The following is a 57071-nucleotide window of genomic DNA, read 5'->3' on the forward strand; positions in this document are numbered from 1 at the left end:
AAAAGAGCGAGGTCGCCCGGACGTACCGGTACGTGGTGCGCGAGCTCGGCCTGGAGATCCAGCCTGCCGACCCCGCGAGCTACGTCCCCCGGTTCGCCTCCGATCTCGACCTCTCCGAGGAGGCCGAGCGCCGCGCCAGGCAGCTCCTCGACACCGCGAAGGAAGAGGGCGTACACAGCGGGAAGAGCCCCGTTGGACTGGCGGCCGCCGCGGTCTACGCCGCCGCCCTCCTCACCAACGAGAAGGTCACCCAAGGCGCAGTCAGCGAAGTCGCCGACATCTCCGAGGTCACCATCCGCAATCGGTATCACGAACTGCTCGAAGCCGAAGAGCGGGTCCAGGCTCCGTAGATCGTTTTCCACTTTTCGTCCGCGGGTCGTAAGGCCGAAGCCGGATCGTCGTGTCCTCCGGCCATGGAAACGACCCGCCACCTTACGTCGACGGTGTACGTCGTCAACGACGGCGCGACCGTGCTCCACGCGCACTCACGACTCGGCATCACGATCCCGCCAGGCGGCCACGTCGACCGCGACGAACTCCCCCACGAGGCCGGGCTCCGCGAAGTCCACGAGGAAACCGGCCTCGACCCCGATCTCGTCGCCGACGCGCCGGACATCGACGCGCCTGGCGGCCGGGCGCTGCCACAGCCCCAGTATCAGATGCTCTACGATGTCGACGTCCACCCGGATGGTCGGGTCGCCCACCAGCACATCGATCTCGTCTACTTCGCCCGCGCCGATCGCCGCAGGATCGAGCCCGCTGGCGACGACGAACTCGGGCCGGCCGCGTGGGAGTGGTACACGCCCGACGAACTCCGGACGAGCGATCTCGACGCCGATACGGTGCGGATCGGGTGTGAAGCCATCGCTGCTGTCGAGAACGGTTTCTGAGAGCGGACGATCGACGGCACTCGACGAAAGCGATCGTCTGTGGCTGTTCAGTTCGACTGCTGACGCCGAGCGTGCTGGTGGAAGGGTGCGGCGGCGATCTCGGCTCGGAGCCGTTCGATCGCGGTGCGGTCGACGCCGTTCGAGAAGCGGTCGACGATCGCGAGCACCTCCGCGCGCGAGATCTTCACGCCGCCCTCGCGGACGACGTCCTCGGCGCGCTCGTCGAGTTCGCGGAGGGTGCCCACGGCGAGCAGGTAGGGAACCGTCCACGCCGCGAGCGTGTTGCCACGGGTCTCGGGCGTGGCCTCGAGGTAGGTGAGCGCGCCGCCGACGTAGCCCGAGGCGTGGTCGGCGACCCGCCGGATCACGCTCGCGACCGCGGAGGTGTTCTCGGGCTCGCAGACGCCCTCGGGTTCGACGCCGTGCTCGCGGAGCCACGTCGCGGGGAGATAGACGTTGTTCTCCTCGCGGTAGTCGTCGGTGACGTCCTTCGCGACATTGACGAGCTGGAGCAGGAGGGCGAACGAGCGGTCGTTCTCACGGAGCTGGCGCGTCCGCTCCGGGGAGGCGTCCCGTGCGAGGAGGTTCGTGATCAGCGTCCCGATCGTGCCCGCGACGTACCAGCAGTACTCCTCCAGTTCGTCGACGGTCTCGATTCGGATTCCCTCGGTGTCGGCGTAGCGTTCGACGAACATCGCCATCCCGGAGACGAGTTCGCGGATGGGATCGCGGGCCGCCTCGCGCGCGCTCGGATCGAGATCCTCGAACGCACGGACGACGCGCGGGGCATTTGCGACCACGGTCCAGTCGGCGTCGGGATCGGCGGGGAGCCACGGCTCGACCGCTTCGGCGAATGCTTCGATCCCGGTCGCGTCGTCGGGATCGAGCGCGCGGTCGTACGTCTCTAACAGATCGACCTGGACATCGGAGGGGATGTGGCCGGCGTCCTCGACGGTGTCGGCGACGCGACAGAGGAGGTAGCTGACGCAGATCTGGGTGGCCATCGGCTCGTCGAGCACGTCGACGGTGATGGCGAACGTGCGCGAGGTCCCGTCGAGCGCATCGTGACACCACCGTCGACGCTCCGCGTCCGTCGACTCGCCGGAGCCAGCAGTCATCTCTCCCCGATGTTCGTCGTTGAGCTACAAAAGCCCTGAGAAACGAACCCCCGTTTTCGACGGATCGTCGCCCGTTCCACGAACTGTCGCGATCGATCGGCGTCGGGGATCGTCCGAACGACGCCGAGACGCTACCCGAAGACGCCCGCGATCCGAGCCTTGATCCGCCGTTTGACGCCGCCGCTCGCCTGGCGAAAGCTGATCCGCCACGGGGTTCGCTTGCCGATCACCCTGGTGCGGCCCGCACGGATCGCATCGAGCACACCGTCGACCGACCGCTCGTCGGCGTCGATCTCGGTGACCGCCTGTCCCACCATCTCCGCGATGTGGGCGTCCGAGCCGGCAGTCATCGGGAGATCGTTGGTTTCGGCGAACCGCTCGGCTCGGCGGTTCGAGCGTCCGGTGAGCAGCCGGGAGTTGTACGTCTCGATCGCGTCGGCGCTCGCGAGCGTGTCGCGGGTGATGTGGGGGGCGACGCCGCTGCGCGAGCGCTGGAACGGGTGAGGAACGACCGCGATCCCGTCCTGCTCACGGATGCGCGCGAGGGTCTCCTCGAACGGCAGCCCGGCGGGAACCCGCTCGCCGATCCCGAGTGCGAGCACGTGGCCGGCGGCGCTGCTCACCTCCGAACCGGGAATCCCGATCAGGTCATAGTCCGCCGCCCGTTCGGCGGCCGCGAGGCTGGCGTCGATCTCGTCGTGGTCGGTGACGGCGAGCGCGTCGAGACCGACGGCCTCGGCCTGGGCGAGGAGGAGGTCGACCGGATCACGGCCGTCGAAGGACAGTTCGGAGTGACAGTGGAGCTCGGCCGACAGCACGGGTGTGAGTTCGGTCGGTGGAGCAAAAGTCCCCCGGTATCGACCCCACACCCGCCGAACGGCCGGACGACCGTCGTCGCCCGATCGTCCACCGTCCACCCGTGCTACTGAGTATCCCTACTAGTATATCTCCTCGCGAGACGTACGGTATCACTGGTGATTGGATGCACGACGAGTCCCAACAGTCGTCCGGAGAACTGCAACTGACGAAAGGATACGAGGAACTGGTGGCCGAAGCCGCCGCCGAAATCACGACACACCCGGTCGAGACGGCGATCGATCGACTCGACGACGTCGTGTTCGTCGATGTCCGAGATGGGCCAGAGCTCGATGCGAAGGGGCGGATCCCGGGCTCCATCCACGCGTCCCGCGGAATGCTGGAGTTCCACATCGATCCCGAGAGTCCCTACCACATCGAGGAGTTCGTCTCGGGCTCGGAGCTCCTGTTTTACTGTGCGGTGGGTGGGCGCTCGGTGCTCGCCGCGCAGACGGCCCAGGAGATGGGGCTGTCCGCAGTCGCGAACGTCGAGGGGGGCTTCGAGGCGTGGACGGAAGCCGGCGGCCCGGTCGAGATGGCTGCCTGACGTGCGATATCGACCACGGACATTCACAACCGCTTTGATGGCCCGCTCGTAACCCGCCGGCAATGCCCCTTCCCGAGGCCGACCGCGAGCGGATCGTCGCGGAGCTCGGCCGCGAGCCGACGCCGGCGGAGGCCGCGCTGTTCGAAAACCTCTGGAGCGAACACTGTGCGTACCGCTCCTCGCGCCCGCTGCTGTCGGCGTTCGACAGCGAGAGCGAGGACGTGGTGATCGGGCCAGGCGACGATGCCGCCGTGGTGGCCGTGCCGACGTCCGATGAGGCGGACGACGCGAACGGAAACGAAGACGACGAACTCTATATCACGCTCGGGATCGAGAGCCACAACCACCCCTCCTACGTCGACCCCTACGACGGCGCAGCCACAGGAGTCGGCGGGATCGTCCGCGACACGCTCTCGATGGGTGCGTACCCGATCGCGCTGACCGACTCGCTGTATTTCGGCGAGTTCGACGCCGAACACTCGCGATACCTGTTCGACGGCGTGGTGGAGGGGATCGCGGACTACGGCAACGCGATCGGCGTGCCGACTGTCGGCGGCAGCGTCGCGTTCCATTCCGGCTACGAGGGCAATCCCCTCGTGAACGTGGCGTGTGCGGGACTCCTTCCAGCGGATCGACTCGTCACCGCCGAGGCACAGCGTGCGGGGAACAAGCTGGTGCTCGTCGGGAACGCCACCGGGCGCGACGGATTGGGCGGGGCGAGTTTCGCGAGCGAGGACCTCGCGGAGGACGCCGAGACCGAGGACCGGCCGGCGGTCCAGGTCGGCGATCCCTATACTGAAAAACTTCTGATCGAAGCGAACGAGGCGCTGCTCGACGAGGACCTCGTGCAGGCAGCGCGGGATCTCGGGGCCGCTGGGCTCGGCGGGGCCTCGTCGGAGCTGGTCGCCAAGGGCGACCTCGGGGCCGAGATCGATCTCGACGCGGTCCACCGGCGCGAGCCGGGGATGAACGCGACCGAGATCCTGCTCGCCGAGTCTCAGGAACGGATGTGCTACGAGATCCGACCCGAGGATACCGATCGAGTGCGGGAGATCGCCGAGCGATTCGATCTGGGCTGTTCGGTCATCGGCGAGATCACCGAGGGCAACTACACCTGTTCGTTTGAGGGGAGCGAGGCGCGAAGCGCCTCGAGCGAGCCGCGAGGCAGCGAGACCGTGGTCGACGTCCCCGCGACCTACCTCGCCGACGGCGCACCGATGAACGACCTGCCCGCCGAATCGCCCACCCAACCCGAACGCGACCTTCCCGACGCCGCCGTCGAACAGTCCTTCGAGCGGGTTCTGAGCGATCCGAACACCGCGAGCAAGGAGTGGGTTTATCGCCAGTACGACCACGAAGTCGGGCTCCGAACTGCCGTCCGGCCAGGCGACGACGCCGCGGTGATGGACCTCCACGAGGTCGGCGTCGGCCTCGCGATCTCGGCGGGCGCGGAGCCCCGCTGGACGAGCGCCGCCCCCTACGAGGGTGCGTGCGCGATCGCGCTCGAAAACGCCACCAATCTCGCCGCAATGGGTGCAACGCCGCTCGCCGCCGTCGACTGTCTCAACGGCGGCAACCCCGAGAAACCCGACGTCTACGGCGGCTTTGCCGCGATCGTCGACGGACTGGCCGAGATGTGCAGCGATCTCGCGGTGCCGGTCGTCGGCGGCAACGTCTCGCTCTACAACGACTCGGCGGCGGGCCCGATCCCGCCGACACCGACGCTCGCGATGGTCGGTACGCGAGCGTGGGACGACAGCTCCGGCCGGAACACGGACGCCGACGAGGGACCGACACACGCCGACGCCGGGCCGTCGACCGCGCTCGCTGGCGAGGGGACACTCCTCGTGGTCGGCGATCGCGTTCTCGACGGTGAACCGGCGGGGCTCGGTGGCTCGGCGTATCTCGCTGCGGAGGGTTCCGACCGGTTCCCGTCGCTACCGACGAACCCGGCCGCACTCGTCGACCGGCTCGCGGCGGTGGCCGGCCGGGAAACGACGACCGCGGTCCACGACGCGAGCCACGGAGGGTTGGCAGTGACGCTCGCGGAGATGGTCACGTCGGACGCAGGTGCGAGCGTCGAAATCGAGGGCCCGGCGAGTCCGGTCGAACACCTCTTTCACGAGCAGCCGGGCCGCGCAGTGATCGAGACCCGGGACCCGAAGGCGGTCCGCGAGGCGTTCGCGGGCGTCGCGCCGGTCCACGAACTCGGGTCGACGGCCGACACCGGCCGGCTCGAAGCGAGCGTCGGCGACACCGAACTCTCGATGTCGGCCGCGACGATCGCCGAACGCCGGGCGGTGCTCGATCGCGAGATGGACTGAGCTACGGACGTCGACGACGAACGACGACGTACCACAACCGTTTCGTCCGCCGGACCGGAGATGGGCGTGTGAACGGTTCGCTCGACCGTCGTCTCGCCGTGGTCTCGGGTGCGCTCGCTCCGATGGTCGCGCTCGGATCGATCGTCCTCGGAACCGTCCTCTCGCCGACGTTCTCGTGGGCGGGAAGCGCGCTCTCGGATCTCGGCGTGACGCCCGCGAGCGCGCTCGCGTTCAACGGCGGTCTCGTCGCCGGCGGCGTGCTTGCGCTCCCGTTCGCGTGGGTGCTCGCGGCCGACGGTCGATCGACTCTGGGAGCGGTGTTCGGCCTCACAGCCGTCTCGATGGCGCTCGTCGGGGTTTTCCGATCGGGACACCCGCTTCACTTCCCGGTCGCGCTCGGCTTCTATCTCGGGGCGACCCTGACGATGCTCGTCGACGGGATCGGGGAACTTCGAGCGGGCGCGCGGACGTGGGGTCTCACCGCCCTCGGATTCGCACTCGTCCACATCGGCTCGTGGGCCGCGTGGAGCGCCGGCATCCGTCCCGGATCGGGGCTCGCGATCCCCGAAACGGTCGGTGCGGTGCTGTTCGCGCTATGGGTGTGGGAAGCCGCGTTGCGGCTCCGATCGTCCGAAACTCGGGCGTAGCCGGCGGTCACCGGCACTGTGGAGGAGAGGGAAAGCGGGGACGAAACGGGGAGGGTATGATGCCAGGCAACGGAGTCGCCCCCGCCGATGCGGAGCCGGTCGGGCTCCATCTGAACGCTTTTCGAGGTATTGTAATAAGCTTTGTGTGGGGTGTGGATGAACTGCCGCACCGATCGACGCCACTGGATCAGTCGGCGTCGACGAGAACGAACTCGATCCGGTCGACGTCCGCCCCCTTCGAGGTCCGGTCGACGATCTCGATCCGGCCGAGTTCGCCGAGGCTGTCGACGTGGGTGCCGCCGCACGGACAGACGTCGACGTCGCCGATCGTGACCGCCCGGAGCGGGTCGACGTGATCGGGGATGAGATCGAGATTGGTCCGGCCTTCGGGGGTTTCGGCTTCGAGCGCGTCGCGTGACCGGAGCGCTTTCTCGACCGGGAGGTCCCGCTCGATCAGGTCGTTCGAGAGCCGCTCGATCGTTCGGAGGTCCTCGGCGTCGAAGTGTGCGGGCTCGAAGTCGATCCTGGCGCGGTCGGCGTGGATCCGATTGCCCGCCGTGCTCGCGCCGAACTCGTCGAGCACGACCTTCGAGACGACGTGCTGGGCTGTGTGGTAGCGCATGTGGGCGTAGCGGCGCTCCCAGTCGAGCTCGGCGTGGATCGTGGTTCCGGGGTCGGGGAGATCGCCCTCCAGCGTGTGGCGGATCTCGCCGTGATCCTGGCGGACGTCGACCACGCGCGCCGAGCCGTCGTTCCACGAGAGGCTGCCGTGGTCGGCGGGCTGGCCGCCGCCCTCCTTGTAGAAGTACGTGCCGTCGAGAACCACGGTGCGGTCCGCCTCGTCGGCGCTCGTCACGCGGGCTTCGAACTCGCGGGTGTACTCGTCGTCGGGGAGATAGCGCTGGTCGCTCACACGACGGGTTCGACGCGGAGGGGTATCTGCGTTGTGCCGTCACGCGACGAATCAGGATCGTTCCGTCACTCGATCACGCCGACCGGCCGTGCGTCCGCGAGCGTTTCGAGTCGGTCCGGCGCGATCGGAAACACCGCCTCGGGAGTGCCGGCGGCGGCCCAGACCGTCTCGAACCCGGCGAGGGATTCGTCGAGATACACCGGCACGTCCGTCTCGTGACAGAACGGTGGGACGCCGCCGATCGACCAGCCGAGCGTCTCGCGCACGTCGTCGGCGTCGGCCATTTCGACCTCGTTCTCGGGAACGTCCCGAATCCGGGCGAGGCGCGCCTCGCTCACACGATTCGCCCCGCTCGTGACCACGACGACGAGATCGGGCGCGCGGAAGGCGAGCGAGCTCGCGATCTGGGCGACGTCACACCCGATCGCGTCGGCGGCGTCGGCCGCCGTCTTCGTGCCTTCGGGGAACTCGTGGACGTCGACGTCGAGATCGTACTCTGCGGCGGCGCGCTCGGCGAACGCGCGTGCTCGGGGATGCATGCCGACCGCTCGCATCGCGGGCGAGAAAACGCTACGGGTCAGCGGACCTCGTCGACGCCGACCGCGCCGCTCGATTGGATCCACGCCGTCGGCTCGCGCTCGTCGTAGATGACGATCGCGCCGTCGTCGCGCTCGAAGGCAGCGATGCGTTCGGCCGTCACGGGCGTGTCACTGGACGACTCGGAGGGAGTCTCGTGCGGGGACGTGCTCATTGTTGTCTGGTTTGCCGCCGTCGTCTTTCACTCGACGGTCGAACGGACGGGCCGTGATGTGTTAAAGGTTATCACCCTCGCAGGCCGTTCCGCAACCCGACACCGATGGTGTCCGTCGCATCACCGACAGCCGTCGAGTGCCGAGCGACCGGACCGAAAAGCACAAACTTTGTTTTGGCTACCCAAAAATGATTTTCTCGATAGCAATGACTAAGTGGACGGGGTTCGTAGACAGGAACGCAATGAGCACCCAGGAATCCGACTCGCGACTCCGCCAGGAGTTCGGGACCGTCGAGGAATCACCGGCGCTCCGGATCGAGGGCGACCGGGCCGAACAGATCGTCGACGCGCTGAACGCCGACCTCGCGGCGTCGTACGTCCTCTATCACCAGCTCAAGAAACACCACTGGAACGTCGAGGGCGCGGAGTTCCTCGAAGTCCACCGCTTCCTCGAAGAGGCCTACGAGGCCGTCGAGCACCACTCGGACGTGATCGCCGAACGCGCCCAGGCGCTCGGGGGCGTCCCGGTCGCCGGCCCCGTGAACCTCGAAGACCACAGCTACGTCGAGTTCGAGGGCGAGGACGTCTACGACGTCCGGACGTCGCTCCACAGCGACATGGAGACGTTCGCGGACATCATCGAGCGGATGCGCGATCACATCGAGCTCACGAACAGTCTCGGTGACTACACCTCCGAAGAAGTCCTCCGCGGTGCGATCGCCGACTACGAGGAGTACGCCCACCACCTCGAACACTACCTCGAAGACGACACCCTCGTGCTCGACGAAGCGACCCACTGAGACGCGGCGAGACCAGCGACCACCTTTTTACGACGTGCGTCGGCGCGCGCTGCGCGCCGTTTATCGGCGCGCAGTCGGCGTGCGAGGGATGAGCGCCGCGACCAGCGGAAGCGGCGCGAATCGGCTGGGGAGGCTCGTGGGCGGCTGCGGTGCTGGGTGGTGCCGGGCGGTTCTCAAATGGACCGGCATCAGTGCGGTCACGAAAACCAGCGACGACAAGTCACAGAAGAGGAGGCGATACCAGCGATAGCCATCGAAACGGGAACGACGATCGTCGAAAAGACCCAAACCGACCCGCGTGCCTACCGCCACAACTCGACGGTCAGATCGGTCGCGATCCAGCCGTCGACGTTGTCCTCCTCGACGAACACGGTGCGCTCGGGGCGCGTCGAGTGCATCGAGACCGTCGTGTTCGGGGTGGAGGAGTCGGGTTCGGCACGGTCGTCGGGAGCAGCGTCGGCCTCCGTTCCGCGGGCGGGGACTGCCATGCCAGGACTTAGGCGAGCCTAATTCTAAAAGGGTTTTGGTCGACCTAGCTCCGGCGTGGGCGAACAGTCCCTCGCCCGTCCCGAGCACCCGCCCTTTTCCCCACGCGCCGCCAACGGGTCGTCATGAGCGACCGACCGGACGGCGACCGACGATCCGGCGACGACAGACGGCAGGAGCGCGACCGCAACCGGGGGGCCGATCCCGACCTCGAACGGCTCGCCGGCGATCTCTCGACCACGCTCGACGATCTCCGCGACGAGCTGGAGGGCGAGCGCGGTCCACCGCGGGGGCCGCTCGGACTGCCGCGACCGCCGACGCCCGGCGAGCTCGTCCGGTTCACCGACGAGTACACCATCCCGACCCTGATCGCGGTGCTCGAAGCCAACATCCGACTGCTCGAAGCGCTTCAGGGGGCGATCCGACTGGCGCGCACCGGCGAGCGCGGGCGCGAGATGCGAGCGCTCACCGGGGAGCTCGGTCGCGACGGGCTCGACCGACTCGACGACGTGCTCGTTGATCTCCAGGACGCGCTCGACGGTCGGCCCGAGAACCCCGAGGCCAGAACCCTGCTCGACGACGCTCGCGCGCTCCGTCACGAGATCGACGACCGGCTCGCCGAAGCGGGCAACGGTCGCCGTCCGGACGCGACGCGACCGCGCGACACCGCGGACGGCGAACGGGACGACGTGGACCCGGAAGCGACCGACGACTCGGATGAGGGCGTCGCCATCGACGTCGATTCCGAGCTGGACTCGATCCGCGACGAGGTCGACGGCGACGACGATGGCGAGGAAGACTCGTAGCGACGGGCGGTCGTCCTGGCTCGAACGCTCGCTCTGACGGCCGGTCTCGCGAGTTAGGCCGGTTCGAACCGATAGCCGTCCCAGTCCTGACTCTCGGGTTCGCGGATCCCGGCCGCGGGGTCGCGTAGCTCCGCGGCGTACACCGGCGCGACCTCGTCGCCGATCTCGATCTCGTCGGTCGTGAGCTGACCGAGCGCCCGGACCGTCTCATCGTCCACAGCAAACTCGACGATCGCGAGGTGGTTGGGAGCGTCCACGCCGGGTGGCGGCGCGGTGCTCGTCGTCCACGTCACCACCGTCGCGGTGTGTGCGCTCAGATCCACGGTGCCGACCGGCTCCGCACCGTCGGGACCGATCGGGTGGCCGGGGTAGCTGATCGAGCCGTCGGCGTACCGTGTCGCTTCCATCGGCGGTGTCTCGTCCGCACCGCGGTTTCGGTCGGCTGCGTCACCCTCCTCCTCTCCGCCGTCCTCGTGGCTCATGCGCCCGCCTCCATGATCGTGGTGATGACGCAGTTCCCGAACCCGCCGACGTTGCACGCGAGCCCCACGTCGGCGTCGACCTGGCGCGGCCCCGCCTCGCCGAGCAGCTGTTTGTAGATCTCGTAGCCCTGCGCGACACCGCTCGCGCCGAGGGGATGGCCCTTCGACTTCAACCCTCCCGAAGTGTTGATCGGGAGGTCGCCGTCGCGCTCCGTTCGACCTGCCTCGATCGCGCGCCACGCCTCGCCAGGCTCGGCGAACCCGAGCCCCTCCATCTGGAGGAATTCGAGGATCGTGAACATATCGTGGAGTTCGGCGACATCGATATCGTCGGGATTGTAGCCGCTCCGCTCGTACGCCTGGCGGCCGGATTCGACCACGCCACCCATCGTGGTGGGGTCGCTCCGCTCGTGGACCACGTGGGTGTCGGTCGCGCCGCCGACGCCCGCGATCACGACGTACTCGTCGGTGTACTCCCGCGCCACGGATTCCGGACAGAACAACAGGGCCGCGCTGCCGTCGGTGATGGGGCAGAAGTCGTAGAGGCGGAGGGGATCGGCGACGATCGGACTCTCTAGAACCGTTTCGAGGTCGACTTCCTTCTGAAACTGCGCGTGGGGGTTGTCGACGCCGTTTCGGTGGTTTTTGACCGCGACCTTCCCGAGGCTCTCGCGCGGCGCGTCGTACCGATCGAGATAGCGGCGTGCGGTCAGCCCCGCGAAACTCGGGAGCGTGACGCCGTGTTTGTACTCGACCGGGTGGGTGAGCGAGGCGATGACGTCGGTGGCCTCGCTCGTCGATCGATGGGTCATCTTCTCGCCACCCACCAGCAGGGTCATCTCGCTCGCACCCGAGGCGATCGACTGCCACGCGGCGTACATCCCGGCCCCACCCGACGAAGAGGTCTGATCCACCCGCTGGGTGTACGCCGGCAGGCAGTCGAGATCGTGAGCGAGCGCGTTCGGGACGCCCGTCATCCCCTCGAACTCGCCGCTCGCCATGTTCGAGGCGTAGAGATGGTCGACGTTTTCGGGCGCGACGCCCGCGTCGTCGAGACACGCCGCGCCCGCCTCGGCGAGCAGCTCGCGCACCCACGCGTCGCGCCCGCCGAACTGGGTCATCGACGCCCCGACGATCGCAACGTCCGAGGTAGCCGTGCTCATGGGCCGAACTCTCGCCGGTGTGTTATGGACGTTTCGACACGGTGAGTCGGATCCCGGTTCGGAGCCGGGCCGCCCGGATCGCTTCGGAGAACGACGGTTCGAACCGACGACTACGTCAGCACGAACGCCACGACGAGCACCAGCAGGACGAACAGCGCGGCGACGGCCGCGAAGAAGACGACGTTCTGCCGGCCCCGCCCTCTGTCGGGCATCGACATACCGGCGGCTCGCCCTGCTCCGCAATGAGCGCTGTGGAGTCGTTCTGCCGATCGCGACCGTCGTCACGTCGATCGGTGTGGCCCGGCAGCGACACACCGCCGGCCATCCGTCGGGCTCAGAACTGGATGTTCCCGTGCTTCTTCGGCGGGTCGTCGGCCCGCTTGCGGGCGAGGACGTCGAGATCACTCGCGAGGCGTGCGCGTGTCTCGTGGGGCTCGATGACGTCGTCGACGTAGCCGCGTTCGGCCGCCGAGTAGGGGTTCGCGAACGTCTCGCGGTACTCGTCCATCAGCACCTGTCGGGTCGCTTTCGGATCGTCGGCCGCCTCGATCTCGTCGCCGTGGAGGACCTCGACCGCACCACGCGGGCCGAGGACGGCGGTCTCCGCGCCGGGCCACGCGTAGTTCGCGTCCGCGCCGAGGAGCTTCGAGCCCATCACGATGTACGCGCCGCCGTAGGCCTTCCGGAGGATGACAGTGAGGAGGGGAACGGTGGCTTCGGCGTAGGCGTAGATCAGCTTCGCGCCGTGACGGATGATGCCGTCGTGCTCCTGGTCGGTGCCCGGCATGAACCCGGGAACGTCGACCAGCGTCACGACGGGGAGGTTGAACGAATCACAGAACCGAACGAACCGCGCGCCCTTCCCGCTCGCATCGATGTCGAGCGTGCCCGCGTTGACCCGTGGCTGGTTCGCGACCACGCCGACCGGCCGGCCGTCGAGGCGGGCGAACCCGGTCACGAGGTTGCGCGCGAACCCGCCGTGAACCTCGAAGAAGGAGTCCGTGTCGACGATCCCCGAGACGACCTCGCACACGTCGTAGGGCTTCCGTGGCTCGTCGGGCACGACCGAACCGATCCCGTCCTGATGTCCGGGATCGTGCCCCGAGTCGATCCGCGGCGGCTCCTCGGCGTTGTTCGTCGGGAGGTAGGCGAGCAGCCGCCGGACGTCGTCGAGTGCGTCCAGCTCCGTGGCGCAGGCGAGGTGGGCGACCCCGCTCTCGGTCGCGTGGGTTCGCGCCCCGCCCAGCTCCGCCATCGAGATCTCCTCGCCCGTCACGGTCTCGATCACGTCCGGCCCCGTGATCATCATATGCGACGTGTCCTCGACCATCACCGTGAAGTCCGTCAGCGCGGGCGAGTAGGTCGCACCGCCGGCGCAGGGCCCCATGATCGCCGAGATCTGCGGGACGACCCCGCTCGCCCGGACGTTCCGCCGGAAGATCTTCGCGAAGCCCGCGAGCGAGTCGATCCCCTCCTGGATGCGCGCGCCCGCAGAGTCGTTGAGGCCGACGATCGGCGCACCGGTCTCGATCGCCCTGTCCATCACCGCACAGATCTTGTCGGCGACCGCCTCGCCGATCGATCCCCCGAGAACGGTGAAATCGTGGGCGAAGACGAACACTTTGCGACCGTCGACCTCGCCGTACCCCGTGACGACGCCGTCGCCCGGCACACCACGTTCGTCCATGTCGAAGTCGGTCGCGCGGTGTTCGACGAACGTCCCGAGCTCGCGGAACGTGTCGTCGTCCATGAGATACTCGATCCGCTCGCGCGCGGTCAGCTTTCCCTTCGCGTGCTGGGCCGCGACCCGCTCCTCGCCGCCGCCCGCTGCCGCCGCCGCGCGCCGCCGTCGGAGCGACTCGATCGGCGTCTCGCTCGCGGCACGCTCCGCCACCTCGGTGGCTTCCTCGCGGCTGATGGACTCTTCCGTCGCCACGCTACCACTCCATCCCGCCGTTGACCGCGAGGATCTGGCCGGTCATGTACGAGGACTCCTCGCCCGCGACGAACCGGACGATCCCGGTGACGTCCTCGATCGAGGCGAACCGATTCAACGGAATGCGCTGGAGGATCTTCTCTTGAACCTCCTCGGAAACCTCGTCGAGCATGTCGGTCTCGACGAACCCCGGTGCGACGCAGTTCGCGGTCGACCCCGTTCGAGCGAGTTCGAGCGCGATCGTCCTGGTGAACCCGAAGAGGCCGCTCTTGGTGGTGGCGTAGTTCGCCTGACCGTAGTTGCCCTGCTGGCCGACGACGCTCGAAATGTTGATCAGCCGGCCGTGGTCGGCCTCCTGGATGTCGTCGAACAGGCAGTGCGTGCAGTTGTACACCCCGCCGAGGTTCACATTGATAACGCGCTCCCAGTCCTCGCGGGACATGTTTCCGAAGGTGCGATCGACGGTGAGGCCCGCGTTGTTCACCAGTACGTCGGCCGGACCGAACGCGTCGTGGACGCTTTCGGCCATCGCCGCGACCGCGTCGTACTCGGCGACGTCGGCCTGGACCGCGATCGCCTCCCCGCCGTCGTCCTCTACGGTGTCGACGACCTCGTGGGCGGCCGCCTCCGACGAGCGGTAGTTCACTACGACGTTCGCGCCTTGGCGTCCGAGTTCCTCGGCGATGCCCCGGCCGATCCCCCGTGACGCACCGGTGACCACACAGGTCTGATTTTCGAGCGACATGAACTCTACCGGGAGGCTACATCCCGGGGTACGTAAGTGTACTGTCGGCGGGGAATTTTCGAACGGATGCACAACAGAGGTCCACGGCCGCGACCGGACGGCGAACCCTCGCTCACTCGTCCGTCGCGTCGCGGAGCCGGTCGACCTCGCGCCGGAACCCGACGAGTTCGGCACGCTGCGCTGCGAGGTTCGCGAGGCGCTCGTCGAGCGTGTCGAGGGCGTCGTCGATCCCCGTCGCGAGCCCGTCGAGGTCGTACTCGCCCGCCTCGATCCGGGCACGCCGAATGTGCTTGCAGTCGGCCTCGCGATACTGAAAGTCCGGACAGGTACACGACGGCGCGCGGATCTCGACCAGGTACTCCTCACCCGCCTCGCTGTACACCTGGTAGACGTCGGGCGCGTGTTCGAGGACGGTCAGCCGTTCGCCGACCGCCCGCCGGTCGCGCTTGTCGATGCGGTGCTTGAACGGTCGCGTCGCGAGCGCTTCGTCGTACGATATGCTCATTGGATGGGTCGAATCAGTCGGTATTCATCGGTGAGGCCGGCTTCCTCGGCGCACATTACGGCCTCGCCGTCGGGGACGCTCTCCAGCGCTGCTGTCGTCTTCATACTCCCGCTTACCGATCTCTCGGGATAAGCTGGCGTCTACACCGCACCGGAAGTGAAACCATACCTCCTGAAACGCCCGTATTCGCCGCCCAGGCGTCTCGAAAGGCGCGTTTCGGTTCACGTTCACGAGATCCGCTTCGGTGCGGAGGATCGGTCGTCGGGAAAGGAGCCAGTCGCGCCGGAGCAGCGGGGCTTTTGGGGGTCGATCCGCTATCGACGGTGATGGAGTACGCCGCGCTGGTCGACGTCTACGAGCGCCTCCAAGCCACGTCGTCGAACCTCGAGAAGACCGCGATCCTCGCCGAGGCGCTCGCGGACGCGGACGAAGCGCAGCTCCCGCTGCTCGTCAAACTCCTCCGCGGGAAGCTGTTCGCGCCGTGGGAGGTCGAGGAGCTCGGGATCTCCTCGCGCCTCACGACGGAGACCATCGCGACCGCGACCGGCGTCGACGCAGACGCGATCGAGACGACGTGGCGCGATACGGGCGACCTCGGCGACGCCGCCGCAGCGATCGCGAACCGGAAACAGCGAACCCTGGTCACGACGCGGCTTGACGTCCGCACCGTCCACGACACGCTTCAGGAGCTCGCGACGTGACCTTCCCGCTCTCGGATCACTGCGATTTCGCCGAGCTCGAAACCGTCGACCCGGAGATCGTCTACACCCACCACGGGTCGGCAGAGACGTTCGCGACCCACTGCACACTCGGCTACGAGGCACGCGCTCAAGCGCGACCAGGCGACCCTCGGCGAGTTCTGACGGACGGATCGCCGAGGACGTTCGGTACAAGTGCGTGGGCGTCGTTTTTCCGGACTGCACACGAACCGAACCCGTCTCGGACTCGTCGGCGCGGCCGCCGTCGGCGGTGCGGTGGCGCTGTGGAGCGGGTACAGCCTGCTCGCGGCGCGATCGGCCGAGAGCGTCGCGTACACCGTCGAGCGACCCCTCGACGACCGCACGGAGATCCGGCGGTATCCCGAGCTCGTCCGGGTCGAGACCACCGGTTCCTCGAATCGGGAGGCGTTCGGCCGGCTGTTCGAGTACCTCCAGGGCGCGAACGAGTCGCGTTCGGACGTGGCGATGATCGCGCCCGCCCGCACCGACGGCGAATCGATCGAGATGACGTCACCGGTTCGCACCGACGACGACGGTGACGAGGTGCGAATGGGGTTTTATCTCCCCGAGAGCTACACCCCGAACACGGCTCCGCGGCCGACCGATCCGGCCGTCTCGCTCGCCGTCGAGCCACCACGGTCGGTCGCGGCGCGGCGCTTCTCGTGGTGGGCGACCGACTGGCGGACGAGCCGCCAGCAGTCGAAGCTCCTCGAAACGCTCGCCGAGTCCGACGTCACTCCGGTCGGCGAGCCGTTCAGCCTCGGGTACGACGCTCCGGGCACCTCTCCCTTCCTCCGGACGAACGAGGTCGCGGTCGATGTCACGTGGTAGCGCGGACGAGGACCGCTCCTTCGATAGGGGACGGACGAGATGATCGCGAACCGAACCCACCCTCTGGCTGGCGATCCGACCCGTCCTGACACACCGGGCGTTCAACGGCCGTCCGTAGATCGTGACGACAGCCTTTTGACGTGATACTATCGCAAGCACAAAGTATAGGTGGGTCACAGGTGCCCGAACACAAAATGCACTTCGACCAGGGGATAAAATATCTAACAGGAATCGTGCTCGCTACGGTGGTGGTCGGTTCGGCCGCCGTCGGCGTGGGCGTGCTCACCGGCGGGGTCGCGGGCCAGGCGAGCGGCCCGACACAGGCACCCGACCTCCAGTCGGTCGAGAACTTCCGGGAGAACGACCTGGGCAGCGAGGGGGCGGTGCTCGTCGACTTCACGTTCGACGAGAACGCGACGACCGTCAGTTCGGGCGGGAACTTCAGGCTCGTCCCGACCGACGGCAGCACTGACATCGGCGGTGTGAACATCGTTGAGGGCGAGGGAACCGAGACGATCACGGTCGCGTTCGACGAACCGGTGACGGAGGGCGAGATCGCCCGCGGCGTCGTCAAGGCGAACACGGTCCGCGTGACGGGTGAGGGCGACGAGACCAACAACCCACTGCAGGCGGCTACCGTCTCGAACGACGGCAACTCCGACGATCCTGATCTGGTGAGCGTCACGAAAAACGAGACCGGCGACGCGCTGATCTACGCGTTCGACGATCCCGTCACGGTCAACAGCGACAGCGGTTTTCAGGCCTACGAAGCGAACGCGAAGGAGACAGGTGGCAACGGGGCGGTCGCCTCGCTCGCCACCCCGAAGCGCGTGAAAGTCACCTTCGACGGTCTCGATCCTGCGAACGCAGTCGGCGGTTCCGTTGTCGAAGGGGCGGTCACGAACGCGAGCGACGACACGCTAACGAACTCGCTCGACGAGGTGGCAGTAGATGACGGACCGGCAGCTCCGTTCAGCAAGTGCGGCGGGGGTGGCACGAACGACACCGGCGACGGCGGCAGCGGCGACGGCCCGACCCAGGCCCCCGACCTCGTGAACATCGACAACGTCACTTACCGGCAGAACCCCGAGGGTCAGAACTGCCAGACGCTCGTCGAGTTCGACTTCGACGAGTCGGTGAAGCTCCAGGGCGGCGCTGGCAACTTCCAGCTGATCCCGATCGATGGCGAGGGCACGTTCGACGGCAACAACGAGGTCGTCGGGCCGACGAACCAAACGACCTCGCTCACGGTCCCCTTCGATGGCCGGATCGATCCCGATACGATCGCTCGCGGCTTCGTCGACCGCCGGGTTGTTCAGGTCAGCGGCGGGGGTGATTCGACTCTCAATCCGAAGCAGGCCGCCGACCTGAACAACGACGGCAACACGGCGAACCCAGACCTCGTGAGCGTCACCGAAAGCGACGCGCCCGACAACGCGCTGCTGTTCGAGTTCGACGAGAACGTTTCGGAGGTCGGCGACACGAGCGGGTTCAACTTCTACAACATGAACGGCACCGAAACCGACGCGACGACGGTCGCCATGACCGACGATCCGACGGTGCTGTCGGTGGCGTTCGAGCCCGGCAGCTCCCCGGTGGGCAAGGCGGTCGGCGGATCGGTCGACGCCAACGCGGTCGTCGGCGAGGACACCGGTCGCGCGGACGGCGACGTGAACCAGCCCGACGAGACGGAACTCACCGGCGATCGCACGGTCGAATGCGGGAACGCCACGGTGGCGAACGACTCCGGACCGACCGCCGCACCCGACCTCGGCGCGATCAGCGGGTTCTGCACCGGAAATCTGGCCTCGTTGAACGGTCAGCAGACGTTCGTCAACTTCACCTTCGATCAGCCGGTCGACCTGGTGGGCGGCGCGGGTAACTTCCAGCTCGTGCCGGTCGACAGCCAGAACTTCCAGAACCAGCTGTTCGACGGCAAGGGCGAGGTCGTCGCCGGCGACGGGACGAAGACGCTCACGATCGCGTTCGACGACAGGGTAAACGAGTCGGTCGTCGCCCGCGGGTTCGTCGACGCAGGAACGGTCGCGAGACCCGACACCCAGAGCCCGCCGACCAACCCGAAACAGGCCGCAGACGTCTCGAACGACGGCAACTCGGCGAATCCGGACCTCGTATCGGTTTCGTCGGGCGGCGAGAACGAGCTCCGATTCGAGTTCGATGAGAACATCTCCGAATTCGGCGACACGAGCGGGTTCAACTCCTACGACTCGAACGGCGACGAGACCGATGCGCAGGACCTCGAACGGACGGACGATCCGCAAGTGGTCGCCGTACAGTTCGAACCGCAAGCGAACGTCTCAGCCAACGCAGTCGGCGGGTCGGTCGACGCCAACGCGGTCGTCGGTGAGGACACCGAGCGCGAGGACGGCGACGTGAACCAGCCCGACGAGACCACACTCGAAAACGGGACCGGAAGCGGTCCCGGGCCCGTCGGCGACGTCGAGAACCCGCCGTCGGACGTCGACGGTGACGGGCTGTACGAGGACGTCGATGGCGACGGCAGCCTGACCGAAGCCGACTCACAGGCACTCTACGACAACCTCGACAGTTCGGAAGTCCAGAACAACGTCGACGCGTTCGACTTCAACGGCGACGGCAGCGTGACTCAGGCCGACGCCCAGGCACTCTACGACGAGTGGTCGAACACCAACTGAAAACCTAACGCTCCCATGACGAAACTCCTCGACACACGACGCGAATCGCTCCTCAGTCTCGCACTCGCCGCCCTCGTGCTCGTCTCGGCCGGCTCGGCCGTGACGTTCACCGCCAACGCGGCCGGCAGCACCACCGTCTCGCTCTCGCCGACCGAGCAGCGGGTCGACACCGGCGAGACGACGACCTACGAGGTCGTCGTCGAGAACACCGACGGCGGGATCGGCACGACCGATGCAGCCGTCACGCTCGACGACCCCTCGGTCGGATCGATCACCGACCTCACGATCGCGGGCGAACCGGCCAACGAGAACATCGCGATCGCCGACGACGGCTCCAGCGCCTCGTTCGACGCGGTCTACTTCGGCAACGCACTGTCCGACGACCCCGGCGGCGTCGTGATCGCGACGGTCACAGTCCGGGGCACCGAGGCGGGATCGAGCGGTCTCTCGCTCGACGTGACCGAGATCAGCGACGCCGCGGGCGACGTCTACGACGTGACCGGGACCGACGGGGCGTCTCTCGCCGTCGGCGGCCAGGTGACGACAACGGAAACGCCGACGGAGACCCCGACCACGACGCGGACTCCGACCGAAACGGGAACGCCGACGACGACACAGCCGACCGCGACTGAGACCGAAACCTCGACCACCACACAGACCACCACCGGAACGGAGACAACGACGACGGCGATCGAAACCACGACCCAGACCACGACGACCGCAGGAACGACGACCGAAACCGAAACTGAGACACCGGCCCCGACGACCACGGCGACCGAAACCGAGACCACCACGACCGAAACTACCACGACAGCATCACCAACCTCGACGGACACCGAAACGACGACTGAAGCGCCGACCACAGGAACGACGTCGAGCGAGACCACGACCGCAGCAGACACCACGACGGCCACGCAGACGGCGACCGAAACGACCACGACGGCCGACGACGGCGAGCGAACGCTCGACGGAGAGTCGATCGCCGACTCGCTCGCCGACAGCGATCTCGACGATACCCAGACCGGTGGAGTCAGTACGGCGCTCGACACGAGTGACCTCAGCGACGCAGAGATCACCGCGATCACGGACGCACTCGCCAGCGACGACCTGTCCGGCGAGCAGCGTGAAACGATCGCCGACGCCGTCGCGGCTGGCGACCTCAGCGACGAGCAGTTGCGGGCGCTCGCCGACGCACTGAGCGACGGCCGGCTCACGGACGCGGAACGCGACGCGCTCGGCTTCCTCGGCGAAGCGGGCGTGACGTACTACCAGGTGGACTTCGTGACCGGCGAACCGATCGAGGAGCTCCGCGGACCGGAGGGCACGTACACCGAGGATCAGCTGATCAGGTTCGCCCACGGCAGCACCGAGGAGCCGATAGTCCGTCGCTCGGCGGGCGAGTTCACCACCGATCACGTGTTGGCCGACCGGATCGAGAGCCAGGACATCGAGGTCACAAACGGCACCGCGACCACGACGTTCACCGTCGCCGAGGGCGAATCGATCACCCTGACGCTCGCGAGCTACGAGAAGATCGGTCCGGGCTGGAGCCCCGAGACCGAGGCACTCCAGGAGTTCGTCGACAGCGAGACCCGAACGTTCGAGTCCGGCACTCACACCCTCACCGTCGATCTCCCCGACGAGGACGGCTCGAACGGCACGGAATAGGGCCGGCGACGGGCCGATTGCCAGCTACGTACCTGCCGTTTCTGCGAACGAGCCGTTCGTCCCGTCCGACTCCATCGTTTTTCCGATAGCGAACACCGCTGCTCGGTCCTGGAGACTGGACGGTCCGAGCAAGCGTCCACGCATCCCGTAACGACAGTTTCTTTAGGCCGTCCTAAAAAACGACCGTACCGCAATGACCGCCGACATCTGCGTTATCGTGCCGACGATCCGCGAGTACGAGTGCGTGCGCTCGTACGTCGAGAACGCCCGAAATCACGGGTTCGACACCGACCGACTTCACACTGTTCTCGTGACCGAGGACTTCTGTGCGACCGACGCGATGGCGTCGATGCTCGACGAGCTCGAGCTCTCGGGTGCGGTCTTCGACGGGACTGCCCGTGAAGAATGGTATGCGGAACAGGGCATCACGGAGTTCTCGCATCTGGTGCCGGCGGCGAGTCACGCCGAGACCAGCTTCGGGCTGCTCTATCTCTGGGCCAACGAGTTCGAGTACGGGATCTTCATCGACGACGACACTCGGCCAGATCCCGAAGACGACTTCTTCGGTACCCACCTCGCGAACCTCGCCCACGACGGCGAGATCACGTCGGTCCGCTCGGACGAGCAGTGGGTGAACGTCCTGCATCAGAACGCCGACGAGCACGGCCTCTACCCCCGGGGGTATCCCTACTCCGCGATGGACGAGACGATCGAGACCGACGAAACGCACGTCGACAGCGTGGTGGCATCCCAGGGGCTCTGGACCCACGTCCCCGACCTCGACGCGGCACGCATCCTCGCCGACGGCGATCTGCGCGGACAGTCAGAGACCAGGCTCTCGCGCGCGGACTACGGCGAGGAGTTCGTCGCTGGCGAGGGCCAGTACCTCACCGTGTGTTCGATGAACCTCGCCTTCCGGCGCGAGGTCGTTCCTGCGTTCTACCAGCTCCCGATGGACGACAACCCGTGGGACGTGGGCCGGTTCGACGACATCTGGAGCGGCGTGTTCCTGAAGCGCGCCTGCGACGTGCTCGACACGCAGATCGTGACTGGGGGGCCGCTCTGCGAACACCACAAGGCCCCGCGCTCGACGTTCGACGACCTCCGCTCCGAACTCCCGGCGCTCGAAGCCAACGAACACCTCTGGGCGATCGTCGACGACGCCGCCGAGGGTGCCGACAGCTACGCCGAAGCCTACGCCGCGATGGCCGACGCGCTCGTCGCGGGCGAGTTCGAGGAGTACGAGAACGGCGACTTCCTCACGTACGTCGGCGAGCACATGCACGACTGGCTCGACTGCCTCGCCGCGCTCGACCCGGAATCGATCGCGACGCCGACCGCCGCGACCGCCGACGACTGAGCCGAATCCCGAACTGGAAGCCACGGGACGGACGATCGCTACCGGCCAGGTACCACACGAGACGATCGTGGCGAGCGGCCGAACGCGATCGTGGAAGCGAACGGAACGACAGACTCTTTTGGCTGGCCTAAATCATGGACGACAATGACGCGACGGGACGTTGACGACTCGGCCGAAGCACGGAACAGCGATCGAGAGGACCGTTCGTCGAGCGTCGCTCGCCGGCGATTCCTCCGGTGTGTGCCCGTCGCCGGCGTCGCGGCGCTCGCGGGCTGTCAGGGTGGCGGGAACGATGCCCAGAACGGAAGCGGTGACAACGGGAGCACTACCGAGGGATCGGGCGGGACGACCGTCGCGAGCGGTAGGAACGGGACGAACGGGACCGCGGCGAACGCCACGTCGGCGAACCAAAGCGCGGCGAACGGGAGCGCGGAGTTCGTCGGCTCCGGGTCGCGCGACCCCGCGGCGCTCGGCGGCATCTCGATGACCGAGATGCCGGCGCTGAGCGGCACGCTCCAGGTCTACTCGGGCCGGGGCGAGGCGCTCGTCGGCGAGCTCGTGGAGTACATCCGGAACCTGTACCCCGACTTCACGCTCGAAATACGCTATCAGGGTTCGACCGAGCTCGCGAACCAGATCCTGACCGAAGGCCAGAGCAGTCCCGCCGACGTCTTCTTCTCGGTCAACGCCGGCTCGCTCGGCCTGCTCGCCGAGGAGGGACGGACCCAGCAGCTCCCACAGAACGTGCTGTCGAAGGTCCCACAGCAGTTCCGCGATCCGGCGGGTAACTGGGTCGGGATCTCCGGGCGCGCGCGCTCGATCCCCTACAACACCAACGCGTTCGACAGCAGCGCGATTCCCACGGACATCTTCGCGTTTCCGGAGCAATCGAAGTTCGAGGGCGTGATGGGATGGGCTCCGACCTACGGCTCGTTCCAGGCGTTCGTCACCGCGATGCGCGTTCTCAATGGCGAGCAGCAGACAAAGCAGTGGCTCCAGGGGATGCAGGATCAGGGTATCGAGTCGTACTCCGACGAGTTCCTGATCGCCCAGGCGGTCGCCGACGGCGAGATCGAGGCCGGGTTCACCAACCATTACTACATCCAGCGGGTGCTCGCCGCCCGGTCCGACGCGCCGCTGGCGACCGCGTTCACGACAAACGACGCCGGCTCGGTGTTCAACGTCGCCGGTGCGGCCGTCCTCGACACCGCGGCGAATACCGAACTCGCGGCGAACTTCGTGCGTCACCTTCTCTCGTCGGAGGCCCAGGACTACTTCGCGCGCACCACGAAGGAGTATCCCCTGGTGCCGGCGGTCGCGCCGGTGGGCGCGCTCCCGCGGATCAACGACCTGAACCCGCCCGGGGATCTCGACCTCACCCAGCTGTCGAACCTCGAACCGACGATCGAGCTGATGCGCGAGGTCGGACTCGACGTCTGAGATGGCCACGAACACCGAGGTATCGCGAGACGATCGCCCGGCCACGGACGGCGACGCCGCCGCGAGCGACGACGACGCCGACCGCGGCCCGCTCGGGCTCGTCGTGCTCGCGGGGGCGATCGCGGCCGCCGTCCTCACGCCGTTGCTCTGGGTGTTCCTCGCCGTCGTCGACGTCGGTCCGGCCGCGCTCGACCTCCTCACGGAGCCGGGAACGATCGAGGTCTTTCTGAATAGCGCGGCGATGGTCGTCGCGGTCACCGGGCTCTCGATCGGTCTCGCCGTGCCGCTCGCCTTCCTCACCACCCGGACCGACCTCCCCTTTCGCCGCCTTTGGACCGTCGCGATCTCGTTGCCGCTGGTGATCCCGAGCTACATCGGCGCGTTCGCGTTCGTCTCGGCGTTCGGTGCGAACGGGATCCTCGCACGGGAACTCGGGATCGCGTGGCTGCCCGCGGTGGACGGCTTTCTGGGGGTGGTGTTCGTGCTCACGCTGTACACCTACCCCTACGTGTTCATCGCGACGCGGGCGGCGCTGAAGACGATGGACACCCAGCTGGTGGACGCCGCGCGCACTCTCGGCGACTCGCGGTGGAAGGCGTTCCGTCGGGTGACGCTCCCCCAGATCCGTCCGGCGATCGCCGCTGGCGGGCTGCTGGTCGCGCTCTACGCGCTCTCGGATTTCGGCACGCCGTCGATCATGGGTGTCGACGTGCTCACACGGGTGATCTACGTCGAGCTCAACGCGTTCGGGCGCGACCTCGCCGCCGTGCTCTCGCTTCAGTTGGTGGCGATCACGCTGGTGATCCTCGCGCTCGAATCCCGGGTGCGGGCCCGGTCGCCCTCCGGTGGTGGGTCGCGGCGGGCATCGGCCGTGCGGCTCGGCCGGTGGCGGTGGCCCGCGCTCGCGCTCCCTGCCGGCGTCAGCCTGCTCGGGCTCGCGGTCCCGATCGGCGTGCTCGTGGGCTGGCTGGTCGGCAGCGAGGCGGGCGCGGGGGCGCTCGAACTCGACACCGTGATCAACTCGGTCGTGGCCGCGGGGGCCACAGCACTGGTCGCGGCCGCGTGCTGTCTCCCGATCGCGTACCTCGCGGCGTACCACCGCTCGCGGCTCGCCGCCCTGTTCGAGCGCGCGACCTACGTCGGCTACGCGATGCCCGGCGTCGTGCTCGGGCTCGCGCTCGTCTTCTTCGGCTCGCGATACCTCCCCGCCGTCTACCAGACGCTGCCCCTGCTGGTCTTTGCCTACGTCGTCCGCTTCCTTCCCCAGGCGATCGGCTCGACCCGGGCCGCGTTCGTCCGGGTCGACGACCGACTCCCCGGCGCGGCGCGCACGCTCGGCGACGGACCCTTCAAATCGTTCCGCCGGGTGACGCTCCCGCTGATCGCGCCCGGCCTGCTCGCGGGCGCGGCGCTGGTCTTTCTGACCACGATGAAGGAGCTGCCGGCGACGCTGCTGCTCCGCCCGACCGGGTTCGAGACCCTCGTGACCAGGGTCTGGCAGGCCGAAAGCGCCGGATACTTCGGGCAGGCGGCTGTACCCGCGCTCGTCCTCGTGCTCGTCTCCGGGTGCTCGATGCTCGTGCTGCTCTCACAGGAGGGATACGATGGGAGATAGCGACCTCACCGATCGATCGCGCTCGCCCCGACCGGCCGATAGCCTCGAACCGACGGAACGAGCGGATCCGACCGACGGCCCACGCTCTGACGAACGGGTGTCTGGAGAGTCCACGCCGAGCGAGTCCGTAGGCGACGCCGCCACCGACGCACCGACCACCACCGACGCACCGGCCGCCGCGCCCGAGACGGTGCTCGAACTCGACGGGCTCGCGAAGCGCTACGGGGAGGAAACCGTCCTCGACGACCTCTCGCTGTCGGTGTTCGACGGCGAGATCCTCACGCTGCTCGGCCCGAGCGGCTGCGGCAAGACCACCACGCTCCGGCTGATCGCGGGGCTCGAACGCCCCGCCGACGGCACGGTCCGGCTCGACGGCGATCCCGTCGCGGGCGGACAGGGACAATTCGTCGCGCCCGAGGATCGCGATGTGGGTGTCGTCTTTCAGGAGTTCGCGCTGTTCCCCCACCTCACCGCGGCCGAGAACGTCGGGTTCGGGCTCGACGACTGGACCACCGAGAAGCGCGATTCCCGCGTGGCCGAACTCCTCGATCTCGTCGGGCTCGACGGTCGGGGCGGGAGCTACCCCGACGAGCTCTCCGGCGGCGAGCGCCAGCGGGTCGCGCTCGCGCGCTCGCTCGCACCCGAACCCTCGATCCTCCTGCTCGACGAGCCGTTCTCGAACCTCGACGTCGATCTCCGGGTCGAGATGCGCGAGGAGGTCCGGCGAATCATTCGCGAGGCGGGCGTCACCGCGATATCGGTGACGCACGACCAGGAGGAGGCGTTCTCGATCTCGGATCGGGTCGCGGTCATGAACAGGGGGGAGATCGAGCAGGTCGGCACACCCGAGCGGGTCTTCCAGCAGCCCGAATCGCGGTTCGTCGCGGGCTTCCTCGGTCACGCGAGCTTCCTCGCCGGTTCGGTGACGGGCGACGCGGTCGAAACGCCGCTCGGCCGCCTGGCGCGCGAGCGCATCCACGGGCTGACCGCGGAGTACGACGGCACCGAGATCGACGTGCTGATTCGCCCTGACGACGTGTTCGCCCAGCCCGCACCCGAGGCGAGCGCCGACGGCCGCGTGGTCTATCGTCGGTATCTCGGGCCCACAGTCCTCTACCGGGTGGAGCTCGACGACGGCGGCGTGGTCGAGTGCATGCACAACCACGCCGCGCGGATCGACCTCGACACGTTCGTCACCGTCGACCTGACCGCCGACCACGACCTCGCGTGGTTCCCGCGCGCCGACGACCTCGCCGATCACGAGTGAGCCCTCCCGATTCGCCCCGCGAGGGTCGCCCCCGACGGCTCGCCGCCTGGTCGACGCCGGCACTCCTCGCCGCCCTCCTCTCGGTCCTCGCTGGCGTTCTGGTCCTCTTCGTCGCGACCGATCTCTTCCCGTATCACTCGGCCAACCACGACGAGGCGGTGTACCTCCAGCAGGCCCGACTCCTGCTCGACGGCCAGCTGTGGTTCACGACCGACCATCCGGCGGCGTTCCGACCGTGGTTCTTCGTCCGCGACGGTGCGCAGCTCTACCCCAAGTACTCGCCCGTTCCTGCTGCAGTCTTCGCGCTCGGCGTCGCGATCGACGTTCCACGGCTCGCGCTCGCGCTCGTCGCCGTCGCCAACGCCGGCCTGGTCGCGTGGCTCGCGAGCGTGGCGTTCGACGCCCGGACGGGAGCCCTCGCGGTCGTCTTCCTCGTCGCCTCGCCGCTGTTCGTGTTCACCTCGTCGGTGTTCCTGCCCTACGCGCCGACGGCGATGTTCGATCTCGCGTTCGCAGTCTGTTACGTCAAAGCGCATCGCCAGCGAAGCCTGCGATACGCCGCGCTCGCCGGCGTCGCGATCGGGGTCGCCTTCTTCGCGCGACCCTACACCGCCGTGGTGTTCGCCACACCGTTCATCGTCCACGCGCTCTGGTCGCTCGCGCGCGCCTCGCGGGACGGTTCGCACGGTCGCGCTCGCCAGGCGGTCGCGCGGTACGCCGCCGTCGCGCTCCCTGGATTGGCGTTCGTCGCCCTCACGCTCGCGTACAACCACGTCGTGACCGGGGCTGCGCTCCGCTTTCCCTACGCGGCGTTCGCGCCGCTCGACGGGCTCGGGTTCGGCCGACGACGCATTCTCGGCCACGAGGTCGATTACACGCCAACCCTCGCGCTCCGGGCGAACGCGCACGTTCTTTGGGAGTTCGCCACGCGATGGATCGCCTTCGGCGCGCTCGGAACCGCGCTCGCCGGAATCGGTATCGCGGCGACGGTCGGGCGCACGGCGGTCGTGCGGCTCCGTGATCGTGTTCGCGGCGACACGAGCGCCGGGCCTGGCGGCCGATCGATCGCCGACGACCGTACCGCGCCCCCCGACGACCGCGCCGGGCTTCCCGACCGTCACGTTCGGTGGCTGCTGGTCGGCGTGCTCGTCGCGGTCGCGGTCGGCAACGTCGCGTTCTGGGGGAACCTGAACGTTCTCGGAACGTTCGCCGATCCGACCGATGGGCTGATTTCGGGGTTCGGCCCGTACTATCACTTCGACGCCCTCGCGCCGCTGTCGGTCTTCGGTGCGGCGGGCGCGCTCTGGCTGGTTGGTGGGATCGCGTCGATCGCACACACCCGACTGTCGGCGCGTGGCGTCCGCGCGGTCGTGCTCGCCCTCCTGCTCGTCGCGGCCCCGGTGCTGGCGATGGCGGAGCAAGACGTCGTCGGACCGCCGCTCGACGACCACCGGGCGTACACCGAGCGCTACGAGCGGGCGTACGACCCCTTCGAGAACCGGGAGTTCGACCGTGCGCTCGTGTTCGTGCCGACGCCGTACGGCGACTGGCTCGCCCACCCGTTCCAGTCGCTCTACAACCGTCCCGGGTTCGCCGGCGATCGAGTGTACGCACTCGACCGCGGCGGCGGGAACCTCGCGGTCCTCGACTCGTTCCCGAACCGGACGCCGTACCGCTACACGTACCGCGGGACGTGGCAGCCCGACGCGATGGCCGATACCGGACGGATCGTCCCACAGCTCCAGCGCCTCCGGGTGCGCTCGGGCACGAGCCACCGGATCACGACGACCGTCGGCGTGCCGAACGGCAGCGACACCGCCTCGGTCAGACTCGTCACCGACGGCGGAGCGGTCCAGCACACCGTCCGCGGCGAGCTCGGCGGGACGCTCGGCGTCGAGTGGCGAGTCACGCCCGGCGGCGCACGGATCGTCGGCGCAGGATCGAGACGGCTCGACGACACGACGAACGTCTCGGTCGGGGACGATCTCGCGCTCACCGTGACGTTCGTCCAGACGGGCGGAGCCACGGTGACCTACCGCTACGGGATCGTCACGAGCGTCCAGAACGGACGCGCTCGACTGCTCTGGCCGCCCGAGACCGAGGTCTGTCGACTCACCACCGACTGCGGCCACGAGGGAACCTACGTGCCTGGCGCGGACGACTACCTCCGCGGCGTGTCGTCGAACGCGACCATCGAGACGGCGAACGCGAGCGACGCGAAAACAGTGGCCGTGGATACCGAAACAGCTGACGACTGACTCAGCGACGACGCTCGTCGCGACAGACGTCGATGATCGACCGGGCGATCGCCGCCCCGCCGGCGAGCGGATCGAGCGTGGTCTCGCCGCGGCGCTCGCCGTACTCGATCGGGATCTCGTGGACGGTGTACCCGCGCGCGAGCGGTCGGATGAGCAGTTCCGCGGACAGTCCGGTGTTCTCGGTCCACTCGATCGCGTCGATCACTTCGCGTCGGTAGGCGCGCATCCCGGTGGTGGTGTCGTGGACGCGCTCGCCGAGCAGGCCGCTCGCGAGGAGGGCGAAGGCGTGGTTGCCGAGCCGGTTGAACGCGGGCATCGTCTCGGCTCCGTAGTAGAGCCGATCGCCGCTCACCACGTCGTCGCCCGCGTTGATGCGAGCGAGGAAATCGGGCAGTCGGTCCATCGGATAGGTGCCGTCGCAGTCGGTCGTCATCACGACAGGTCTCTCGGCCGCCGCTAGCGCTGCTTCCACCGCGACGCCGTAGCCCTGGGGCTCCTGTTCGATGACGCGCGCGCCGTGCTCGCGCGCGATCTCGGGCGTTCGATCGGTCGAGCCGTCCACGCAGACGACCTCGGCCGCCCCGTCCGTGGCGTCGTCGATGGCCGCGAGCACGCCGCCGACGGCGGCCTCCTCATTGTAGGTCCCCATCACGACGCTCACGTCCTCGAAGGTGTACTCCTCGTCTCGCTCGCTGTCCGCATCGGCGATCTCCTGCATCGAACCGGGTTCGGTCCCGGCCCTATTTGACTTTTTAGGTCTGCCAAAAGCGTCGCGAACGGCCGCCGTCAGTCGAGCCGGCGTACGAGTCCGACCGCCGCGAGGAGGAGAGTTGCGGCCACGAGCGCCGCCACGACGCCGAATCCGGGACCGAACGCGCCGCTCGAACCGTCGTCGGTGGTCGCGGTGCTGGCGTTCGTCGCCGTCGGTGCATCGGTTGCGGTGGCGGTGGCCGTTGCCGTCTCGGTCGGCGTCGCGGTGGGCGACGGGGTCGGTGTCGGCGTTGCGGTTTCGGTCGCAGTCGGCGTCGCCGTCTGTGTCGGCGTGGCGGTTCGGGTCGTGGTCGGCGTCGCCGTCGTCACGGTCCCCGTCGTGTTGCCGTCGGTGGTCCCGGTCGTCGTGCCGTTCGTTCCGTTTGGGGTCGGCGTCGGGGTCTGAGTGTACGTCTCGACGCCGCCGCTACAGGTGCCGGGGCTGATCTCCACGGGTTGACTCATGTCGAGCTCGGTGGTCTCGCCCGAACCGGAGCGGAGGATCCAGCGCTCGATCCGGTTGTCCTCGGGTGCGCCGTCCCACTCCTCGAACGGGTAGTTGTTCGATTCCTCGTTGAACTGCACGTCGGCGGTGATCGTGCGGTAGTTCGAGCTTCCGAGCCCGCGGAACGCGGCCCCGTCGGTGCGACCGCCGTTCGAGAACCACTCGATGTGGCTGGTATCGTTGTCGTGCTCGAACACGTCGTCGCGGTTGGTGTAGCTGTCGTCCTCGACGGGCCACTCGCCGTCGGCCGGGAGCCCCGAAAGGTCGGCCGTGGCGACGAACCCGTTCGGTTCGTCGATTGCGTCGTGGAGGAAGACGAGGCTCAGTCCCTCGCTGCCGCGGTAGACGAACAGTTGGCTCGTCTGGTCGATCTGCATGTCGATTGTCCCGAGCGAGCTGTAGTTCGCCCTGTCGTCGAGCGCTTCGTAGTCGTAGAACGCCTCGACCGACTGCGAGCCGTCGCCGAGCGCCGTGACCTCGGTGCACTGGCCGCCCTGTTCGACGATGAACGTGTCCGCGCCGTCCTGGGCCGTCGCCGGCGCGACGGCGAGCACCGAGCCGACGAGAACGACTGCGAGCACGACGCTCGCGATCCGCGACCAAACGCCGACACCGTCCCGCCGGTGCCGTGCTGCATCACCACTCATTGGAGTGCGGTGCTCGATCCGAACGGATATAGATACCGTTCTGCTGCTGCCGAGTATGAGCATCCGTCGAACCGGGTCGGTGGTGGCGTGACCCGTTCAGACCATCCCTTCCGACTCCAAGCGATCCCAGACGCGCTCGCCCTTGTCGGTGATGCCGTACACCCGGCCCTTCTTCTGGTCCTCGCTCACGAGGAGTTCGACCATGTCGCGGTCGTCCTCGCGCAGCCCCCCGAGCGCGCGTGAGACGTGCGCGATGGCGATGTCCTTGTCCCCGGCGATCCGCGACGGGGTCGCCGGGCCCTCGGACAGTCGTTCGAGCACGTCGACCCGGTACTGCGACCGGATCACGTAGCTTACTGTGTCCCAATCCTCCGACATAGCACTCTCCTCGTTGATGGGGCTACTCGTTGGAGGGATATAACGAGTGTGTATCGTTTACCTCGAAATACACGTTTCCGTCGTTAGTATCCGTAACCACTCGACTCGAAACGAGCGACTGTCGGCCGACTCGCGACCGAGAGCGGTCGAACGACGACGCCACGCCGCGGATAGCCAAATTTTTACGAGTCTGCTCGGTAGGGAGTCCAAGCGTGTCTCGTGACTCCCTCTCGGGCAACGACACGACCATCGAACGCTACGACAGCGACGCGTCGGGGCTTCGCGGGCTGCCCGGCGACCTCCTCGTCGTCGTGGTGTATGCGGCAGTCGTCGGGGGGTTGATCGGCGTCGTCGGCGGTCTCCCGACGGTGGTTCGCGTCGTGCTCGGCGTGCCGCTGTTGTTGGTGTTGCCCGGCTACGCGCTGGTGGCGGCGCTGTTCCCGGGTCGGCCGTCCCGCACCGCCGACCGGAGCAGTTCGCTCTCGCGGCTCTCCCAGCGCTTCGACAGCGCGCGCTCGATTCAAGAGCGTGGGATCCGGTGGGGCGAGCGCCTCGCCCTCTCCTTCGGCGTCAGCCTGTTCACCATCCCGCTGCTCGCGCTCGCGCTCGATCTCGCCGCCACGCTGCTCGGCACCGGCTCGCCGTACCGCACCGGGCCGATCGTCGGGGTTTTGGTGGCGTTCATCGTGGTGTTCGCCGTCGTGGGGATCGTTCGTCGACTCAGCCTGCCGCGCTCGGAGCGGTTCTCGGTGCCGGTCGGCTACTGGATCGACGACTTCACCGACGGGCTCTCGGGCTCGCCGGCGGACGTGCTGCTCAACGGCGTGTTGGTCCTCAGCATCCTCGTCGCGGCCGCGAGCATGAGCTACGTGCTCGCGGTGCCGAAAGACGGCGCGACGGGGACCAACGTGGCGCTCCTGAACCAGGCCGGGGGCGAGGGCGGGGACGGGACGCTCGTCGAGTACAACGAGAGCGTCACGCTCACCGCGGGCGAGCCGAGCGAGCCGATCACCCTCGAAGTCGAGAACCACGAGGGCGAGGCGACGAACTACACGGTCGTGGTCCAGCTCCAGCGGCTCGACGACGCCGGCAACGTCGTCGGGCGGAGCGAAGTCAGACGGTTCGAATCGCCGACCGTCCCGGCGAACCGATCGTGGCAGCGCCAACACCGGATCACACCGAGCGTGACCGGCGAGCGCCTCCAGCTCGAATACCTCCTCTACAGGGGCGAACCACCGCAGAACCCCACCGAGCGCAACGCTTACATCTCACCGGCACAGCATCTGTCGGTCGACATCGTCGCCGGTGGCGGGACCGCCGGCGCTGACGGCGGCACGGGCAGCGGCAGTAGCGACACGGGCAACGCAAGCGCCGGCGGTGGCGGCTGAGAGCGCATGTTCCCGTGGGAACACCTCGCGGTCGGCTACCTGTGTTACTCGCTGTTCGCCCACCTCCGGGGTCGGACGCCGAGCGGTCCCGCCACCCTCGCGCTCGCCGTCGGCACGCAGTTCCCCGATCTCGTCGACAAACCGCTGACGTGGACGTTCAACGCGCTGCCTGCCGGCGTGTTCGCTCACTCGCTGTTCGTCGCCGTCCCGCTCGTCGCGCTCGTGATCGCCGTCGCGTCGCGGGTCGATCGAACCGAACCCGCGATCGCGTTCGCGATCGGCTACCTCCTCCACCTGCCCGGCGACGTCGTTCCCGCGGTCGCCCTCGGCAACGACCTCACCTACTGGTTCCTGTTCTGGCCCGCGATGGAGCGACCGGGCGTCGACATCTCGAACCCGATCGTCGGCCCCGGCGGGGGTGCGGGGATCCTGACGAACACTCGGTTCTACTTCCTCAACTATCTCGACGAGCTGGCGACCCCGCGCGGGCTCGTCTTCATCGGGGTCGAACTCCTCGTGCTCGGCGTGGTAATAGGGCTCTGGCTCCGCGACGGCCGGCCCGGAACTCGACTACTCGCCCGCCTCCTCGACCGACGCTCGTCGCGTCACTGATCGTCACTCGTTACTGTCGGAGAAGCTCGCCGCTCCGCCGTCGGTCGCGCCTCAGCGCAATCGGAGGTAGGCTTCGCGCGCGAGTTCCATCGCCGGCCCGGCGCGTTCGGCCTGGTGGTAGGTCAGGAGCTCGGGGTTGAACTTCGCCTTGTACCCATTGAGCCGGCGCGAGTTCGCCCCCACGAGGTCGTAGCCCTCGATGTCGCGCTCGATCGCGTCGCGCATGACGTGCCAGTCGACGAGATCGTTCGCGGGCACGTCGGCGTCGTGTTTCGCGCCGCCCTGCCACCGGTAGATCGTGTCGCCGTCCTCCAGCGTGATCATTCCGCCGACGAACCGACCGTCGACCCGGCAGCCGTACGTCCGCACACAGCCCTCGGGCAGGCGCTCGCGGAGGTCGATCACGAACCCCGGCGTGACGGCGTAGTACTCGTCTTGAGCCTCGTAGCGTCGATTGACCTGGGTGACGATCCGCCGGATCGCGCTCTCGCCACCCTCCTCGATCGTACAGTTCTCTGGGGTTCCGTTCTTCACGTTGCTCCGCGCGTCGCTGCTGAACCCCTTCAGAAGGGCGTCAGCGCCCGGCGTGAGATCGACGCGGTAGGAGTAGTTCGGCGTGGCCTCCAGCCCGTTCCACCCGAGCGGCCGGAGGTCGTCGTATCGGGGGTCGGTGTTGACGTGGACGTAGCGCGGCTCACACGCCCGATCGAGCCACTCGAAACACCCATCGATGAACTTCTCGTGGCGGCGCTCGCGCTTTCGCTGTTTCAACTTCTCGACGTTGCACAGCGCCGGCCCGAGATACGGAACCAGGAGGTCAGGCGGCGGCGAGAACACCGTCGAGATCCCGAGGCGCTCGATCTCGAAAATCGGAAAGATCCCCACGGGTTCCTGTCCCTTGTATCCGACCAGCGGGTGGAGGTCGGCGTTCGCGTGGTCGGCCAGCGTCCTGAGGCTCCCGAGACGGTGAAACGGGTTCGCGTGTGGGGAGCGCTCGACGTGGCGGTTCCAGTCGTCCAGTTCGTCGTCGGCCGCTTTCGTGATTGCGATGCTCATAGGTATCCGAGGTCCGAGAGGCGTTCCTCGACGGCGCGTTCGTCGGTCGCCTCGCGGTCGCGCTCGTCGATCGCGGGGTACGCTCGTTCGCCGGCCGATTCGACCACCGCCAACACGTCGCCGTCCATGTGTTCGCCGCGGGCCAAACCAAGCGATGCGAGCACCGTCGGTGCGACGTCGAAGAGGTGCGCGCCCGCGAGCGAAGCGTCGGTGTCGACCCCTTCACCCGCGGCGGCGATCAGCCCGTCGCGCTTGTGATTGAAGGGTTCGGTCGGCGGGCCGAACGCCGTCTCGCGCACCTGGGTCGAGAGGAACTGATCGAACGCGCGCGGGACGACCACCACGTCGACCCCCCGATCGGCCTCCGGTCCCTCGAAGTACGCCTCGCGCGGCGCGACGTCGTCGAACGCCGGCTCGCCGTCGGGTGTCTCGATCCCCGAAAGGAACGCGATGATCGCCTCGCGCACCGCGTCGTATTCTTCTTGGGGAACGACGCCATCGGGCTCGCGACCCGCGACGTTGAGACGGATCCCGCACTCGATGTGCGAGCGGGCGTAGGCCCGGGAGGCGGGGAAGTCGACCTGTTCGGTGCCGGCGCGGATCATTCCCTTCGGGACGTGACGCACCACGATCTCGGCGAGGCCGAGGCGTTCGAGCACTCGCCCGACGCGCTGGCTCGTGATCCCGACACGTGCGGCCGTTCGCATCGCGCGTTCGAGCGCGCTCGACTCTGCTCCGCTGCCGTCACCGTCGCGCTCGTCGTGCTCGTCCGTCGAGTCGCTGGCGTCGAGGAACTGCTCGTCCCGGATGACGTCCCACGACGGCATTCCGCGCCCGCCGCGGGCGGTCTCGGTGAATCCCGCGTCGCGGAGGAGGGTGTTGAGTCGCACGTCGTAGCCGGTGTACTTCCCGATGCCGTGGTCGCTGGCGATCAGGACAGTCGCGGGATCGCACGCGTCGATGATCGCGCCCACCTGCTCGTCGACCGCCTCGTAGACGGCCCGGACGGCGTCGAGCTCGCCGGGACACTCGTGGAAGACGGTGTCCGTCGCCTGAAACTCCACGAACCCGAAGTCGGGGGCGAACCGGTCTTCGAGATACCGGAAGGCGTCGGCGCGCATCCCGATCGTTTCGCGGTACTCGGCGACCTTCTCGGCGGTCGTGGTCTCGCCCCCGCCGGTGTGACGGGGGTACACTCGATACTCGCCGATCGCCGCGCGAACGTCGTCGAGGAGGTCGGCTGGGTGACAGGTCGGGTCGTCGGGGGCGACGTACCCAGGGACGAGCGCGCCGTCGAACGCTCGGGGTGGGTCGGTGACGGGCACGTTGACGACGACGCTCGACAGTCCCTGGGAGTCGAGGAGCTCCCAGAGCGCGCGTTCCTTGACGTCAGTGGCGTTCACCACGTCCCAGTCGTAGCCGTCGAAGTCGAGGAAACCGAACACGCCGTGTTTGCCCGGGTTCGTGCCGGTGTACAGGGAGGGCCACGCGCTCGCGGTCCACGGCGGGACCTGCGACTCCAGAGACCCGCTCGTACCGCCCTCGAGGACCGCTCGGAGGTTCGGGAGGTCGGCCCCTGCGTCGGCCAGGCGATCGAGCACGGGCTCGCAGGCCGCATCGATCCCGACGAGGAGCGTTTCCGGTCCCGTTCCACGGCTCGGCATACACTACCCATCCTACTCCATCCGTTCTTATGTCCTGCGCTTGCCGCCGTCCCGAGGCCGACACCGTTCGGGACGGAACGCCGGCCGAATCGCGCGTTGCGTCTGCCGGGCGACCGACTAATCCGCTGGAGCCGGTACCATCGCTCATCGATGGCGAACCGATCCTCGGCGTCGCCCGACCGGCCGCCCGAGACGGCCGGCACGACGACGCGCGCACTCCTCGGGGCCGGAATCTTCGGGTTCGGGTTCAGTGGGCTGATCGACGTTCTCGTGCTCCACCACGTCCTCCAGTGGCACCACCTCGTCTCGGCGATCTACCCGATGACCACCCTCGACGGGCTCCGGACCAACGTACTGGCCGACGGCCTGTTCTCGATCGGGATGGTTCTCGTCGCGGGGATCGGCGCTGGTGTGGTGTGGCGGGCCGAACGCCGGACGACCGTGCCGCTCGCGATCCGGCCGCTGGCCGGCGCGGCGGTCGTCGGTCTCGGCGGGTTCGATCTCTTCGACGTCGTGGTGGACCACACGCTGCTCGGCCTCCACCACGCGGTCTCGCAGGGCGGTCGCTACGACCCCCACTGGGCGGTCGTGAGCCTCCTGATCGTGCTCGCTGGCGTCTACGTCTATCGGACCGGAACGCGCGACACGAACGAAACGGCCGGCGAGGGATGAGCCGTGGCGACGCTCGACGACGGAAGGGAGAACGGACCCTTCAGACGATCGATCCAGGGGACGATCTGGGTAGCGTCGCTCCCGATCCCGGGATGGCTGTTCCCGCTTCACGGGTGGTCGACGACAACTCCGGTGCCACACTGGGTGGTGTTGCTCGTCACGGTCCCCTGTCTCTGGCTCGCGATCGGCGGTGGTGTGGTGGCCGTCGAGCGGGTGCTTGGTGCGCTCTTCGATTCGTCGTAGCACGCTCGCGCCGCGACCGTGACTGACGCGTCGGACGGAGCCCACGTCGTTCCACGATCGACGTGGTCGCGAGCGCGAAGTGACATCTGGATTGCGGAAATTTTGACCGCGACCGATAGGAAAACACTATATGCAAGAAACGAGTCCTTATTCGAAATAACGGTGCTCCTGAGACCACGGGAAACGGAACCGCCCCGTCCCCGCCACCACATCCGCCACCGAATGAGCAACCACAGCCCTCACCGGACGCGACGGCGACCGAGCGCGACGACGCTCCCATCTCGGCGCGCCCGATCACCGTGGGCCGTCCGGTGCCCTCCACCGAGCTCCCAGCCGAATCGCCACGGTGTGCGATCGCCGGAAGTCCCACTCCATGACTGACGACGCACACGCAACCACCGGAAGCGAATGTCACGTCGACCCGGGAGCGACGGTCGGCTACGAGCACGCGCCGGACGCCCGGCCCACCCACATCGGCGATCGGGCGACGATCCGCGCCGGCACCATCGTCTACGCCGACGTCGCGATCGGCGACGACTTCACGACGGGTCACAACGCCCTGATCCGCGAGGACACGGCGATCGACGACGACGTTCTCGTCGGCACCGACGTCACGATCGACGGCACCACGACCATCGGCACACACGTCAGCCTGCAAACGGGGGTGTACGTCCCCACCCACACCGAGATCGGGAACCAGGTGTTCGTCGGTCCGCGGGCGGTGCTCACGAACGATCCGTACCCGGTCCGCCGTGAAAGCGATCTCGCCGGCCCCACCCTCGAGGATCACGTCTCGGTCGGGGCGAACGCCACGCTCCTCCCCGGGATCACGGTCGGTCGCGGGTCGTTCGTCGCCGCTGGCGCGGTCGTCGCCGAGAACGTCCCGCCCGAGACGCTCGCGGTCGGCGTCCCCGCCCGCCACGAACCGTTGCCCGACGAGCTCGCCGGGGAGAACGCGATATGATCCCGATCGCCGACCCACAGCTCGGCGAGCGCGCGAAAGCCCGCGTCGGCGAGGTTATCGACAGCGGTCACCTCGCCGATGGTCCCGAAGTCCGGGCGTTCGAGCAGGAATTCGCCGAATTTTGCGGCGCTTCGCACGGCGTGGCGACCACGAACGGCACGACCGCGCTCCACACTGCCATCGAGGCGCTCGGTCTCGGCGAGGGCGACACGGTGGTGACGACACCGTTTTCGATGATCGCCAGCGCGAACACCGTTCGCCTCGCTGGCGCGGAGCCCGTTTTCGCCGACATCGACCCGGAGTCGTTCAATCTCGATCCACACGCCGTCGAGGCGATCGTCCGCGAGCGGGACGTGGACGCGTTGATTCCCGTCCACCTCTACGGCCTCCCCGCAGCGATGGACCACCTGTGTGAGATCGCCGACGAGCACGACCTCCTCCTGATCGAGGACGCCGCCCAGGCCCACGGTGCGGCGATCGACGGCGAGCGCGTCGGGACGTTCGGCGACGCCGCCTGTTTCTCCTTTTATCCGACGAAAAACATGACCACCGGCGAAGGGGGGATGGTGCTCACCGACGACGAGCGGGTTGCGGCGCGTGCGGCGCGGTTCGTCAACCACGGCCGACCGGCGGCGCGGTTGGGCGACGACGCAGGTGGAACCTACGACCACGTCTCGCTCGGCCAGAACTATCGGATGACGAGCGTGCTCGCGGCCATCGGCCGGGTTCAGCTCGACCGACTACCGGAGTACAACGAGGCGAGACGCGCGAACGCTGCGCGATTGACCGGTGAGTTCGCGGGAATCGACGGGATCGAGACGCCGATCGAGCCGGACGGTCGGCGGCACGTCTACCACCAGTACACGATCCGCTCCGACGACCGCGACGCGCTGCGCGCGCATCTCGACGACGAGGGGATCGGGACGGGGATCTACTACCCGACACCGATCCACGAACAGCCCGTCTACGACGGGGTGGAGTGTGACGTGCCGGTCACCGAACGCGCCGCCGGAGCGGTGCTCTCGCTACCGGTACATCCAAACCTCTCGGCGTCGGATCTCGAATCCATCATGACTGCGGTCGGCGAGTTCGAGGAGGTGTCGGATGAGTAGTGTGGAGCCGCTCCGGGTCGGCGTGATCGGGGTCGGCAGCATGGGCCAGAACCACGCACGGGTCTACAGCGAGCTCCCGACCGTCGAACTGGTGGGGATCGCCGACGCCGACGCCGACCGAGCGTGCGACGTCGCGGCGAGGCACGACACGCGCGCGATGGACCGCTGCGATCTGGTCGGGGCCGTGGACGCGATCTCGATCGCCGTGCCGACCGCCCACCACTACGAGGTCGCGCGCGAGTGCATCACGGCGGGCGTTCACGTGCTCGTCGAGAAACCGTTCGTGGCCGAGCCGGCGGAGGGCCACGAGCTCGTCTCGCTCGCCGACGAACACGATGTCACGATCCAGGTGGGACACATCGAGCGGTTCAACCCGGCGATCCGGGCGCTCTCGGACATCCTCGACGGAAGGGAGATCATCGCCGTCGACGCCCGGCGGCTCGGGTCACCGCGCGAACGCGAGATCAAGGACGGCGCGGTGATGGATCTGATGATCCACGACATCGACGTGACGCTCTCGCTCGTGGACGACGACCTCGATCTCGTCAACGCGGTCGGCACGCAGGGCGGTCGCTACGTCGACGCACAGCTGCGCTTCGACGACGGGATCGTGGCCAGCCTGACGGCCAGTCGCGTCACCCAGCGGAAGGTCCGCGAGCTCACGATCACGACCCGTGACTCGTGGATCGTCGTCGACTACATCGATCGATCGATCGAGATCCACCGTCAGTCCGCCGAGCGGTACGAACCGAGCGACGACGCCCGGCACACGAAGTTCCACTCCCAGGTGTGGCGTCGGGGCATCGAGAGCAACGAGGGGATCATCGAACAGCCGATGGTCGGCGGCGGCGAACCGCTGAAGAAGGAGCTCGCGGCGTTCGTCGACTGTGTCGAGACCGGCGACGAGCCGGTCGTGACCGCTGCCGACGGGCTGCGCGCGCTCGAAGTCGCCCGGACGATCGATCGCCTCGCGAGCGAGGGCGTCGTGGAGGTCGACGCGTGAGCCGAACCGCCGGGGTCACGGCGCTCTACGGCAACAACGCGACCGCGGAGCGCCAGCGCGAGGCGTTTCGGGGCGGTGAGGTGCCGGTCGCGGTCTACGGCCTCGGGAAGATGGGACTGCCGCTCGCGGCGGCCTACGCCGAGGTCTGTGGCAACGTCACGGGTGCCGACGCCGACAGCAAGGTGGTGGCGTCGGTCGACGCGGGCGAGTGCCACGTCGGGGGCGAACCGGGCCTCGACGATCTCGTCGCGGATCTGGTCGCGCGGGACGCGCTTTCGGCGACCGACAACCGTAGTGCGGCCGCGACGGCGTCGGTCCACGTCGTGATCGTGCCGACCCGGATCGACGCCGGGAACGCACCCGATCTCTCGATCCTCGAATCCGTGATCGACGACGTCGCACGGGGGCTCGATCCGGGCGATCTCGTCGTCGTCGAATGTACGGTCCCGCCGAAGACCTGCCGGGAGGTCGTCGTCCCTCGGCTGGAGCGCGAGAGCGGTCTCGCGCTCGGCGAGTTCGGCGTCGCGTTCTGCCCCGAGCGCACGTCGAGCGGGCGTGCGCTGGAGGACATCCGCGGGGCGTACCCGAAGATCGTCGGCGGGATCGACGACGAGAGCGCCCGCGCCGCGACGCTGTGCTACGAGGCGATCAACGCGAAGGGCGTCATCGAGGTTTCGGACGCCACGACGGCCGAAGCAGTCAAACTGTTCGAGGGTGTCTATCGCGACGTGAACATCGCGCTCGCCAACGAACTCGCGCGGTTCACCGACGACCTCGCTGTCGACGTCCGCGAGGCGATCGACACCGCGAACACCCAGCCGTTCTGTGACATCCACGATCCCGGACCGGGTGTCGGCGGTCACTGCATCCCCTACTACCCCTACTTCCTGCTCGACGGCCGCGACAGGGATGGACCGCTGCTCGAAACCGCGCGCGCGGTCAACGACGGGATGCCCGATTTCGTCGTCGAGAAGCTCCGCGAGGAGTTCGGGGCCGAGGGATCGGCGCTCGACGGCGCGCGGGTGCTCGTGCTCGGCCTCACCTACCGGCCGGGCGTCGCCGAAACCGCCGCGACGCCGGCGGGCCCGATCGTCGACGGGCTTTCGAGTGCCGGGGCCGAGGTATTGTGCACTGACCCGCTTCTCGACGAGTATGACGAGTTCGATGCGACCCCCGTCGCCGTCGCGGACGTCACCGACCGACCGCTCGACGGGGTCGTGCTGGTGACGCCGCACGAGGCGTTCGAGACGATCGACTGGTCCGCGTTCGAGCGCCGTGGCGACCGTGACGGCCTGGTGGTGATCGACGGGCGCGACAGCCTCGACCTCTCGGGAACGCCACACCGGACATACACCATCGGACGTGGTCGGGATGTATAAGGGCAAGACGGTCGGCGTGGTGGTGCCCGCCCACAACGAGGAGGCGTTCGTCGGGCGCGTGATCGAGACGCTGCCCGGGTTCGTCGATCGGGTGTACGTCGTCGACGACTGCTCGACCGACGGCACGTGGGAGGAGATCCAGCGCTACGCCGAGCGCGCGAACGAGGCACGCACCGAGGACGCGACGCTCGCCGACGGCGGGCTGTACTTCGATCGGGTGGTCGAGCCGATCCGTCACGAGACGAACCAGGGTCGCGGCGGCGCGGTCAAGACCGGCTACCGACGCGCGCTCGCCGAACGGATGGACGTCACCGCGGTGATGGACGCCGACGGCCAGATGAACCCCGACATGTTGAGTCGGATCATCGACCCGATCGTGGCGGGCGATGCGGACTACGCGAAGGGGACGCGACTGCTCCATCGCGACCGTCGGGAGATGTCGGGCTGGCGCTTCTTCGGCAACTCGCTCCTCACGTATCTCACGAAGATATCGAGCGGCTACTGGAAGATGAGCGACCCGCAGAACGGCTACACCGCGATCTCGCGGGAAGCGCTCCAGCGGATCGACATCGACGGACTTTACGACGACTACGGCTTTCTGAACGACGTGCTCTCGACGCTCAACGTCCACCGGCTGCGTGTCGCCGACGTCGCCCATCCGGCGGTGTACGGCGACGAGCAAAGCGGGATCCGGTACTCCTCGTTCGTGCCGAAGCTCTCCGCGCTGCTCGCGCGCAACTTCGTCCGCCGGCTCGTCATGCGGTACGTGGTGCGGGACTTCCACCCGCTCGTCCTCCTCTATTTCTTCGGCGTCGTCGGGACGCTCGCCGGTCTCGCCGGTGGCGTGGTCGCCCCGCTCGCGCTCGTCGGTTCGGGTTCGGCCTTCCTCCGGGGCTCGATCTCGTTACTGCTGGTGATCGTCGGCGGGATCTCGCTCGCCGTGGCGATGACCTACGACCTCCAGACCAACGAGGAACTCGGCGTGCGGGAACACGAGGCCGGCGAGCCCGAGGAACCGGCGCGGCAGTCGGAGGCCGAGCAGTGAGGGTCGTCTCGGTCGTCGGCGCGCGCCCGCAGTTCGTGAAGGCGTTCCCGGTCTCGCGCGCGCTCCGCGAACGCCACGAGGAGATCCTCGTCCACACCGGCCAGCACTACAGCCAGACCATGTCCGACGTGTTCTTCGAGGAGCTCGACATCCCGACACCGGAGTACAACCTCGGGGTCGGGTCGGACTCACAGGGCCAACAGACCGGGGCGATGGTGAGTCGGTTCGGGGAGCTCGTCGAACGCGAATCGCCGGACGTCATCGTGGTCTACGGCGACACCAACTCGACGCTCGCGAGCGCGATCGTGGCCGCGAAGACCGACGCCTGCCTCGCCCACGTCGAGGCCGGCCTCCGGAGCTACAACCGATCGATGCCCGAGGAGATCAACCGCGTGCTCACCGACCACGTTTCGGACCTCCTGTTCGCGCCGACCCAGCGCGGCGTCGAGAACCTCCGGAAGGAGGGGGTCGACGACGGGATGGTCCACCGGACCGGCGACGTGATGTACGACGCGATCCGGTGGGCGCGCACCCGCGCCGCCGAACGCTCGACGGTGCTCGACGAGCACGACCTCGCCGCCGACGAGTACGTGCTCGCGACCGTCCACCGTGCGGGCAACACCGACGATCCCCAGAGGCTAGAGGCCATCATGGCGGCGCTGTGTGACGCCGAGCGCGAGGTCGTCTTCCCCGTCCATCCGCGGACGAGCGAGCGGCTCGACGCCGACGGGCTCCGGGAGACGGTGGCGGAGCAGCTCACGCTGATCGATCCCGTCGGCTACGTCGACTTCGTCCGACTGCTCGACGGGGCCGAGCGCGTCGCCACCGATTCGGGGGGTGTGCAGAAGGAGGCCTTCTTCCTCGATACGCCCTGTGTCACGCTTCGGGACGAGACCGAGTGGGTCGAGACCGTCGACGCGGGCTGGAACACCCTCGTCGGCGCGGACGAGGCCGCCATCGCGCGCGAGCTCGCACGGCCGGTCTCGCTCCCCGCGAAGCCCGAGCTCTACGGCGACGGCGACGCCGCCGAGCGGATCGTCTCGGTCATCGAGAACGACGGGCGCGACGAACGAAGCGGGATCGCGGCGGCGAACAGGGCGACCGATGGCTGAGTTCGCGCTCTGTCTCACCCACGACGTCGATCGGCCGTACAAGACCTACCAGTCGCTCTACTACGCGCTGGTCGAACGCGATCCCGCCCACCTCGCCGCGCTCCGGCCGGGCCACAACCCCTACTGGCAGTTCGAGTCGCTGATGGCGCTCGAAGACGATCTCGGCGTGCGGTCGGCGTTTTACTTCCTCTCGGAGCCGGGCCTCCGCGGACGGCCGTTCGAAGAGTGGCTCCGCCCGCGATCGTGGATCGAACACCTCACCCGGTACGACGTCGAGACGCCCGAACTCGCGAACATCGTCCGCGCGCTCGACGCTGGCGGGTGGGAGGTCGGCCTCCACGGCTCGTTCGACTCGTTCGACGACTGCGACCGCCTCCGCGAGGAGAAAGAAAAAATCGAGCGCGCGCTCGGCCACGAGGTGTCGGGCGGCCGCCAGCACTTCCTCAATCTCGCGCCTGGCGCGGAGACGTGGCGACACCACCGCGCGATCGGGCTCGATTACGACAGCTCGCTCGGATCGAGCACGGAGTACGGCTTCCAGCACGGCTACGACCCGTTCCGGCCGTTCGACGACGAGTTCGTGGTCTTTCCGCTCACGGCGATGGAGACCGCGCTGGTCGAGGAGGGGGATTTCGAAACGGCGTGGGATGCCTGCGAGGAGCTGCTTGCGGAGGCGGCGGCGAACGACGCGGTGATGACGGTGCTCTGGCACCCGCGCCTCGTGAGCGAGGAGTTCCCCGGCTACCGCGAGCTCTACCGCCGGTTGATCGAGCGCGCGCTCGAACTCGGGGCGTGGGTCGGACCGCCTCGCGATCTGTACGAACGCCTCGACGATCCCGAGATCGACGCTATCGAGGTCTGATCGCGGGATCGTCCGCGAAAAGCGGTCTACGGCCAGAGGCCACGCGCTTCCTGGGCCGCCGCGAGCCGCGAGAGCGCGACGATGTAGGCGGCGTCGCGCCACGTCACGCCCCGCTCGTCGACTTGCGTTCGGACGTCCTCGAACGCCGCCAGCATCTCGGCTTCGAGCTCCTCGTTGACCTCCTCCAGCGTCCACGCCCGACGGTTGATGTCCTGGAGCCACTCGAAATAGGAGACCGTGACCCCGCCGGCGTTCGCGAGGATATCGGGGATCACCGGCACACCGCGATCGTCGAGGACCGTATCGGCCGCCGACGTGGTCGGACCGTTCGCGCCCTCGACGACGAGATCGGCCCGGACGTCGCCGGCGTTCGCCTCGGTCAGGACGTTGCCGACCGCCGCCGGGATCAGGACATCGACATCAAGTTTGAGCAGCTTCTCGTTCGGGAGGACGTCGTCGACGCCGGCGGTGACCGCCTCGGGCTCCTCCTCGTGGGTGGGGATCGCGTGGACGTCGAGACCGGCGGGGTCGTGGACGGCTCCGTTCACGTCGCTCACCGCGACGACCGAGGCCCCCCAGTCGTCGAGCTGACGGGCGGCGTTCGCGCCCACGCTGCCGAACCCCTGCACCGCGACCGTGGTCTCGGCCAATGATCGGTCGTAGTACTTGCACACCTCGCGCGCGACGATCGCCACGCTCCGGCCGGGGGCCTCCTCGCGGCCGTAGCTCCCGCCGACGACGGGCGGTTTGCCGGTGACGACGCCCGGCGTGGTCTCGCCCTGCTGCATCGAGTAGACGTCCATGATCCACGCCATCGTCTGGGCGTCGGTGCCCATGTCGGGGGCGGGAATGTCCCGGTTCGGCCCGATCACGTCGCGAATCTCTTGGGCGAACCGCCGGGTGAGGCGTTCGTTCTCGTCGGCGCTCAACTCCTTCGGATCGACCACGATCCCGCCCTTCGCGCCGCCGAACGGGAGGTCGAGCACGGCTGACTTCCACGTCATCCACATCGAGAGTCCCACACACTCGTCGTGGGTCACGCCCGGATGGAAGCGGAGGCCGCCCTTGTACGGCCCACGAACGCTGTCGTGTTGGGCGCGGTACCCAGTGAAGACCTCGACGATACCGTCGTCGCGTTCGAGCGGGATCGAGACCTCGTGGACCGCGTTGGGGTGGGCGAGGCGCTCGACGACGTTCGGATCGATCTCGACGTGCTCGCCCGCGCGGGCGAGCTGGCGACGGGCGGTGTCGAGCGCGGATTCGGTCTCGGCTGCATCGGCGGTCGATACTGCCGAAGAGGCTTCGCCCGGTGTGGAATCCGAACTCATCTCATTCGAGCGGGATCAGCCGGTTGCGCATCTCCCCGCCACAGTCGGGACATTGGCCGGGGTTCGTCGCCGTCAGCACGATCGTGCCACAGTCGAAGCACTCGTACGGCGTCTCGCTATCGGGGCTCTGGTCGACGTCTCGCATCGTCTTCCAGTAGGGACTTCCGGCGGATGACCAGCAGCGTTCAACAACGAACGCCAACTAGATTTGGGGGTTCGTTATTGAACCATCACCGGTGAACTCTTTCGCCCGGTTTCGCCTGGCCAGTCCGCTGTTCGGGGGTCACGCCGTTTCGCGACGCCGCTCAGCCGGCAGTGACGGCGGACGGGACGCTGATATCGTCGAACAGGGTGGTGAACAGCTTGCGCTGGACCGTCCGCGCGTGTCGGTAGAACGCTGGCGGCGAGATCCCGAGGGTCGCCGCGATCTCCTCGCCCGTGCTCTCGCGCGGCGACTCGAAATAGCCGCTGTAGTACGCCGTCCGCAGCACCTCCAGCTGGCGGTCGGTCAGCCGGTCGAGAAAGGCCGCGTGGAGGTCCCGCGACGACGCGCGGTCGAGCGACCGCTTCGACAGGAGGTCGATGTCCGCGAACGTCTCCGTGACGAGACGATCGATCCGACGGACGTCGACGCTGTTCGGCACGTCGACGACGAGCGTCGCGGTCTCGCCGTCGGCCGTGGTGCGCCGGAGGACGGCCCCGTGGTCGGCGAGATCGAGCGCGAGGAACGGCCCCGAGAGTCGGAGCCGGAGCACGCCCGACTCGTCGTCCGCTCCGATCCGCTCGACCTCGTCGATCGACACGAGCTCCCGCGCCGCGGCGACGACGTTCTCGATTGGGGCGTCGGCCACAGTGACGAAGGCGTAGACGCCGTCGGCGGTCCGCTGGACGCCGCCCTGGTACGTCAGGGTACAGTCCGCACGTCGGGCGAGCCTGGCGAACACGAACGCCGAGTCCCGCGTCTCGAACTCCAGACGCGTGTTCGCGGTGGTCAACAGCGCGTTCTTCCGTTCGACCGCGCTCGTCGCCGACGCGATGGTCTCGCCGAGCTCCGCGAGGACGGCCTCTGCGGTTCCGTCGAACGCGTTCGCCGTCCCGGCGTAGACGGTCAACACGCCGTACTCGAACTCGTCGTGCGCCAGCGGCACGCTGAGCACCGACAGGAACTCGCGCGTGAGCGCCGCCGATCGCCACGGTGCCTCCCGGAGTCGGTCGGCCACGTTCGAGACTGTCCGCACCTCCTGGGTGGCCGCCGCCTGGCCTGCCGGCTCCGCCGCCCCCGACGTGTCGACCGAAAACGACACGCTGTCGAGGTAGCCCTGCTCGGCCCCGGCCCACGCCCGCGGCTCCAGCGTCTCGGCGGTCGGGTCGACGTCGCCGATCCACGCGAACGCGAACCGGTCCTCGGCCGTCAGGAGCTCACAGACGGCGCGGTCGATCCCCTCGCGAGTCTCCGCCCGGACGAGTGCGCCGTCGATCTCCCGGATGATCCCGTTGAGTCCGTCGAGCCGCGTGAGCTGGGCGTTCCGGCGCTGGAGTTCGCGCTCCTGCTCGCGGAGCCGACTCTCGCGTTCGACCCGATCGAGGGCGGCCTCGGCGGTGGCCGCGAGCAGGTCGGTGAGTTCCCGGAGAACCTCGTCGAACGCCCCGACCGTCCCGGCGGCGGCGACGAACACGCCGTGTTCGCCGAGCGGGATGTACGCTCCGCTCCGGATCCCGGTCGCCTCGTTCGCGAGCCGGTCGGCGTCGTGAACGTCGTCGAAGAACCGGGCGTCGTCCGCGACGAAGACGTGGCCCGGGATTGTCTCGTCATTAGCCCGCCGCGTCGGCAACGGCCCGTCGAGTCGCTTCATCCCGTTCGAGGCGGCGACCGGTTCGAGCACGTTCTCGTCGGCGTCGAAGAGGTAGACCGCGCTCGCGTCGAGATCGAGCACCGTGGCCGCGTCGTCGACCACGACCTGGCCGATCTCCCGGGCAGTGCCGGCGTACTGGAGTTCCCGCGTCGTCGTGTGGAGCCCGGCCAGCGCCTCCTCGCGTCGCTTTCGCTTGGTGATGTCGCGGCAGCTGTAGAGCAGCGTCCCGCCCTGAATCGACACCTCCCGCACGTTCACCAGCAGGGTGTGCTCGCGGCCCGCCTTGTCGGTCGCCGTACACTCGATGTTCTTCAGCACGCCGTCGGCGGCCAGCTCGTCCCGATCGAACAGGTCCGGCCCGAGGAGACGCTCGATCGTTTCCAAACTATGGATCTCCTCGGCGGTGTAGCCGAAGATGAAGTGGACGTTGGGACAGACGTAGGTGAACGCGCCGTCGTCGTCGGTGATCAACACCGTGTCGGTCATGTTGTTGAGCGTGACCCGGTGGAGCTCCTCGGACTCGCGGAGCTCGCGTTCGAGCGAGACGCGTTCGGTGACGTCGACACCCTCGACGACGACCGAGACGACCGTCCCAGTCTCGTCCCGAACGGGCCGAGCCGAGAGGTCGAGCGTCCGTGGGGTCCCGTCCTCGCGCCCCCTCGTGACGGTCGAGCTGTCGAACCGACCGTCGATGGCGTGTCCGACCGTCCGCTCGACGGTCTCTCTGACTCCGTCCGTCCACCACGGCAGCGTCCAGAACGGTTCCTCGACGACGCTTTCAGTGTCTGTCTCGATCATCCCGCGCGCCGTTTCGTTGGCGCGCCGGAGCGCTCCCTCGGGACCGAGCACCCAGGTCGCGGTCCGATCGTCGTGAAACGTCGCATCGAACTGGCGGGCCCGCTCCCGCCTGGTGTCGGTCCGCTCGGCCGTGCGCACGACCCCGCCGAGTCGCGCGAGGACGTCGTCGATCCGCTCGAAGGGCTCGGAGACAGCGACGTAGTCCGTCACACCGGCGGCGATCGCCTCGCTGGCGACGACTTCCGAACCCGACGCCGTACAGAGCACTACGGGCAGGGTCGCCGATCCCTCGCGGATCGTCCGCAGGAGGTCGAGCCCCGTCCGCCCGTCGAGGGCGTACTCGCTCACGACACACTCGACCGAGCGGTCGTCGAGCACGGAGAGCGCGGCGTCCGCGGTCGCGACCGTCCGAACCGTCGCCCCGGCGCGCGTTCCGAGCGCGTCCGCGAGAGGTGTGGTCCACTCGGCCGTGCCGACGAGAAGGACGTGCGTCCCATCCAGCGTGTCCGCAGCACTCGCCATGTCGCGCGAGTACACGTTCGACCGAGTTCAACGCACCGACGATCGTCGTCACAGCTATCGGGTGGGGTTCCGACGACGACCGGCCGTCGACGATCGCAAAACCGATCGTTCGCAACCCACGGAGCGGAAGGGGTCGGCACACTCGATCGGGCACGAACGAGCGTGGGTCGACGCCACCCCAACGAAACATTTTCTTCGGTCGCCGGAGTGAGACAGATACCGATGACAGACAGCACACGCTCTCTCGCTCCCATCTCATGAACATCGAACGCTTGGATCTCGCGGCGTGGGACGACGGGCTCCCGAAGACGGGTTTCGAGCCGTTTCACACCGCGTCGGCGCTCTCGGTGCTCGACCGCCACGCACCCGGCGATCTCCTCCTCCTGGGTGGTTACCGCGGCGAACAGCTCGTGGGGATGCTCCCGGTGTTCGTCCGGAACGCCGGGCGGGCTCGGGTGCTCTCGTCGCCGCCACCCGGGATGAGCGTGCCACATCTGGGGCCGATCGTGATGCCGACGAGCCCGAAGCAGCGCAAACGCGAGAAGGTCACCCGCGAGTTCACCGAGGGCGTGCTCGACGCGCTCGGCGTCGATGCCCCGACGACGCTGTGTCGGTTCCTGTGTCACACCGACTACCCCGATCCACGTCCGTACCGGTGGGCCGGGCTCTCGGTCGAGCCCTCGTTCACCTACCGACTTCAGGTGGGCGATCGCGCTCCCGAGGACATCATGGGTTCGTTCAGCCGGAGCCTCCGGCGCGAGATCCGGTCGGGCGAGGACCTCGACGTCGAGATCGGGACGGAGGAGATCGACGGTGCCGAGACGGTCTTTCGGGAGACACAGGCCCGATATGCGGAACAGAACGAGGGGTTCGGACCGACGTGGCCCTACGTTCGAGACGTCGTCGCCGATCTCGACGAGCGATCGCGGGTGTACGTCGCGCGCGACCCGGACGGCGAGTACCTCGGCGGCGTCATCACGCTCTTCTCGAACGATGCGGCGTACTACTGGCTCGGCGGCGCGCGCACGACCCACGACGGTGTCAGCATCAACAGCTTACTCCACTGGCGGATCATCCGCGACGTCGCCGAGGACCCGCCGATCGAGTCGGTCACGGAGTACGACCTCGTCGGCGCGAACACCGAGCGGCTCTGCCGGTACAAATCGAAGTTCGGGGCCGACCTCGCCCCGTACTACGTGATCGAGTCCGGCGGCCCCGCGATGGACGCCGCCAAAGGGGCGTATCGGATGGTGAACCAGGCTGTCGATCGGCTCGGCCTGTAGTAGTTTTCTCTCTCGCCGATCGAGAATCAGTTCGTCTCGTCGTTGGTTGGATGGACGGACGAGTGCGTCGGCGTTAGGCCGGCACCACGCACTGCTCGGGCTCGGTGCTGGCCGTCGATCCGGCTGCGTTGACGAGCGTCCCGGCGAGGATCGCCACGCTGGCGACGAAAAACAGCGAGCCGATCGACGACGAGGGGTCGGCGAACAGCAGGTAGAACGGGGCCGCGGCCGACGGGCCGAGTGTCACGATCGCGAGCTGGGAGAGCAACGGGCCACAGCAGCAGCACGCCTGCGGGGCGGCGAGACCGACCGCGCCCGCCGTCGTCGGCGACGCGCCGCCCGCCGCAGTCCCCCACTGGTGGGCGAACATCGCGGCGTTCAGCCCGAGGAGGCCGCCGAGTACGGCAAGCAAGATCAGCGTGCCGACCGACACCATGCCGGCGAACGGGATCGAAGGGGCCCAGACCTCGACCGATGGCCACGTCACTAGCGGCCCGAGGGTCGGCAGCGTCGTGACGAACCCTTCCGTCCACGAGAGCCCCTCGCCGCTGTCGGGGACGACCGTGGCCATCCCCGCCGAGAAGAGGAAGAACACGACCCCGAGCAGTCCGACGGCGACGCCGAACCGGCGCGCCGTCCGGTCGGCGACGACCGCGCTCAACACGCCGCGGGCGTCGCGCCAGAGGACGTACCCGACCGCCACCGGCAGCGAGAGCACGATGAGATGTCCGAGCGGGTTCGTCGGCGTGTAGACACCGAACACCGAGAACCCGGGGTAGGCGACCCAGAGACCGAGGAGGGCACCGAGGCCGGCGTAGCGGGGCCGTCGCGGCCACCGGAGCTGGCCGCCGATCACGCTGCCGAGCATGATCGTCCCACCGAGCAGGAGCAGTAGCGGTTCGTGGATCGAGCGCGGGATCACCGGCTCCGCGGTCAGCCACTCGTACGGCGAGAGCTGGACGACCGCGATCCCACCGACGACCGCGACGGCGAGGCCAACGAGAACGCCGTGAAGTGCGTAGTCCGAAAGCGCTGGCCGCAGTCGGGGCAGATAGACACTGCCGACGGCAATGGCGGCCCCGAGAACGAGCGGGATCAACGCGTACGACTGTGAGAGGTGGACACCGTTGACGTAGATGTGACCGCCGTGAGCCGACGCGAGCGGGACGGTCCCGATGGTTGCAACGAGCGTGATAGCGAGCACGAGAAGACGACGACCGAGGCCGACACCTGCGGACGCCGATCGATATAAATCGCCAGCCACGGTGTGGTTCCGGTCGGTTCGACTGCTCATTGGTGGATCCACGTCCCCCTGGTATATGTGTTCGTTGGAGACGACGCTTCGGCCCCGCCTCGACGCTTCCGCCACAACGGCCCCTACCGAGACGGTCCGGTAGTGATGGCGGCGGTAGCGGTGGTGGCAGCGATAGCGGTGGTGGCAGCGATAGCGGTGGTGGCAGCGATAGCAGTAGTGACGGTAGCGGTGGTGGCAGCGATAGCGGTGGTGGCAGCGATAGCAGTAGTGACGGTAGCGGTGCTGGCGGTGGTGGGCAGACTCGGATTCGACGACCGAACCAGTAGTCGTATGTGGACCTGGAACAACCGCCGTCGAGTCGGTGGATTCGGTCCATCTGATGGCGACGATCTGGGACGAGCGAAGCGGCATCGTGATCCCGCTCGATGCCGACATTAGATACCACTACGCCACCGCTGTGGAGGACATCCAACCCGGCGACGACCTGAAAATCATAGTAACCACGCCGCCACAGATCGCCCGACGGGTACGAAACCGCGTTCATCGATATGCAGCCAGTGAAAATGACGGTCCCGAACTCAGCCACCTCTTGGCTCTCGCACTCATCGGACGCTCGGATCGCTCGCCGTTTCGAACGATCTATACGGTGAACGTCATCGGCGGCATATCGAGGAACGCGGTCTCGTAGCCCTCGTGACGAGCGACTTGTGGGGGGGTCTCGACCGAAAGTCCGAGTTCGTCGCCCGATTCGATACTGTCGACGACCGTTCCGTAGTGGTAGTCGAGTTCGGGATCGAGCGTCGGTTGTAACGGACCGTCGAAGACGGTCCTGCCGTTGCGGCGGAGCGTCCCCGAGAGCGCCATCGCGGGGAGCACCATCCGGTTGTACGGCGTTCGCGCCGAGACTGCGAGGTACGGCCCGCTCGCGTCGATACCTCGTGGTGGCTCGTCGAGCACGGTCGCGAGGAATCGACCGTCGCCGCTGGTCCGTGTGCCGACGATCTCGCCGGGGAGGTCGGCCTTCGGGGGGACAGTCGAGTTCGGGACCATCTCCATTGCCATCGGTTTGGCCGCGTCTCGGCTCCCCTCGCGCTGTCCTTTCGTCCGGGTGTAATCGATCGACTTCTTGTCGGTACGGCTGTACTCGAACTCGATATCGACGCTCGCTGGCTCGGCGAACATCCCGACGAACTCGCCCGTCCGGCGCGTCGACATCCCGCCGACGCTGAGCGTCGCCGTGTAGGTGCCATTCCCTTCGAGTCCGAAGTTCGCGCCGTAGTGAAACCCCATCCGCTGGGACAGCATCGGGTAGATCACTTCCTGAGAGACGATTTCTCCGTCCTGCGTGATCTCGACAGAAAGGCCGGTATCCGGCAGCACAGTGCGGGTTTTCGGCTCCCAGACCGACGCCATCAGATGTACGGAATCGTCCTGCTGGATCGAGACCTTCCGAGTCTCGCTGCCGTTGACGGTCCAGAAGCGGTGGGGATACGAGTACATCACTCCGAACGCGTAGTTGCTCGCGCCGTTCCTGTCCCCGTTCGTCGAGGCGTTCGACGACATCGCGCTCGAATCGTTCATCGCCATTCCGCCCGAGTCGTTCATACTGTCCATCCCGCCCATGTCGCTCATGTTCCCCATTCCGCCCGAGTCGTTCATCGCCATCCCACCCATCCCGCTCATGCCGACCATCTCCATACCCTCGGTGTGGGTCGGATAGTAGACTGCATTGGGGCGGTTTTCGACGAGCGGCGGGTCGCCCCGTCTGACGGAGAACAGGCCGGCACAGCCGGCGAGGGCGACGCTACCCGTCATGCCGGCGGAAGCCCGCAGAAACGTTCGGCGATCCATCGTGCGTCGTATCGGGGCTCCGTGGAAAAACCGGTTCTGGTCCGTCTCTCGAATCCGTGCCGCAGCTTCGACGATCGTACCAGAATTCCTAATCGATAGCGCTCGACAGATCGAATCATGGAGTTCGAACGGCGACGACGGACGTTCCTCCGACTCGCGGGGAGCGCGGCACTCGCCGCGCTCGCCGGTTGCAGTGGCGACGGAGGAACGGATGGAAACGACGACACGACGCAAACGAACGCCGATGGTGCCGCGGGAAACGACACGACGACCGGCGACGAAGCCCGCACGACGACGGCCAGCGGTAGTACCGAAACGGGGACGGCGACCGCGAGAGCACGTCCCGAGACGACGAACGCGACAGCGCCGACCGAAACGACGAATGGGACGAACAGTGGCGGAGCGAACGACAGCGGAACGAACGTCGGTGGAACGAACGACACCGGAACGACGACGAGGGTAGACGACCTGAGTGGTCCCGTTCCGACAGCCTACCGAACGGCGTCGAGTCAGGGCGGAACGGAGCGAAATCGCGACTCACTCCAGTCGAAGGAGGCCGTCGAATACCAGTCACAGCCGAAGGACGGCCAGCAGTGCTCGGGCTGTCTGTTCTATCTCGCAGACAAAAACGGGGACGGACTCGGCGCGTGCAGCGTGGTGGAGGGCTACATCGAGCCGGAGGCGTGGTGTGTGAGCTACAGTCCATACCAGGACGGCTGAAAGCGTCCCTCACACTCCCGCGAGCCGACGTTCGTTTCGAGAGTCGTGCCAGAAATCACTATACGGAACCGCTTGAACGTCCGAACAGCCCCACCCAAGGGGTACTGGAACCCACATGAACTCCCCGAAAGAATCCACGAGCGCTCCGTCGGAGAACACCGATCGTCGTCGATTCATGAAAGCCGCCATCGGGACGGCGGCGACGGCTGCCGCGATTCCGGCCGTCAGTACGACCGCCGCCGCCCACTTCCCGGAGGAGCTCGCTATCGATATCGCTCCGGAACGTGAAGGGAATCGGGTCGAACCGGACGAGAACGGCCGGGTTTCGGTCGCGGTACGGTACACCGAGTTCACGGACGAGAACGGTGAGACGGTCGTGTTCGATCCGACCGACCGCGCCGTCAGATATCGCTTCGGCACTCACGAGATCCTCGGCAACGGCGGCGGTGTTCGGCCGGTCGACGACGGTGCGGTCAGCGACGTCGACGGCGACGGCAACGACGACCTCGTGTTGGAGTTCCCGCTCGACGGCGCGGGCTTCACCGGCGACGAGTCGACGGGAACGCTGTTCTGGGAACGAGACGACTCGGGCGAGCACGGCTACGCCGGGACGGACGATATCGCCCTCCTGGACGACATGGCGATCAGCGACATCGACGTCCTGAACTACGCACTCACGCTCGAACACCTCGAACACGCCTTCTACCGCGATGGCCTGGCATCGAGCGCCGGAACGTTCAGCGAACACGACGTCGAGCGATCGGCGGTCGCGCGGTACTTCGACCGGCCGACGCTTCGGTTCTCGATGTACCAGCAGCTCGAAGACATCCGCGATCACGAGAAAGCCCACGTCGAGAAACTGACACAGACCATCACCGATCTCGGCGGCAACCCCGTCGAGGAGGCCGACTACGCGTTCGACTACGACACGTTCGAGGAGTTCGTCGCGATCGCCGCCCGTCTCGAGGACGTCGGCGTCTCCGCGTACGCCGGGGCGGCACCCCTGCTCTCCGATCCGGATCTCGTGCCCCCCGCGTTGAGCATCCACTCGGTCGAGGCACGGCACGCGAGCTTCCTCGATACGCTGAACCTTCGCCGAGCGGCCCCCGATGCGTTCGATTCCGCCCGCTCGATGGAGCAGGTGCTCCCCATCGCGAAGGAGTTCGTCGCCACGGAGTGAGACGGGCGACGGCGGTTCGGACCGCCTCGGAGACCCCTCCGAAAACGGAACGGCACTCGTCGCAGCCCTCTCGTTCGCTGGATTACGGATCGTCGAGCAGTCTGTCGGCCACCCGCGTGAACCGATCCACCAGGCGCGCCGGCGTCGACGGGTCGGTCTCGTCGAGCAACTGCGTCGTCTCCTTCGGTCGAACGAGCGCGAGCGTGACGTGATTGCGCTCGTCCCGCCGTTTCGCGACCACCGCCTGCTCGACGAGGTGATCGAGATGCCATTCGAGCGTGCTCCGCGCGATGTCGAGCTCGTCGGCCACCCGCTGGGGTCGTGCCGTCCCGTGCTCGGCGAGGACGGTGACGACGTCACTCGCGGTCTCGCGGCACAACAGCGCGAGCGCGCCGCGCTCCCACTCGTCACAGTCGAGCGGGTAGTAGTGGGTCTGGCCGTACAGCTGCTCGTCGACGAGATCCTCGGCCGAAAGCAGTCGCTTGAGGTGGTACTGGACCTGGCCGGGCGCGAGATCGAGCGTGCGGACGAGACCGCTGAAGTGGACGCCGGGGTGGGCGTGAACGTGCCGAGCGATCCGCTTGCGGGTCTCGCTCACGTGCTGCCTCCGCCGGTCGCGGGTTCTGTCGTGCGACCGAAGTACACCGCGGCGATGAGCAGGACGGCCATGACGCCATCGAGCGAGTGCTCCACGAGGTGGTGCGTCCCGGTGGGAAGCAGTTCCCCCATCGCCAACCCGCCGGCGACGGTTTTGGCCAACAGGGTCACGAGCGCCAGCGCGATCAGCAGGTACGATCGCGACCGCCGTTGGGCGAACGCGGCGATCGCGAGGCCGGCGACGATCAGCGACGCTGCCCCCGCGAGGACGAGCACGCCTGGCAGCGCGAGACTGCCCACGGACACGGCGTCGTACCCCATCCCGAGATGTAGTGTGTGAGTCGACATCTGTTTCGTGAACTGACGACCGCAACTCCCACCCCGTCCGAGACGGTGGAGTGTCGTCCCGTTCGCCGAGACGGCAGTCGTCGACGGTTTACTACCGTACGCTTGCCGAGGCGCGTGAATAACGGTTCTGGTGCGATCGCCGAATCCCCCATCACGGACCGCTACCCGGCGACGACGGGTCGGGAGATGATCCAGAGCGACAGCACCGTGTATCCGACCATCAGGATCACGAGCGGGAGGTGGGCCCGTCGCGCGCGCCCGAGCGACCCGTAGCGATCGAGCGCCACGCGGTGGGCGGCCACGACGGCGACGACGTGTCCGACGACGATGAGGAGCACCTGCGATCCCCAGAACGCTTCGAGGGAGAGCCACGCGAGCGGCTCGGCAGGCTCGACCGGCGCGACCGCGATCGACCACCCGATGGCCGCGAGTCGCCCGACGTTCTCGATCACGAACGGGTAGTTGTGTGCGACCTCGTAGGCGGCGGCGATCGGGAGCACCGTCGGCGCGAACGCGAGCGCCGTCTCACGCCACGTCCCGCTCTCGTCGGCCACGAACGCCATCAGCGCGCCGACGCCGACGAACGCCGCGACGAACCCGCCGAGTCCGATCGCGTAGACGAGCACGCTGGTCGTCGGGCCGGATCCGAGCGCGTTCCTGAGTCCGAACAGCACCGTCTGGTACGTCGAGGTGTTCGCGAACCCGTCGAAACTCACCGTGTACACCGTGGCGACGACGAACGCGACGAGAGCGAGATCCCCGACGCACCGCGTACAGCCCGCCCACGGCGGACGGAGCGCGACGGTGTACGCCGACCGCGGCTCCGATGCCGAATCCGATCCCGACCGCGACACCGATCCCGATTTCGGCTCCGTCTCGACGAACCGTATCGGCGCGACCCGACCGAACAGCCGATACAGCACCGACAGCGCGTCGGCGTGTCGGAACCATGCCTCCCCGAACGCCACCCCGCCGAGCACCATCACCGCGGCGTAGCCCGCGACGATGACGGCGGTCGCGGCGGGCGAACGCGGGAGCACCGTCAGGTTCTCGACGATCCCGATGCCGACGACGAACCCGATGAACGCGGGCCAGTGGCCGAGCCACGACGGGTACGCACCGACGGCGGCGATCTCGTGTCCC

At 67.9% G+C, this 57071-nt stretch carries 54 protein-coding genes and 1 pseudogene (1 of these 55 running past the window's edge); 31 read left to right on the plus strand and 24 right to left on the minus strand.

The annotated features are described in order from the left end of the window. Both TX76_RS05120 and TX76_RS05125 read left to right on the plus strand, forming a co-directional pair. Positions 1-350: pseudogene (locus TX76_RS05120) on the plus strand (transcription initiation factor IIB 2); the annotation flags it as partial. Positions 351-413: 63 nt separating this feature from the next. Further along, on the plus strand, positions 414-890 hold the full coding sequence (locus tag TX76_RS05125) for an NUDIX hydrolase (protein WP_049899907.1): 477 nt from the start codon (positions 414-416) through the stop codon (positions 888-890). 47 nt (positions 891-937) lie between these two features. Here TX76_RS05125 and TX76_RS05130 read toward each other — a convergent pair whose 3' ends face one another. Next, positions 938-2008: a phytoene/squalene synthase family protein gene (locus TX76_RS05130; RefSeq protein WP_049899909.1), complete on the minus strand. Its 1071-nt coding sequence runs from the start codon at positions 2006-2008 to the stop codon at positions 938-940. Positions 2009-2139: 131 nt separating this feature from the next. Further along, positions 2140-2826, minus strand: a complete 687-nt coding sequence (locus TX76_RS05135; protein ID WP_049899911.1) for a PHP domain-containing protein — start codon at positions 2824-2826, stop codon at positions 2140-2142. Positions 2827-3053: 227 nt separating this feature from the next. Here TX76_RS05135 and TX76_RS05140 point away from each other — a divergent pair, with 227 nt between their 5' ends. From TX76_RS05140 to TX76_RS05150, 3 genes are all read left to right on the plus strand, one after another. Beyond that, the gene (locus TX76_RS05140) at positions 3054-3410 is read left to right on the plus strand and encodes a rhodanese-like domain-containing protein (protein WP_228842308.1); all 357 of its coding nucleotides are present in this window, start codon (positions 3054-3056) and stop codon (positions 3408-3410) included. Between the two features lie 62 nt (positions 3411-3472). Further along, the gene (gene purL / locus TX76_RS05145) at positions 3473-5734 is read left to right on the plus strand and encodes a phosphoribosylformylglycinamidine synthase subunit PurL (protein WP_049899917.1); all 2262 of its coding nucleotides are present in this window, start codon (positions 3473-3475) and stop codon (positions 5732-5734) included. A gap of 68 nt (positions 5735-5802) precedes the next feature. Next, on the plus strand, positions 5803-6381 hold the full coding sequence (locus TX76_RS05150) for a DUF998 domain-containing protein (RefSeq protein ID WP_049899919.1): 579 nt from the start codon (positions 5803-5805) through the stop codon (positions 6379-6381). Positions 6382-6568: 187 nt separating this feature from the next. Here TX76_RS05150 and TX76_RS05155 read toward each other — a convergent pair whose 3' ends face one another. The 3 genes from TX76_RS05155 to TX76_RS17990 form a co-directional block, all read right to left on the minus strand. Continuing rightward, a complete protein-coding gene (locus TX76_RS05155; protein WP_049899921.1) occupies positions 6569-7294 on the minus strand; it encodes an alanyl-tRNA editing protein in 726 nt (241 codons plus the stop codon). A gap of 65 nt (positions 7295-7359) precedes the next feature. After that, entirely contained in the window at positions 7360-7833 is a 474-nt protein-coding gene (locus TX76_RS05160) for a YbaK/EbsC family protein (protein WP_049899924.1), read from the minus strand. Positions 7834-7871: 38 nt separating this feature from the next. Further along, positions 7872-8045, minus strand: a complete 174-nt coding sequence (locus TX76_RS17990; protein WP_195156000.1) for a DUF7331 family protein — start codon at positions 8043-8045, stop codon at positions 7872-7874. A gap of 242 nt (positions 8046-8287) precedes the next feature. Between TX76_RS17990 and dpsA the strand changes: the two genes are divergently transcribed. Then, positions 8288-8845 carry a DNA starvation/stationary phase protection protein DpsA gene (gene dpsA, locus TX76_RS05165; RefSeq protein ID WP_049899925.1) on the plus strand — a complete coding sequence of 186 codons (558 nt, stop codon included), beginning with the start codon at positions 8288-8290 and terminating at the stop codon, positions 8843-8845. A 302-nt stretch (positions 8846-9147) separates the two neighbouring features. Here dpsA and TX76_RS05170 read toward each other — a convergent pair whose 3' ends face one another. After that, positions 9148-9333: a hypothetical protein gene (locus TX76_RS05170; RefSeq protein ID WP_049899928.1), complete on the minus strand. Its 186-nt coding sequence runs from the start codon at positions 9331-9333 to the stop codon at positions 9148-9150. Between the two features lie 123 nt (positions 9334-9456). Here TX76_RS05170 and TX76_RS05175 point away from each other — a divergent pair, with 123 nt between their 5' ends. After that, positions 9457-10137 carry a DUF7547 family protein gene (locus TX76_RS05175; protein ID WP_049899931.1) on the plus strand — a complete coding sequence of 227 codons (681 nt, stop codon included), beginning with the start codon at positions 9457-9459 and terminating at the stop codon, positions 10135-10137. A 53-nt stretch (positions 10138-10190) separates the two neighbouring features. On the opposite strand, the gene TX76_RS05180 is transcribed toward TX76_RS05175, so the two are convergent. The 5 genes from TX76_RS05180 to TX76_RS05200 all read right to left on the minus strand — a co-directional run bounded on the left by TX76_RS05180 (position 10191) and on the right by TX76_RS05200 (position 14968). Next, complete coding sequence (locus TX76_RS05180; RefSeq protein WP_049900307.1) at positions 10191-10544, minus strand: OB-fold domain-containing protein; 354 nt, start codon at positions 10542-10544, stop codon at positions 10191-10193. Positions 10545-10615: 71 nt separating this feature from the next. Continuing rightward, complete coding sequence (locus tag TX76_RS05185) at positions 10616-11782, minus strand: thiolase family protein (protein ID WP_049899934.1); 1167 nt, start codon at positions 11780-11782, stop codon at positions 10616-10618. Between the two features lie 334 nt (positions 11783-12116). Further along, the gene (locus TX76_RS05190) at positions 12117-13676 is read right to left on the minus strand and encodes an acyl-CoA carboxylase subunit beta (RefSeq protein ID WP_394295438.1); all 1560 of its coding nucleotides are present in this window, start codon (positions 13674-13676) and stop codon (positions 12117-12119) included. Between the two features lie 43 nt (positions 13677-13719). After that, positions 13720-14463 (minus strand): beta-ketoacyl-ACP reductase, encoded by a 744-nt coding sequence (locus TX76_RS05195; RefSeq protein ID WP_049899937.1) that lies wholly within the window; start codon positions 14461-14463, stop codon positions 13720-13722. Between the two features lie 112 nt (positions 14464-14575). Continuing rightward, positions 14576-14968, minus strand: coding sequence for an SWIM zinc finger family protein (locus tag TX76_RS05200; RefSeq protein WP_049899939.1), 393 nt, complete (start codon positions 14966-14968; stop codon positions 14576-14578). A gap of 326 nt (positions 14969-15294) precedes the next feature. On the opposite strand from TX76_RS05200, the gene TX76_RS05205 reads away from it, so the two are divergent. The 9 genes from TX76_RS05205 (at position 15295) to TX76_RS05245 (ending at position 28801) form a co-directional block, all read left to right on the plus strand. Further along, complete coding sequence (locus TX76_RS05205; RefSeq protein WP_049899942.1) at positions 15295-15669, plus strand: hypothetical protein; 375 nt, start codon at positions 15295-15297, stop codon at positions 15667-15669. 192 nt (positions 15670-15861) lie between these two features. After that, the gene (locus TX76_RS05210; protein WP_228842309.1) at positions 15862-16518 is read left to right on the plus strand and encodes an SOUL family heme-binding protein; all 657 of its coding nucleotides are present in this window, start codon (positions 15862-15864) and stop codon (positions 16516-16518) included. Positions 16519-16697: 179 nt separating this feature from the next. Continuing rightward, positions 16698-19193, plus strand: a complete 2496-nt coding sequence (locus TX76_RS05215) for a dockerin type I domain-containing protein (RefSeq protein ID WP_228842310.1) — start codon at positions 16698-16700, stop codon at positions 19191-19193. 15 nt (positions 19194-19208) lie between these two features. Beyond that, the gene (locus tag TX76_RS17510) at positions 19209-20861 is read left to right on the plus strand and encodes a hypothetical protein (protein WP_049899946.1); all 1653 of its coding nucleotides are present in this window, start codon (positions 19209-19211) and stop codon (positions 20859-20861) included. Between the two features lie 193 nt (positions 20862-21054). Further along, positions 21055-22221 (plus strand): alpha-1 4-glucan-protein synthase, encoded by a 1167-nt coding sequence (locus TX76_RS05225; protein ID WP_049899949.1) that lies wholly within the window; start codon positions 21055-21057, stop codon positions 22219-22221. 144 nt (positions 22222-22365) lie between these two features. Then, positions 22366-23661, plus strand: a complete 1296-nt coding sequence (locus TX76_RS05230) for an extracellular solute-binding protein (protein ID WP_049899952.1) — start codon at positions 22366-22368, stop codon at positions 23659-23661. Between the two features lies 1 nt (position 23662). Beyond that, positions 23663-25276, plus strand: coding sequence for an ABC transporter permease (locus TX76_RS05235; protein WP_049899955.1), 1614 nt, complete (start codon positions 23663-23665; stop codon positions 25274-25276). Beyond that, the gene (locus TX76_RS05240; protein ID WP_079890757.1) at positions 25266-26543 is read left to right on the plus strand and encodes an ABC transporter ATP-binding protein; all 1278 of its coding nucleotides are present in this window, start codon (positions 25266-25268) and stop codon (positions 26541-26543) included. Before TX76_RS05235 ends, TX76_RS05240 begins: the two co-directional genes overlap by 11 nt. Then, entirely contained in the window at positions 26540-28801 is a 2262-nt protein-coding gene (locus TX76_RS05245; protein WP_049899958.1) for an ArnT family glycosyltransferase, read from the plus strand. Before TX76_RS05240 ends, TX76_RS05245 begins: the two co-directional genes overlap by 4 nt. A gap of 1 nt (position 28802) precedes the next feature. Here TX76_RS05245 and TX76_RS05250 read toward each other — a convergent pair whose 3' ends face one another. The 3 genes from TX76_RS05250 to TX76_RS05260 form a co-directional block, all read right to left on the minus strand. Beyond that, positions 28803-29519, minus strand: coding sequence for a dolichyl-phosphate hexose transferase (locus TX76_RS05250; RefSeq protein WP_049899959.1), 717 nt, complete (start codon positions 29517-29519; stop codon positions 28803-28805). Positions 29520-29587: 68 nt separating this feature from the next. Then, positions 29588-30703, minus strand: a complete 1116-nt coding sequence (locus tag TX76_RS05255; RefSeq protein ID WP_049899961.1) for a hypothetical protein — start codon at positions 30701-30703, stop codon at positions 29588-29590. 96 nt (positions 30704-30799) lie between these two features. Next, entirely contained in the window at positions 30800-31081 is a 282-nt protein-coding gene (locus TX76_RS05260) for a winged helix-turn-helix domain-containing protein (protein WP_049899964.1), read from the minus strand. A gap of 212 nt (positions 31082-31293) precedes the next feature. Between TX76_RS05260 and TX76_RS05265 the strand changes: the two genes are divergently transcribed. Continuing rightward, positions 31294-32469: a DUF1616 domain-containing protein gene (locus TX76_RS05265; protein ID WP_049899967.1), complete on the plus strand. Its 1176-nt coding sequence runs from the start codon at positions 31294-31296 to the stop codon at positions 32467-32469. A gap of 6 nt (positions 32470-32475) precedes the next feature. After that, positions 32476-33081: a metal-dependent hydrolase gene (locus TX76_RS05270; protein WP_049899970.1), complete on the plus strand. Its 606-nt coding sequence runs from the start codon at positions 32476-32478 to the stop codon at positions 33079-33081. 51 nt (positions 33082-33132) lie between these two features. Here the strand turns inward: TX76_RS05270 and TX76_RS05275 are convergent, their stop codons facing one another. Then, positions 33133-34137 (minus strand): GNAT family N-acetyltransferase, encoded by a 1005-nt coding sequence (locus TX76_RS05275; RefSeq protein ID WP_049899972.1) that lies wholly within the window; start codon positions 34135-34137, stop codon positions 33133-33135. Further along, positions 34134-35801, minus strand: a complete 1668-nt coding sequence (locus TX76_RS05280; RefSeq protein WP_049899973.1) for an alkaline phosphatase family protein — start codon at positions 35799-35801, stop codon at positions 34134-34136. Before TX76_RS05280 ends, TX76_RS05275 begins: the two co-directional genes overlap by 4 nt. Before the next feature lie 150 nt (positions 35802-35951). Between TX76_RS05280 and TX76_RS05285 the strand changes: the two genes are divergently transcribed. From TX76_RS05285 to TX76_RS05325, 9 genes are all read left to right on the plus strand, one after another. Next, positions 35952-36473: a DUF2243 domain-containing protein gene (locus TX76_RS05285; protein ID WP_049899975.1), complete on the plus strand. Its 522-nt coding sequence runs from the start codon at positions 35952-35954 to the stop codon at positions 36471-36473. Positions 36474-36476: 3 nt separating this feature from the next. Continuing rightward, a complete protein-coding gene (locus TX76_RS05290; protein WP_049899977.1) occupies positions 36477-36716 on the plus strand; it encodes a hypothetical protein in 240 nt (79 codons plus the stop codon). 373 nt (positions 36717-37089) lie between these two features. Beyond that, positions 37090-37680, plus strand: a complete 591-nt coding sequence (locus TX76_RS05295) for an acyltransferase (RefSeq protein WP_049899980.1) — start codon at positions 37090-37092, stop codon at positions 37678-37680. After that, positions 37677-38792 carry a DegT/DnrJ/EryC1/StrS family aminotransferase gene (locus TX76_RS05300; RefSeq protein WP_049899981.1) on the plus strand — a complete coding sequence of 372 codons (1116 nt, stop codon included), beginning with the start codon at positions 37677-37679 and terminating at the stop codon, positions 38790-38792. Before TX76_RS05295 ends, TX76_RS05300 begins: the two co-directional genes overlap by 4 nt. Beyond that, entirely contained in the window at positions 38785-39795 is a 1011-nt protein-coding gene (locus TX76_RS05305; protein ID WP_049899983.1) for a Gfo/Idh/MocA family protein, read from the plus strand. Before TX76_RS05300 ends, TX76_RS05305 begins: the two co-directional genes overlap by 8 nt. Next, positions 39792-41174: a nucleotide sugar dehydrogenase gene (locus TX76_RS05310; protein ID WP_049899986.1), complete on the plus strand. Its 1383-nt coding sequence runs from the start codon at positions 39792-39794 to the stop codon at positions 41172-41174. Before TX76_RS05305 ends, TX76_RS05310 begins: the two co-directional genes overlap by 4 nt. Further along, complete coding sequence (locus TX76_RS05315) at positions 41167-42219, plus strand: glycosyltransferase family 2 protein (protein WP_049900318.1); 1053 nt, start codon at positions 41167-41169, stop codon at positions 42217-42219. The genes TX76_RS05310 and TX76_RS05315 overlap by 8 nt, the downstream gene beginning before the upstream one ends. Beyond that, positions 42216-43331 (plus strand): non-hydrolyzing UDP-N-acetylglucosamine 2-epimerase, encoded by a 1116-nt coding sequence (gene wecB / locus TX76_RS05320; protein WP_049899989.1) that lies wholly within the window; start codon positions 42216-42218, stop codon positions 43329-43331. The genes TX76_RS05315 and wecB overlap by 4 nt, the downstream gene beginning before the upstream one ends. Beyond that, positions 43324-44193, plus strand: coding sequence for a polysaccharide deacetylase family protein (locus TX76_RS05325; protein WP_049899992.1), 870 nt, complete (start codon positions 43324-43326; stop codon positions 44191-44193). Before wecB ends, TX76_RS05325 begins: the two co-directional genes overlap by 8 nt. A 26-nt stretch (positions 44194-44219) precedes the next feature. Here TX76_RS05325 and gdhB read toward each other — a convergent pair whose 3' ends face one another. From gdhB to TX76_RS05335, 3 genes are all read right to left on the minus strand, one after another. After that, positions 44220-45521 (minus strand): glutamate dehydrogenase GdhB, encoded by a 1302-nt coding sequence (gene gdhB, locus TX76_RS05330; RefSeq protein ID WP_049899995.1) that lies wholly within the window; start codon positions 45519-45521, stop codon positions 44220-44222. A gap of 1 nt (position 45522) precedes the next feature. Then, on the minus strand, positions 45523-45666 hold the full coding sequence (locus TX76_RS17515; protein ID WP_154019014.1) for a rubrerythrin-like domain-containing protein: 144 nt from the start codon (positions 45664-45666) through the stop codon (positions 45523-45525). A gap of 160 nt (positions 45667-45826) precedes the next feature. Next, positions 45827-48694 (minus strand): bacterio-opsin activator domain-containing protein, encoded by a 2868-nt coding sequence (locus TX76_RS05335; protein WP_049900321.1) that lies wholly within the window; start codon positions 48692-48694, stop codon positions 45827-45829. Positions 48695-48951: 257 nt separating this feature from the next. Between TX76_RS05335 and TX76_RS05345 the strand changes: the two genes are divergently transcribed. Then, positions 48952-49977 carry a GNAT family N-acetyltransferase gene (locus TX76_RS05345; protein WP_049899999.1) on the plus strand — a complete coding sequence of 342 codons (1026 nt, stop codon included), beginning with the start codon at positions 48952-48954 and terminating at the stop codon, positions 49975-49977. A gap of 73 nt (positions 49978-50050) precedes the next feature. On the opposite strand, the gene TX76_RS05350 is transcribed toward TX76_RS05345, so the two are convergent. Next, a complete protein-coding gene (locus TX76_RS05350) occupies positions 50051-51271 on the minus strand; it encodes a hypothetical protein (protein WP_049900001.1) in 1221 nt (406 codons plus the stop codon). Between the two features lie 340 nt (positions 51272-51611). On the opposite strand from TX76_RS05350, the gene TX76_RS05355 reads away from it, so the two are divergent. Further along, positions 51612-51920 (plus strand): DUF7350 domain-containing protein, encoded by a 309-nt coding sequence (locus TX76_RS05355; RefSeq protein ID WP_195156001.1) that lies wholly within the window; start codon positions 51612-51614, stop codon positions 51918-51920. Here TX76_RS05355 and TX76_RS05360 read toward each other — a convergent pair. Continuing rightward, entirely contained in the window at positions 51872-53083 is a 1212-nt protein-coding gene (locus TX76_RS05360; RefSeq protein ID WP_049900005.1) for an iron transporter, read from the minus strand. The genes TX76_RS05355 and TX76_RS05360 overlap by 49 nt on opposite strands. Before the next feature lie 117 nt (positions 53084-53200). On the opposite strand from TX76_RS05360, the gene TX76_RS16985 reads away from it, so the two are divergent. Beyond that, positions 53201-53803 carry a high-potential iron-sulfur protein gene (locus TX76_RS16985; RefSeq protein WP_079890759.1) on the plus strand — a complete coding sequence of 201 codons (603 nt, stop codon included), beginning with the start codon at positions 53201-53203 and terminating at the stop codon, positions 53801-53803. A gap of 175 nt (positions 53804-53978) precedes the next feature. Next, on the plus strand, positions 53979-54983 hold the full coding sequence (locus TX76_RS05370; RefSeq protein ID WP_049900324.1) for a ferritin-like domain-containing protein: 1005 nt from the start codon (positions 53979-53981) through the stop codon (positions 54981-54983). An 82-nt stretch (positions 54984-55065) separates the two neighbouring features. Here the strand turns inward: TX76_RS05370 and TX76_RS05375 are convergent, their stop codons facing one another. The 3 genes from TX76_RS05375 to TX76_RS05385 all read right to left on the minus strand — a co-directional run. Continuing rightward, positions 55066-55581 (minus strand): winged helix-turn-helix transcriptional regulator, encoded by a 516-nt coding sequence (locus TX76_RS05375; protein WP_049900007.1) that lies wholly within the window; start codon positions 55579-55581, stop codon positions 55066-55068. Further along, the gene (locus TX76_RS05380; protein ID WP_228842311.1) at positions 55578-55901 is read right to left on the minus strand and encodes a DUF7471 family protein; all 324 of its coding nucleotides are present in this window, start codon (positions 55899-55901) and stop codon (positions 55578-55580) included. Before TX76_RS05380 ends, TX76_RS05375 begins: the two co-directional genes overlap by 4 nt. Positions 55902-56089: 188 nt before the next feature. After that, positions 56090-57071: the 3' portion of a hypothetical protein gene (locus TX76_RS05385; RefSeq protein WP_049900012.1), read on the minus strand. Its footprint extends 464 nt past the window's final position; only the last 982 of its 1446 coding nucleotides appear in the window; its start codon lies beyond the right edge, outside the window; its stop codon occupies positions 56090-56092.

Source organism: Halococcus agarilyticus, assembly GCF_000334895.1.
Lineage (GTDB): Archaea > Halobacteriota > Halobacteria > Halobacteriales > Halococcaceae > Halococcus > Halococcus agarilyticus.

Excerpts from the sequence above, each read along its gene's own strand:
- TX76_RS05125 (WP_049899907.1), top strand. The coding sequence starts at position 414 with ATGGAAACGACCCGCCACCTTACGTCGACGGTGTACGTCGTCAACGAC.
- TX76_RS05130 (WP_049899909.1), bottom strand. The coding sequence starts at position 2,008 with ATGACTGCTGGCTCCGGCGAGTCGACGGACGCGGAGCGTCGACGGTGG.
- purL (WP_049899917.1), top strand. The coding sequence starts at position 3,473 with ATGCCCCTTCCCGAGGCCGACCGCGAGCGGATCGTCGCGGAGCTCGGC.
- TX76_RS05160 (WP_049899924.1), bottom strand. The coding sequence starts at position 7,833 with ATGCATCCCCGAGCACGCGCGTTCGCCGAGCGCGCCGCCGCAGAGTAC.
- TX76_RS17990 (WP_195156000.1), bottom strand. The coding sequence starts at position 8,045 with ATGAGCACGTCCCCGCACGAGACTCCCTCCGAGTCGTCCAGTGACACG.
- dpsA (WP_049899925.1), top strand. The coding sequence starts at position 8,288 with ATGAGCACCCAGGAATCCGACTCGCGACTCCGCCAGGAGTTCGGGACC.
- TX76_RS05170 (WP_049899928.1), bottom strand. The coding sequence starts at position 9,333 with ATGGCAGTCCCCGCCCGCGGAACGGAGGCCGACGCTGCTCCCGACGAC.
- TX76_RS05175 (WP_049899931.1), top strand. The coding sequence starts at position 9,457 with ATGAGCGACCGACCGGACGGCGACCGACGATCCGGCGACGACAGACGG.
- TX76_RS05180 (WP_049900307.1), bottom strand. The coding sequence starts at position 10,544 with ATGGAAGCGACACGGTACGCCGACGGCTCGATCAGCTACCCCGGCCAC.
- TX76_RS05185 (WP_049899934.1), bottom strand. The coding sequence starts at position 11,782 with ATGAGCACGGCTACCTCGGACGTTGCGATCGTCGGGGCGTCGATGACC.
- TX76_RS05195 (WP_049899937.1), bottom strand. The coding sequence starts at position 14,463 with ATGTCGCTCGAAAATCAGACCTGTGTGGTCACCGGTGCGTCACGGGGG.
- TX76_RS05200 (WP_049899939.1), bottom strand. The coding sequence starts at position 14,968 with ATGAGCATATCGTACGACGAAGCGCTCGCGACGCGACCGTTCAAGCAC.
- TX76_RS05205 (WP_049899942.1), top strand. The coding sequence starts at position 15,295 with ATGGAGTACGCCGCGCTGGTCGACGTCTACGAGCGCCTCCAAGCCACG.
- TX76_RS17510 (WP_049899946.1), top strand. The coding sequence starts at position 19,209 with ATGACGAAACTCCTCGACACACGACGCGAATCGCTCCTCAGTCTCGCA.
- TX76_RS05225 (WP_049899949.1), top strand. The coding sequence starts at position 21,055 with ATGACCGCCGACATCTGCGTTATCGTGCCGACGATCCGCGAGTACGAG.
- TX76_RS05230 (WP_049899952.1), top strand. The coding sequence starts at position 22,366 with ATGACGCGACGGGACGTTGACGACTCGGCCGAAGCACGGAACAGCGAT.
- TX76_RS05235 (WP_049899955.1), top strand. The coding sequence starts at position 23,663 with ATGGCCACGAACACCGAGGTATCGCGAGACGATCGCCCGGCCACGGAC.
- TX76_RS05240 (WP_079890757.1), top strand. The coding sequence starts at position 25,266 with ATGGGAGATAGCGACCTCACCGATCGATCGCGCTCGCCCCGACCGGCC.
- TX76_RS05250 (WP_049899959.1), bottom strand. The coding sequence starts at position 29,519 with ATGCAGGAGATCGCCGATGCGGACAGCGAGCGAGACGAGGAGTACACC.
- TX76_RS05255 (WP_049899961.1), bottom strand. The coding sequence starts at position 30,703 with ATGAGTGGTGATGCAGCACGGCACCGGCGGGACGGTGTCGGCGTTTGG.
- TX76_RS05260 (WP_049899964.1), bottom strand. The coding sequence starts at position 31,081 with ATGTCGGAGGATTGGGACACAGTAAGCTACGTGATCCGGTCGCAGTAC.
- TX76_RS05270 (WP_049899970.1), top strand. The coding sequence starts at position 32,476 with ATGTTCCCGTGGGAACACCTCGCGGTCGGCTACCTGTGTTACTCGCTG.
- TX76_RS05275 (WP_049899972.1), bottom strand. The coding sequence starts at position 34,137 with ATGAGCATCGCAATCACGAAAGCGGCCGACGACGAACTGGACGACTGG.
- TX76_RS05280 (WP_049899973.1), bottom strand. The coding sequence starts at position 35,801 with ATGCCGAGCCGTGGAACGGGACCGGAAACGCTCCTCGTCGGGATCGAT.
- TX76_RS05285 (WP_049899975.1), top strand. The coding sequence starts at position 35,952 with ATGGCGAACCGATCCTCGGCGTCGCCCGACCGGCCGCCCGAGACGGCC.
- TX76_RS05295 (WP_049899980.1), top strand. The coding sequence starts at position 37,090 with ATGACTGACGACGCACACGCAACCACCGGAAGCGAATGTCACGTCGAC.
- TX76_RS05300 (WP_049899981.1), top strand. The coding sequence starts at position 37,677 with ATGATCCCGATCGCCGACCCACAGCTCGGCGAGCGCGCGAAAGCCCGC.
- TX76_RS05305 (WP_049899983.1), top strand. The coding sequence starts at position 38,785 with ATGAGTAGTGTGGAGCCGCTCCGGGTCGGCGTGATCGGGGTCGGCAGC.
- TX76_RS05315 (WP_049900318.1), top strand. The coding sequence starts at position 41,167 with ATGTATAAGGGCAAGACGGTCGGCGTGGTGGTGCCCGCCCACAACGAG.
- TX76_RS05325 (WP_049899992.1), top strand. The coding sequence starts at position 43,324 with ATGGCTGAGTTCGCGCTCTGTCTCACCCACGACGTCGATCGGCCGTAC.
- gdhB (WP_049899995.1), bottom strand. The coding sequence starts at position 45,521 with ATGAGTTCGGATTCCACACCGGGCGAAGCCTCTTCGGCAGTATCGACC.
- TX76_RS17515 (WP_154019014.1), bottom strand. The coding sequence starts at position 45,666 with ATGCGAGACGTCGACCAGAGCCCCGATAGCGAGACGCCGTACGAGTGC.
- TX76_RS05335 (WP_049900321.1), bottom strand. The coding sequence starts at position 48,694 with ATGGCGAGTGCTGCGGACACGCTGGATGGGACGCACGTCCTTCTCGTC.
- TX76_RS05345 (WP_049899999.1), top strand. The coding sequence starts at position 48,952 with ATGAACATCGAACGCTTGGATCTCGCGGCGTGGGACGACGGGCTCCCG.
- TX76_RS05350 (WP_049900001.1), bottom strand. The coding sequence starts at position 51,271 with ATGAGCAGTCGAACCGACCGGAACCACACCGTGGCTGGCGATTTATAT.
- TX76_RS05355 (WP_195156001.1), top strand. The coding sequence starts at position 51,612 with ATGGCGACGATCTGGGACGAGCGAAGCGGCATCGTGATCCCGCTCGAT.
- TX76_RS05360 (WP_049900005.1), bottom strand. The coding sequence starts at position 53,083 with ATGGATCGCCGAACGTTTCTGCGGGCTTCCGCCGGCATGACGGGTAGC.
- TX76_RS16985 (WP_079890759.1), top strand. The coding sequence starts at position 53,201 with ATGGAGTTCGAACGGCGACGACGGACGTTCCTCCGACTCGCGGGGAGC.
- TX76_RS05370 (WP_049900324.1), top strand. The coding sequence starts at position 53,979 with ATGAAAGCCGCCATCGGGACGGCGGCGACGGCTGCCGCGATTCCGGCC.
- TX76_RS05380 (WP_228842311.1), bottom strand. The coding sequence starts at position 55,901 with ATGGGGTACGACGCCGTGTCCGTGGGCAGTCTCGCGCTGCCAGGCGTG.